Source organism: Pseudomonas sp. BJa5, assembly GCF_030272875.2.
Lineage (GTDB): Bacteria > Pseudomonadota > Gammaproteobacteria > Pseudomonadales > Pseudomonadaceae > Aquipseudomonas.
Genome location: NZ_JALRNG020000019.1, coordinates 1 through 57,671 on the forward strand (window position 1 = coordinate 1; position 57,671 = coordinate 57,671).

A 57,671-nucleotide genomic window follows, 5' to 3' on the forward strand; every position below is an offset into this window, starting at 1 on the left:
GCCCGTGCGCGGCGGCATCGGCCGCCGTGCCACCACGGCCATCCGGGGCAAACCGCACCGCGGGGCACGCCCGCCCCAACCGGTCGGCGCGGGCTTGCCCCGCGATAAGTCCGACGTGGGCTATCAGCCGATCGTCATCAAGCTCGCGTTACCACCCGCCGCCGCAGTGTTGACGCTCAACGCGCGCTCGATCACCAGGCGCTCCAGGGCAATGGAGGTCTCGCCCGAGGACAGGCCGTGGACGCCGACGATGGCGCCGGCACGCTTGGCCACCTGCTCGCACACGGCGCGCAGCTGGTCGGAGTGGCCGTGATGCAGGACTGCATCGAAGACTACCTCGTCCTTGGTCCAGTCGCTCACCAGCTGGATGCGCGCTTGCACGTCCTTCGGCAGGCGGCTGCGCAGGGTGCGGGTCAGTTCGCCTTCCGGCCATACCGCCAGGCTGCCCACGGCCAGTGCCGCAGCCAGTTGGGTCAGCAGGTCGGCTTCGACCTCGGCCAGGCACAGCACGTGCTCGCGTGGCAGGATGGTGTAGCTGTTGCGCTCGCCGGTCGGGCCTGCCAGCTGGCGGCTGATACCGCTCTGCGACTGACGGGCGAACTGGTCGCAGAGGCTGCCCAGTTCGTTCAGCTGGTTGCTCGCCGCCCAGGACTTGAGGGCCTGCAGTGGCTTGGTCAGGCTGTCACGCAGGCGGGTGTCCGGTGCGTTGTCGCCGTCGGTACGCTGGAACGATTGTTCGATGGCATCGGCCGGGCGGGTCGACAGCAGGCGATACAGGTACAGCGGGCCGCCAGCTTTCGGGCCGGTGCCGGACAGGCCTTCACCACCGAACGGCTGGACGCCGACCACGGCACCGACGATGTTGCGGTTGACGTAGACGTTACCGGCGTTGACGTTGTCGATGACCTTGGCGATGGTCTCGTCGATCCGGGTGTGCACACCCAGGGTCAGGCCATAGCCGGAGGCGTTGATCTGCTCGATCAGCTGGTCGAGGTTCTTGCGGTTGTAGCGCACCACGTGCAGTACCGGGCCGAAGATCTCGCGTTGCAGCTCGTCGAAGCTTTCCAGTTCGATCAGGGTCGGCATGACGAAAGTGCCGCGCTTGACTTCCTCGCCGTCGGCGATGGCCACCTGGTACACGGTGCGGCCTTTGTCGCGCATGCCCTGGATGTGCTTGTCGATGCCAGCCTTGGCTTCGGCGTCGATCACCGGGCCGATGTCCACGGCCAGGCGCTCCGGGTTGCCCAGGCGGCTTTCGGCCATGGCGCCCTTGAGCATTTCGATCACGCGGTCGGCGGAGTCTTCCTGCAGGCACAGTACACGCAGGGCCGAGCAACGCTGGCCGGCGCTGTCGAAGGCCGAGGACACCACGTCGATGACCACTTGTTCGGTGAGTGCCGAGGAGTCGACGATCATCGCGTTCTGGCCGCCGGTTTCGGCGATCAGCGGGATCGGACGGCCCTGGGCATCCAGGCGACCGGCGATGTTGCGCTGCAGCAGGCGCGCCACTTCGGTGGAGCCGGTGAACATCACGCCTTTGACCCGGTCGTCGCCGACCAGGCGGGCGCCGACGGTTTCACCGCGGCCTGGCAGCAGTTGCACCACGCCTTCAGGGATGCCGGCTTCGAGCAGCAGGCGTACGGCCTGGGCCGCGACCAGCGGGGTCTGTTCGGCAGGCTTGGCCAGTACCGGGTTGCCGGCGGCCAGGGCAGCGGCCACCTGGCCACTGAAGATCGCCAGCGGGAAGTTCCACGGGCTGATGCACACCACCGGGCCCAGTGGGCGGTGGGCGTCGTTGCTGAAGTCGTTGCGTGCCTGCACTGCGTAGTAGCGCAGGAAGTCGACGGCTTCGCGGACTTCGGCGATGGCGTTGGCGTAGGTCTTGCCGGCTTCGCGGGCCAGCAGGCCCATCAGCGGCTGGATCTCGGCTTCCATCAGGTCGGCGGCACGCTCCAGGATCGCAGCGCGTTCGGCCGGCGGGGTGGCCTGCCAGATCGGCGCGGCCTTGAGGGCGCACTGGATGGCGCTGTCGACGTCGGCAACGGTGGCTTCCTGGACGTGACCGACCACGTCACGGTGATCGGCCGGGTTCAATACCGGCGCGGCCGCTTCGTTGCTGGCGGCGCAACCGAGCATCGGCGCGGCTTTCCAGTCGTTGTGCGCGGTGGCCAGCAGGGCGCAGGACAGCGACGCCAGGCGATGTTCGTTGGCCATGTCGATGCCCGCCGAGTTGGCGCGCTCGCTACCGTAGAGGTCGCGTGGCATTGGAATGCGCGGGTGCGGCAGGCCGCAGCTGCCTTCCTGGGTGGCCATGCGCTCGATGGTCGCGACCGGGTCGGCCACCAGCTCCTGGATCGAGATCGACTGGTCGGCGATGCGGTTGACGAACGAGGTGTTGGCGCCGTTTTCCAGCAGGCGGCGAACCAGGTAGGCCAGCAGGGTTTCATGGGTACCGACCGGGGCGTAGACGCGGCACGGACGGTTCAGCTTGCCATCGGCAACCTTGCCCACCACTTGCTCGTACAGGGGCTCGCCCATGCCGTGCAGGCACTGGAACTCGTACTGGCCCGGGTAGTAGTTCTGACCGGCGATATGGTAGATGGCCGACAGGGTGTGGGCGTTGTGGGTGGCGAACTGCGGGTAGATGACTTCCGGCACCGAGAGCAGCTTGCGGGCGCAGGCGATGTAGGACACGTCGGTGTACACCTTGCGGGTGTAGACCGGGTAGCCTTCCAGGCCTTCGACCTGGGCGCGCTTGATTTCGCTGTCCCAGTAGGCGCCTTTCACCAGGCGGATCATCAGGCGATGGCGGCTGCGGCGAGCCAGGTCGATGACGTAGTCAATGACGTACGGGCAGCGCTTCTGGTAGGCCTGGATGACGAAACCGATGCCGTTCCAGCCGGTCAGCTGTGGCTCGAAGCACAGGCGCTCGAGCAGGTCCAGCGACAGCTCCAGGCGGTCGGCTTCCTCGGCGTCGATGTTCAGGCCGATGTCGTACTGCTTGGCCAGCAGGGTCAGCGACAGCAGGCGCGGGTACAGTTCTGCCATCACCCGCTCGTACTGGGCGCGGCTGTAGCGCGGGTGCAGCGCGGACAGCTTGATCGAGATGCCCGGGCCTTCATAGATGCCACGGCCGTGGGAAGCCTTGCCGATCGAGTGGATCGCCTGCTCGTAGGAGGCCAGGTATTTCTGTGCGTCGTGCTCGGTCAGTGCGGCTTCGCCGAGCATGTCGTAGGAGTAGCGGAAGCCCTTGGCTTCGAACTTGCTCGCGTTGGCCAGGGCTTCGGCAATGGTTTCACCGGTGACGAACTGCTCGCCCATCAGGCGCATGGCCATGTCGACGCCCTTGCGGATCATCGGCTCGCCGCTCTTGCCGATGATGCGGCTAAGCGAGGAGGTCAGGCCGGATTCGTTGTGGGTCGAGACCAGCTTGCCGGTCAGCAGCAGGCCCCAGGTGGCGGCGTTGACGAACAGCGACGGGCTGTTGCCCAGGTGCGGCTGCCAGTTGCCGGTGCTGATCTTGTCGCGGATCAGGGCATCGCGGGTGCCTTTGTCGGGGATGCGCAGCAGCGCCTCGGCCAGGCACATCAGTGCCACGCCTTCCTGGGACGACAGGGAGAATTCCTGCAGCAGGCCCTGAACGATGCCGGCACGGCCGCCAGCGCTCTTCTGGTTGCGCAGTTTTTCCGCGATGCCGGCGGCCAGCTTGTTGGTGGCTTCGGCCATGGCGGCTGGCAGGCGCGCCTGCTCCAGAAGCATTGGCACCACTTCCTGCTCAGGGCGACGGTAGGCGGCAGTGATGGCCGAGCGCAGGACCGACTGCGGCAGGATGCTTTCGGCGAATTCGAGGAAGCACTGGTGGGCATGGTCGCCCGGCACTTCACCGGCTTCGTCGCCATTGCTGAAAGGCTGACCGTTGAGTTCGGTCAGGGTGGCGCCACCCTCGAGCTTTTCCAGGTAATTGAAGATTGCCTGCTTGATCAACCAGTGCGGCGTGCGGTCGATGGACTGCGCAGCTGCCTTGAGTCGCTCACGGGTCGGGTCGTCAAGTTTGACCCCAAGGGTGGTCGTCGCCATTTCTTATCCTCATTATTGCCACAGGCTGTGGCTTAAGCTGGCGCCAAGATTAGCCGTGCGCGAATTCGGGTGCAACCTAGTGCAACCCAAAAAGTGCAGGAAAAAAGTGCTACTCGTCCGGCGGGTAAAACCCCACAGCAAAAATGGCTGTTTCCGGTGCGTTTTGTTCTGAAAACAGGGGGTCCTTGCTCCCAAAAGGAGCAAAAACCTGCTGTTACGCAAAAAATCCGACGAGGTGCAACTTGAATGAAAAAACTGGTTGCACCTTCTTTGCGTTGTTGCATAGCATTCGCGGCCTGGGTGCAACCTCCTCTGAGGCTGTCGCTACATAAAAACAAACGCCAGGGCGCAACAATGAGTGTAAGCAATCCAACCTTGATCACGTTCGTGATCTACATCGCGGCTATGGTGCTGATCGGCTTCATGGCCTATCGCTCCACCAACAACCTCTCCGACTACATCCTCGGTGGCCGCAGCCTCGGCAGCGTCGTGACCGCACTGTCGGCCGGTGCCTCGGACATGAGCGGCTGGCTGCTGATGGGCCTGCCGGGCGCCATCTATATGTCGGGCCTGTCGGAAAGCTGGATCGCCATCGGCCTGATCGTCGGTGCCTACCTGAACTGGCTGTTCGTTGCCGGCCGTCTGCGCGTGCAGACCGAGCACAACGGTGATGCCCTGACCCTGCCGGACTACTTCTCCAGCCGCTTCGAAGACAAGAGCGGCCTGCTGCGAATCATCTCCGCCGTGGTCATCCTGGTGTTCTTCACCATCTATTGCGCCTCCGGCATCGTCGCCGGTGCCCGCCTGTTCGAAAGCACCTTCGGCATGTCCTATGAGACAGCGCTGTGGGCTGGCGCGGCCGCGACCATCGCCTACACCTTCGTCGGTGGTTTCCTGGCCGTCAGCTGGACCGATACCGTCCAGGCGACCCTGATGATCTTCGCCCTGATCCTGACCCCGGTGATCGTGCTGATCGCCACCGGTGGCGTCGATACCACCTTCGCCGCCATCGAGCTGAAGGATGCAGGCAACTTCGACATGCTCAAGGGCACCACCTTCATCGGCATCATCTCGCTGATGGGCTGGGGCCTGGGCTATTTCGGCCAGCCGCACATCCTGGCGCGCTTCATGGCTGCCGACTCGGTCAAGTCGATCGCCAACGCTCGCCGCATCTCCATGACCTGGATGATCCTGTGCCTGGTCGGCACCTGCGCCGTCGGCTTCTTCGGTATCGCCTACTTCTCGGCGCATCCTGACGTTGCCGGTCCCGTCACCGAGAACCACGAGCGTGTGTTCATCGAGCTGGCCAAGATCCTGTTCAACCCATGGATCGCCGGTGTCCTGCTGTCCGCCATCCTGGCGGCGGTCATGAGTACCCTGAGCTGCCAGCTGCTGGTGTGCTCCAGCGCCCTGACCGAGGACTTCTACAAGACCTTCCTGCGCAAGGGTGCCTCGCAGCTGGAGCTGGTCTGGGTCGGTCGCGCCATGGTGCTGCTGGTTGCCGTGGTGGCGATCCTGATCGCGTCCAATCCGGAAAACCGCGTACTGGGTCTGGTCAGCTATGCCTGGGCCGGCTTCGGCGCTGCCTTCGGTCCGGTTGTACTGATCTCGGTACTGTGGAAAGGCATGACCCGTAATGGTGCGCTGGCCGGTATCCTGGTCGGTGCAATCACCGTGGTGGTGTGGAAACACTTCGCCATCTGGGGCCTCTACGAGATCATCCCGGGCTTCATCCTCGGCGCCCTGGCCATCTACTTCGTCAGCAAGGCTGGCAGCCCCTCGGCTGCCATGGTTTCGCGCTTCGAAGCAGCAGACCAGGCGTTCAAGGTCGGTCATTGATCGACTGCTGAGTAACGCCTGACAACGGCCCGACCTCCACAAGAGGTCGGGCCGTTGTCGTTTTAGGGGTGGCCTGTAGGAGCGGGCTTGCCCCGCGATCCCGCTGCCATATCGCATCGCGGGGCAAGCCCGCTGCTACAGGTGGTCCGCGTTTCAAGAGCAGAGGACGGAGCTGGCTCGACAAGGTAAACTGCACGGTCTTGCAGGAGTTGCCATGAACTATCGTCACGCCTTCCACGCCGGCAACCACGCCGACGTCTTCAAACACCTCGTGTTGACCCGCCTCATTGCGCTGATGTCGCGCAAGGAACAGCCGTTCGCCTATATCGATACCCATGCCGGCCTCGGCCTGTACGACCTGCAGGGCGACCAGGCGACCCGTACCGGCGAGTGGCTGGAGGGTGTGGGGCGGCTCTGGGGGCGCGATGACCTGCCAGAGGTTACCGCCGACTACCTGCGCATCCTGCGCAAGATGAACCCCGATGGTGAGCTGCGCTACTACCCGGGTTCGCCGGAACTGGCACGCCGCCTGGCCCGCCAGCAGGATCGCGTGCTGTTGAACGAGAAGCATCCGGAAGACGGTCGCCTGCTCAAGGACAACATGAAAAAAGACCCGCGGGTCGCCGTGCACCTGGGCGAAGGCTGGCACGTGCCGCGGGCGCTGCTGCCGGTGCAGGAGAAACGTGCGGTGATGCTGATCGATCCGCCCTTCGAGCAGGCTGACGAGCTCAAGCGCTGCAGCCTGGCGATGAAAGAGGCTATCGGCCGCATGCGCCAGACGGTCGCGGCGATCTGGTATCCGATCAAGGATCAGCGCCAGCTGGTGCGTTTCTATCAGGACCTGACCAGCACCGGTGCGCCGAAGTTGCTGCGGGTGGAGCTGTATGTGCATCCCCAGGACAGTCCGCAGGGCCTCAATGGCTCGGGCCTGGCCATCGCCAACCCGCCATGGGGGCTGGAAGAGGAACTGCGCGAGCTGTTGCCGTGGCTGTCTCAGGTGCTGGCGCAGACCCAGGGTAGCTGGCGGATGGACTGGCTGATCGCCGAATAACGCGGGTGTAGGAGCGGGCTTGCCCCGCGATTGCGAGCTGTCAGTCACATCGCATCGCGGGGCAAGCCCGCTCCTACACTTTACGTTATAATCCCGCTCTTTCTTTATCGCTCGCCCCAAGGGGCCAGGGCGCATATCTACAGTTTGAAGAGGCTAGACCCTTGGCATTGACGATTCTTGGCCTGTCCGGCGCCCTTAGCCATGATCCTTCCGCGGCCCTGTACATCGACGGCAAACTGATTGCCGCCGCTGAAGAAGAGCGCTTCGTGCGCGATAAACATGCAAAGAACCGCATGCCCTACGAATCGGCGAAGTTCTGCCTGGAACAGGCTGGTATCAAGCCGTCCGACGTAGACGTGGTGGCTATCCCGTTCGCCCCGATCAGCCTGTTCGGCAAGGCGCGCTGGCACTACGCCAAGCGCTACTGGTACGCCCCGGACCGCGCCCTCGACGCGATCCTGATGGGCAACCGTCGCTACAAGCGCTACCGCAAGAAGATTGTCTGGTGCCTGGAGCAACTGGGCTTCGACCCGAAAAAGGTCAAGATTGAGCCGGTCGAGCACCACCTGGCCCACGCGTCCAGTGCCTACCACTGCTCGGGTTTCAAGGAAAAAACCGCGATCCTCGGTATCGACGGCAAGGGCGAGTACGCCACGACCTTCTTCGGCTACGGCGAAAACGGCAAGATCCACAAGATCAAGGAGTTCTTCGACCCGGACTCCCTCGGCGGCCTGTATGGCGCGATCACCGAGTTCCTCGGCTTCGAGATGCTCGACGGCGAGTTCAAGGTCATGGGCATGGCGCCTTACGGCGATGCCAGCAAATATGATTTCTCGCGCCTGGCCAGCTTCGAGAACGGCGAACTGGTGATCAACACCGAGTACGCCAACGTTATCGGCCTGCGCCGCTACAAGGAAAAAGGCAAGGGTTTCTATTTCTCGCCGAAGCTGATCGAGTGGCTGGGTCCCAAGCGTGAAGGCGACATCGCCGACGAGCCGTACATCCACTACGCGGCCAGCATGCAGGCGCTGTTCGAGAAGATCGCCCTGCAGATGATCGACCACTACCTGGGCGACATCCTCAAGGAAACCGGCAAGCTGGCCTTCGCCGGCGGTTGCGCGCTGAACGTCAAGCTCAACCAGAAGATCATTGCCCGCCCCGATCTCAAGGAACTGTTCGTCCAGCCGGCTTCCGGCGATGCCGGCACCGCGGTCGGTGCGGCAGCCTATGTGTCCCATGCCCGTGGCGTGCCGGTCGAGAAGATGGAACACGTCTACCTCGGCCCTGCGTACTCCAACGAGGACGTGATCGCCGCCTGTGCCCGTCACCCGAGCCAGCCGAAATGGCGCAAGCTCGAGAACATGCCGCAGCAGATCGCCAAGATCATGGTCGACGGCAACCCGGTGGCCTGGTTCCAGGGGCGCATGGAGTTCGGTCCGCGCGCGCTGGGCGGTCGTTCGATCATCGGTTGCCCGAGCGTTCCTGGCGTTGCCGACCGCATCAACCACCAGATCAAGTTCCGCGAGCGCTGGAGGCCTTTCTGCCCGTCGATGCTCGACACCGTCGCCCCGCAGATGATCAAGATCGATCATCCGGCGCCGTTCATGACCTTCACCTTCGAAGTGGCCGAGGAGTGGAAGACCCGCGTGCCGGAAGTCGTCCACGAAGACGGTACTTCCCGGGCCCAGGTGCTCAAGCGCGAGTACAACCCGCGCTACTACGACATGATGAAGGCGCTCGAAGAGCTGACCGGCAACGGCGTATCGCTCAACACCTCGCTCAACCGCCGTGGTGAGCCGATGATCTGCTCGCCGACCGACGCCCTGAACATGTTCTTCGGTTCGGACCTGCAGTACCTGATCATGGAAGACATCCTGGTGGTCAAGGATGGCGCGGACACCTATGACGTCCAGGGCTGAAAAACGCGTCCTGCAGTTCTGTCACGGCTATGACGGTCCGTTCCTGGACTGTGCGCGACAGTACGCCAGCCTGTTCAGCGGCAGCGGTTACAAGGTCACCACGGTGTTCCTGACCGGTGCCGCCGACCCGCAGGTGGCGGCCGGCTGCGCCTCCGATGAAGTGCTGTTCCTGGAATTCAGCTCCAAGGCCATCCGTGGCCTCAAGCTGGGGGCGATCCGCGCCTTGCGACGGATCGTCGCCACGCGCGATTTCAGCTTCTGCATCGCCCACCGCTTCAAGCCGATCTACATCGCCTTGCTCGGCAGCCGCCTGCCGGTGATCGGTGTGCACCATGCCTTCGATGACTACAAGCGCGGCAGTCGCCAGTTGTTCGCCAACCTGTTTCGCCAGCGCCTGAGCCTGCTCGGGGTGTCCGACGCAGTGCGCGACGACATGCGCAAGTGCCTGGTCAAATGGCCCGCCGAGCGTATCCAGACCCTCTACAACCGTATCGACATCGAGGCCCTGCAGGCCATCCAGGTGCCTGCCGCCGAGGCGCGCCAGGTCCTGGGCCTGGATCCGCAGGCGTGGATCGTCGGCAACGTCGGTCGTCTGCACCCGGACAAGGACCAGGCCACCCTGCTGCGCGGCTTTGCCCAGGCACTGCCACAGTTGCCGGCCGGTGCGCGTCTGGCGATCCTCGGCAAGGGGCGCCTGGAACAGGCGCTCAAGGCCCAGGCCGCCGAGCTCGGGATTGCCGGGCAGGTGGATTTCCTCGGCCAGGTACCGGATGCCCGTCGCTACTTTCGTGCCTTCGACGCCTTTGCCCTGAGCTCCGATCACGAGCCGTTCGGCATGGTCCTGCTCGAGGCCATGGTTGCCGGCGTGCCGCTGATGGCCACGGCCTGTGGTGGCGCCATCGAGGTGGTCGAGGGTGTCGGCATCCTGTTCCCGCTGGGCGATGCCGAGCGTCTGGGGCAGGGGCTGCAGCACCTGGCCGCACTCGACCAGGGGCAGCGCGAGGTCTGTGCCGAGCGCATGCTCATGCGCCTGCACGAGCGTTTCTCCGATGTCGCCGTGCGCGAGGCCTTCTGGCAGCTGCCGCACGTTCGCGCCCTGACAGCGGAGGCCTGATGCTCAATCATCTTCAAGGCTGGCGCGAGCGCGGCTGGACCGTGATCGATGCCGCCACCTATGCCCAGGCCTGGCAGCGTTTCGGCGGCAGTGTCGCCACTCACCCGCTGGTGGTCGAACAGTTGGCCGACCTTGCACAGATCCCGGTGCGTTACCTGGGCTGGACGCAGGACGGCGAGCTCAAGGCGGCGATACCGACCTGGGGGCGCTACCTGGCGCTGTCCAAGGAGGTGCTCAAGCGCCAGGGCAAGAAGGGACTGTATGACCTGGGCAATGCCGAGTTCATCCTGCCTGCCGCTGTCGATGCCCAGGCCCCGTTGCGCCACGCCGGTCGCTACTTGTCCGAGCTCAACCAGGGGCGCTTCGCCAACCTCAAGCAGCAGGCCGAGTCGCTGGCCATGGCGCGTACGCCCGAGGACCTGTCGAAGAAGTTTCGCTACAACCAGCGTCGCGAGCTGCGCCTGCTCGAAGAGGCAGGGGGGCAGGTGCGTCCGGTCACGGATTTCACCAGCGCTGAACTCGCGGCGATCTACTGTGATCTGTTCAAGCGTCGTTGGGAATTTCCGGCAACCGGAGCCGAGCGTATGGCCGAGGTGCTCGAGCGCCTGCGCAGCCTGCTGATCGGTTCGGTGCTGTTTCTCGAGGATGCGCCGATCGCCATCCAGTTGGTGTATCGGGTCGAGGCGCCGCAGTGGATCAGCGTCGAGTACATCAACGGCGGCGTTGACCCGCAAACCAAGGCATTCAGCCCCGGTAGCGTGTTGAGCTTCCTCAATACCCAGGCGGCCTGGGAGGATGCCCGTGCGCTGAACAAGCCGCTGCGCTTCTCCTTCGGTCGTGCCGATCGCGAATACAAGGATCGGTGGTGCAACCCTGTGCCGGTGTTTCAGGTGTGAGCCGCAAACAGCAGCTGCTCAAGCGGCACCGGCGCAACAAGCGGCTGGGGTTGCTGCTCGGCCTGGTCGTGCTGCTGGGGTTGGGCATTTTCGTCCAGTGGTGGCTGCCGCTGGTGCTGCTGCCGCTGCTGTGGGTGGCCCATGAAGCCTGGTTTGCCGACCATCTGTTCTATTCGCCCGGCGAAGACTACCAGTACCGCTTTCCCGAAGGCTGCCAGGCGCAGCCGGTAAAGCTCATCGAGGGTGTGGTGCAGGCGCAAGCGCCTTTGCAGCTTGCCGGCGACGAAACCCTGATCCTGCAACTGCGCCTGAAAAGCGGCTGGCTGGGACGTTTTCTCGACCCCGCGGTGCTGCTGGGCGACGACTGCCAGACCTTCGAGCGCGGTGTTGCCGGGGTCCGCTACCTGAACCTGACCGGCCAGGCGCAAGCGCTGGCTGCCGGGCGCCTGCGCCTGCGGGGCCGTTTTTGTCGCCCGGCCGCTGACGGCCAGCTCTGGGTAGTGCCCGGCAGCGACCTGCGCCAGCAGCGGGTGATGGTCATCGCTCCCCATGCCGACGATGCCGAGCTGGCGGCGTTCGGGCTCTACAGCCAGGCTACGGAAACCTGGGTGGTCACCCTGACCGCCGGCGAAATCGAGGCCGAGCATTACCAGCAGATGGGGCTGGAAAAAGCCGAAGCGGCTCGCCTCAAGGGTCGCCTGCGCGCCTGGGACAGTATTGCCGTGCCACGCTGGGCCGGTGTTCCAGAGGCCCATTGTGTGCAACTGGGTTATTTCTGCCTGCAGTTGCCGGCCATGCAGGCTGCGCCGGATCAAGCGATCGGCTCCCGGGAAGCCGAAATGGCCGATACCCGCCTGTTCCGCCAGTTCAACCCGTTCGTTCTGCCGGGCGACACCGACGGCGCGCCGACCTGGAACAACCTGCTGGCCGACCTGCGTGAACTGCTGCTCAAGGCGCGTCCCCAGGTGCTGGTGATGCCGCACCCGACACTCGATCCGCACCCGGACCATATCTGTGCCCAGGCTGCTGTGCTTGAAGCCCTGCAGGGCCTGGCGTGGCAGCCGCAAACCCTGCTGGGGTATGCCAATCACCTGCACGACAACGATCGCTGGCCCATGGGTGACAGTGGCACCGGTGTTGCCTTGCCGCCGCAACTGGAGGCCGGGCAGGGCTGGCTCCCCTACAGCCTGACGCTGGATCTACCGACCCAACGCGACAAGGCCATGGCCCTGGGCATGATGCATGACTTGCAACCGCCGGCGCCGTTCAAGCGGCGAATGCGCCGCCTGCTGCAACGCTGGCTGGCCGGACGGCGCGCTTCGCCTTATGGCGAAAACGAGTTTTTCCGCAAGGCTGTGCGTCGACATGAATTGTTCTGGCGCCGGGATCTCTGATCCGCGCCGAGACTGTAAGCGGCCAGGCAAGCGCCGCAAGGAAGACAATGAAAGTCCTATTTCTGGTGCAGAAAGAACAACGGGCCATCCTCGATCGTCTCTATGACGGTGTTGCGGCCCACTGCGAGTGCGATCTGCGCTGGCTGACCAGCGCCGACCAGCGCAACCTGCGCAGCTATTTCCGCCGCGAGGTCGAGGTCGAAAAGTACGACCGGATCGTGTTTTTCCTGCGCTTCAAACAAGAGATCCGCCAGGTCGGCTTCATTCGCACCGTGCCCAACCTGGTCATTCTCGAACACGATGCCTACCAGAACTACATCCCGTGCAAGTACACCGGCAAGTTCAGTGCGCATTACCGTCAGTTGCCCTGGGCGCGGGTGATCAGCTCCGGCTTCATGGTCAGCGAACGGCTGCGCCAGGAAGGTTTCGACGCCGAGTTCGTGCCCAAGGGCTATGACCAGCAGTTGCTGGCCGACCAGGGCCGGGAGCGGGATATCGAACTGGCCTTCGTCGGCAGTACCAACAGCGTCGCCTATAGCGGGCGCAAGGCTTTGCTCGATGAGCTGGCGCAGGTGGAAAACCTGCTGGTGACCCGGACCAAGTCCGGTGAAGAATACTGTGACACGCTCAACCGTATTCGCTTCTTTGTCAGTGCCGACGTCGGCATGGGCGAATACATGATCAAGAATTTCGAGGCGATGGCCTGTGGCTGCGTCTTGCTGGCTTTTGACCAGGGTGAGGCGGAGAATCGCGCCCTGGGTCTGAAAGACATGCACAACGTGGTGCTGTATGACAGCATTGCCCGCTTGCAAGAGAAGTTGAAGGTGCTGCGTGCCGACCCTGCGCTGGTCGAGCGTATTGGCAGCAATGGCCGGGACCTGGCGGTCTCGCAGTTCAGCTTCGCCCAGGTAGGTCGTAGCATCGTTGAAAAAATGCAGCCACCTCTGCGTCCCCGTCCCGCCTTGACCGGCTGGCAGCGTTTGCGTTTGAGACTGGGCATATGAGCCGGCTGTCCCACAAGGGATGTGGTCTCGAACAACCGAATACAGAAGATGGGGAGGGAATCCGGTGCGATTCAGTGATGACAGTGATGTAACCCTGGTGGTTACCAGTTGCGGGCGTTTCGACCTGCTCAAGCTTACGCTCGAGAGCTTCGATCGTTTCAATACTGCACCGATCCGCGAGGTCTTCATTACCGAGGATTCAGGGGATGATGCCGTTCATGCGGTCATTCCCGAGCATTGGAAGGCGCATTGCACGGTGTTCGTCAATCGTCCCAAGCTGGGGCAACTGGCGTCGATCGACCTTGCCTATGGCCAGGTGAAAACACCTTATGTTTTCCACTGCGAGGACGACTGGGAGTTCTATCGGCCAGGGTTCGTCGAAGACTCCCGCAGCATTCTCGAGGTCAGCCCGCACCTGCTCCAGGTCTGGCTGCGCAGTTATGCCCATGACCTGAAGATTCACAGCCCTTACATCCATCTGGGGGAACGTCAGGTCATCGCGGCTGTCCCTTGTTATCCACTGCTTTCGGACAAGCCGGAGTGGCAGAGCTTTTCGTTGAACCCGGGATTGCGTCGCTTGAGCGATTATCAACGCTGTGCCCCATTTGCCGCCTATGCTGGTGAAAAGGCACTGTCAAGACGCTATGCCGAGTTGAACCTCACCGCGGTCACCCTCGAGGGCGATGCGGTACTGCACACTGGCTTCGGCTCACATGTAAGCTTGCCCGAAGAGCGCCAGCGCAAGGCTCGGCGTCGTCAACGCGACAGGGTCAAGCTGGCTGTGATTATGGTGATCGGAGTCGTATTGGGGGCAGGTGTTGGATTCTTCGCGCATTGATTTGACCTGTGTGCTCTTCATTCGGCCCGATACAGGGGGTGCTACCCCGTGAATATCGTCAACATCATGTGGGCGGGTGGCGCGCCGTATGTGTCGGTGCACAAGGTGCACCAGCAAATTCTCTCCCAGGCTGAAGCCGGTGCTTCGGTCAGCAGCTGGTTGCTGCAAGGGCAGGGCTCCTGTTGCAGCGACGGGGCGACCCGCGAGTGGCAACTGTCCCAGCGCCTGCTCAAGGGCCGGCATGTCTGGAAGCTGTTGCATCCGTGGATGCGCGGGCGCTTTCGCCAGGCGCTGAAGCAGGCCGGGACCCAGATGGTGCTGCTCGACGGCCTTGGAGTGTCGAGGTTGGTCCTGCCGGTCCTGCGACAGTTGCCGGATGTGCGGGCTGCGATCGTGTTCCATGGCAAGACCCGCCTGCACCGTGGTGACATCGCCTTGCTGCGCAGTTTTCAGTCCTCTCAGGTGACCCTCGTGGCCGTCTCCCAGACCTTGGCCGCCACCCTGGAGCAAGACCTGGGAATGCCGGTCCAGGTGCTGCGTTCGGCCCTGGAGCCGGAAAGTTTTCGCCGCACATTGCTTGGGCGGGATCAGGCCCGGCAGGCCCTTGGTTTGCCATCGCAGGCTGGTCCGGTGCTGGGCGCGGTGGGGCGTCTGGTCGACAGCAAGGGCTTCGATTACCTGATCGATGCCTTTGCCCTGGCTCGCCAGCAGCGTCCGGATCTGCACCTGGTCATACTGGGCGAAGGTAACCAGCGCTCAGTGCTCGAGACGCGAATCAAGGCACTGGGGCTGGAGCAGGCGGTTTCCATGCAGGGTCATTGCAATGGCATGGCCCAGCTCTACCGGGCGTTCGACTGGGTGGTGATCCCTTCATTGTCAGAAGGGTTGGGCCTGGTGCTGCAGGAGGCGGTCATGGCCGACGTGCCGGTGCTCTGCAGTGACTTGTCGGTGTTCCAGGAGCAGTTGGGTGATGCCGGCCGCTATGCTGCCGTCGGCGATGTTACGGCCTGGGGCCAGGCAATTATCGGTAGCGTGGAAAGCGATGCCGCCCAGGTAGCCAGGGCGCAATACCAGGCGCTGGCGCCAGAACGGGTCTGGCAGCGCTTCAGCCAGACCTCGAGTGACCTGTTGAGCGGCCTTTGAGGGCCTCAGCTCAACAAGGCACGTTCCAGTTCGGCAAGCGGGAACTGGTCTTCGAGCCGTTCCCGGGCAATGTAACGGGCAAAGTGTTGCACGTTGCGACGAACCATGCGTGGTGAAAGCGGCGCGCGCATGAAGCGCATGTCGGCCACGTCAATCAGGCCCATCTCCTGTTCCGGGGTGACGACAATGTTGCCCAGATGCAGCGAGCGGAAGTAGATCCCCGCCCCGTGCAGCCTGCGCACCAGCGCCACCAGCTGTGGCAGTCGCTCCTGCCAGCTGAAGCCTTCCTTGCGTGACAATTGGCTTAATGTTTCGCCGGGCAGTGGCCGATACAGCACTGCCGTCATTCCGGGCGCTTCCAGCTTGTAGTACTTCAAGACTTTAAGCGTAGGAATTCCTTTTTTTTCCAGCTGCGCCACGTTATCGATGAAGCGTTGCGAGTACGGTCGCAGCAGCGCAGATGAAATTAAGCGCTTACGCCTGAAGAGCTTGAGGATGTTGCCATCCTTTAGCAGGTACACTTTAGCGCCATAGCTGTCGGCCTCCAGAATTCTGGCGCCAAGGATGAGCTGGTTGAGATCGACCTGGGGAAGCCTGGAACATTGCATGGATGAGGGCCTTGTCAACGGGCGAGCGAAAGGACCGGCCATAATGCCGAAAAGTTTACAGATGCACCATGCCGGAGTTGTTCAATCGATGGGGATACGCATGATGTACACAAGGAGCTGGGCGCAAATCTGGCTGGCAGTGGGCTTTTTGTGGTTTCTGGTGGCGATCGCCCTGGCGCCGAGCAACAAGGTCTACCAGCAGGGGCTGGTGGCGTTCCTGTGGTTGCCTACGCTGGTGCTGATCTGGTCCGCGCGTAATGTGCTGGCCGATGCCTGGCGCTCCCGGCGTGCCTTGTGCCTTTCCTTGCTGGTCCTGCTCGCCTGGTCGGCCCTGAGTCTTGCCTGGGCTGCGGTCGAGGAACCCGGGCGCGAGCTCAAGCGGCTGTTGTACATCAGTGTGTTCCTGCTGTTTTTCCCCTTGCTCGCCGGTGCGGGCGGAGAACGCCTGATCCAGCTCCTGCAGGCCGGAGGCGTTGGCCTGGGTGTTGCGGCGCTGTATTCGATCATTCACTTCTATGGTGTGCTGGGGGTGCCGCTGGAGATCAGGCTCAGTGGCATTGGCGAGATTTCCCACCCGATCCTGGGCGCTTATGTGATCGGCGCCGCCATGGTCTGGATGCTGCACTGGCCGCCGCAACAGCGTTGGTTGCAGCTGCTGTGGGTGTTGTCGCTGCTGTGCCTGGGCGCCTTCCTGGCGCTTTGCCAAAGCCGGGGGGCCGCCCTGGCCGTGCTGATTTCCATGGTCGCCATGCCCATCTGGTGCCGTGACCGCAGAAGTCGCCTCATCGCCATCGCGGCAATCCTCGTTGCCTTGGCCGGGATGCTGACGATGTATGCATTGGTCATTTCCCGCGGCGCGTCCTACCGCCCCGAGATTTTCGAGTCTGCCGTGCAGATGATTGCCCTGCACCCCTGGACAGGCCTTGGCCTGGGCTCGTTCTACCAGATCCAGGCGGCCGGGCAGGTGTTCGACCACACCCATAACATGTTCACCCACATCGCCATCGAGCTGGGCATCCCCGGCATGTTGCTCTGGCTAGGTGTCTGGCTGTGCGTGCTGCGTGAAATCTGGCGCGCCCGCTCAACGGCCCTGGGCAAAGGCCTGATGGGCTTGTGGCTGTTTTCCACCCTGGCCATGCAATTCGATGCCGCGAGCCTGACCGGCACCCCGCGGGCCGAGTGGTTCATCAGCTGGTTGCCGATCGGCCTGGCCCTGGCGTTGGTCTGTGTGCGTGCCCCTCGACCGGGCTGTGATAAAATTTCCGGTTCAATCTGAACAGCGAGCTCGACGATGGCCGAAACACCGCTAAAGGCGGAGCAGCAGAGCAGCTCCAGCCTGAAAATCTACTTCCGGCTACTGAGCTATGTGAAACCGTACATCGGCATTTTCGTGCTGAGTATCGTCGGTTTCGTGATCTTTGCCTCGACCCAGCCCATGCTGGCCGGGATCCTCAAGTATTTCGTCGATGGCCTGAGCAACCCCCAGGCGGTACTGTTCCCCAACATCCCCTACCTGCGCGACCTGCAACTGCTGCAGGCGGTGCCGTTGCTGATCGTGCTGATCGCGGCGTGGCAGGGCCTGGGGTCGTTCCTGGGTAACTACTTCCTGGCCAAGGTCTCCCTCGGGTTGGTCCATGACCTGCGCGTCGAATTGTTCAACAAGCTGCTGGTTTTGCCCAACCGCTACTTCGACAACCACAACTCCGGCCACCTGATCTCGCGGATCACCTTCAACGTCACCATGGTCACCGGTGCCGCCACCGATGCCATCAAGGTGGTGATCCGCGAGGGTCTGACGGTGGTGTTCCTGTTCGTCTACCTGCTGTGGATGAACTGGAAGCTGACCCTGGTCATGCTGGCGATCCTGCCGATCATCGCCCTGATGGTCGGCAGTGCCAGCAAGAAATTCCGCAAGCAGAGCAAGAAGATCCAGGTGGCGATGGGCGATGTGACCCATGTCGCATCGGAAACCATCCAGGGCTATCGCGTGGTGCGCAGCTTCGGTGGCGAGAACTACGAGCAGGAGCGCTTCGCCAACGCCAGCCAGAGCAACACCGACAAGCAACTGCGCATGACCAAGACCGGTGCGGTGTACACGCCGATGCTGCAATTGGTGATCTACACCGCCATGGCGGCGCTGATGTTCCTGGTGCTGTTCCTGCGTGGCGATGCCACGGCCGGTGACCTGGTGGCCTACATCACCGCTGCGGGCCTGCTGCCCAAGCCGATCCGCCAGCTGTCGGAAGTCAGCTCGACCATCCAGAAGGGCCTGGCCGGTGCCGAGAGCATCTTCGAGCAACTGGACGAAGCACCGGAAGTGGACACCGGCACCGTGGAGCTGGAGCGGGTGGAAGGGCGCCTGGAAGTGCGCAACCTGAGCTTCACCTACCCCGGTACCGAGCGTCAGGTGTTGTCGGATATCTCCTTCACCGCCGAGCCTGGGCAGATGATTGCCCTGGTGGGCCGCTCGGGCAGTGGCAAGTCGACCCTGGCTGCCCTGATTCCGCGTTTCTACCACCATGATCAGGGGCAGATCCTGCTCGATGGCGTGGAAATCGAGAACTATCGCCTGCGTAACCTGCGTCGCCACGTGTCCCAGGTGACCCAGCACGTCACCCTGTTCAACGACACCGTGGCCAACAACATCGCCTATGGCGACCTGGCTGGTGCGCCGCGTGCCGAAATCGAGGCCGCTGCCGCCGATGCCTACGCCAAGGACTTCGTCGAGCAGTTGCCCCACGGCTTCGACACCCAGGTCGGTGAAAATGGCGTGTTGTTGTCCGGCGGCCAGCGCCAGCGCCTGGCGATTGCCCGGGCCCTGCTCAAGAACGCGCCGTTGCTGATCCTCGACGAGGCCACCTCGGCCCTGGACACCGAGTCCGAACGGCATATCCAGGCGGCCCTCGACCATGTCATGAAGGGGCGGACCACGCTGGTGATCGCGCATCGCCTGTCGACCATCGAAAAGGCCGACATGATCCTGGTCATGGACCAGGGCAAGTTGGTCGAGCGCGGCACCCACGCCGAGCTGCTGGCTGCCAATGGCTACTACGCCAGGTTGCACGCCATGGGCCTGGACGAGCCGGCCAAGGCCGATATCACCTGAGCCTGTCACCGGGGCCCGCCCAGGGTCCCGGTTGCATTCTGAAGCGCTTGTCGGCAAGGCGGTAACCAAGCCTTCGCCTGGCCTGTGCTAATATCCTGCCCCTGTTAATTTCGTATAAATGGGTTATCCATGAAGTTGTCCATGCCGCGTTTCGATCAAGCTCCGGTACTGGTGGTGGGCGATGTCATGCTCGACCGCTACTGGCATGGCGGTACCTCACGGATTTCGCCTGAAGCCCCGGTGCCGGTGGTCAAGGTCGACCAGATCGAGGACCGTCCCGGCGGTGCGGCCAACGTTGCCTTGAACATCGCCGCCCTGGGTGCCCCGGCGGCACTGGTCGGGGTCACCGGCCAGGACGAGGCCGCCGACAGCCTGGCCAACAGCCTGCAGGCCGCCGGTGTGCGCTCGATCTTCCAGCGCATCGCCCACCAGCCGACCATCGTCAAGCTGCGGGTCATGAGCCGTCACCAGCAACTGCTGCGTATCGACTTCGAAGAGCCCTTCGCGACCGATCCGCTGTCCCTGGGCGCTGAAGTCGACGCCCTGCTCGAAGGGGTCAAGGTGCTGGTGCTGTCGGACTACGGCAAAGGCGCGCTGAAGAATCACCAGAGCCTGATCCAGGCCGCGCGCGCCAAAGGCATTCCGGTGCTCGCCGACCCCAAGGGCAAGGACTTCTCGATCTACCGTGGTGCCAGCCTGATCACGCCGAACCTCAGCGAGTTCGAAACCATTGTCGGTCGTTGCGCCGATGAAGCCGAGCTGGTGGCCAAGGGTGGCCAGCTGATGTCCGAGCTGGAGCTGGGCGCCTTGCTGGTGACCCGTGGCGAGCACGGCATGACCTTGCTGCGTCCGGACCACCCGGCCCTGCACCTGCCGGCCCGGGCACGTGAAGTGTTCGACGTCACCGGTGCCGGTGACACGGTGATCTCGACCCTGGCCGCAGCCATTGCCGCCGGCGAGGAGTTGCCCCACGCCGTGGGCTTGGCCAACCTCGCGGCCGGCATCGTGGTCGGCAAGCTCGGTACGGCGGCCATCAGCGCGCCGGAGCTGCGTCGCGCCATCCAGCGCGAAGAAGGCTCCGAGCGTGGCGTACTGAGCCTGGAGCAGCTGCTGCTGGCAATCGACGACGCCCGTGCCCATAACGAGAAGATCGTCTTCACCAATGGCTGCTTCGACATCCTCCATGCCGGTCACGTGACCTACCTGGAGCAGGCGCGGGCCCAGGGCGATCGCCTGATCGTCGCGGTCAACGACGACGCCTCGGTCAGTCGCCTGAAAGGTCCGGGTCGGCCGATCAACAGCGTCGACCGGCGCATGGCGGTGCTCGCCGGCCTGGGTGCGGTGGACTGGGTCATCAGCTTCCCTGAGGGTACGCCGGAGAACCTGCTCAGCCAGGTCAAGCCCGACGTGCTGGTCAAGGGCGGCGACTATGGCATCGACCAGGTGGTCGGCGCGGACATCGTCAGGGCCTACGGCGGTACCGTGAAGGTGCTGGGGCTGGTGGAGAACAGCTCGACCACGGCGATTGTCGAAAAAATCCGCAAGAACTGACCAACGCCTGTGGGAGCGGGCTTGCCCCGCGATGCGTTAATACGATCGATCGCGGGGCAAGCCCGCTCCCACAGGTGGTATCTACTTGCGCATCCCACCCCGCGCCAGCTGCAACAACTCCCGCGCCTTGCCCGTCAGCCGCTGCAATCCTGAGTCCGGCTTCGGCGCGGCCAGCCCCTGCTGGCGAACCCAGTCCTTCCAGCGAATCCGCTCGTCCCTGACCAGCCAGCCCTCTTGCCGGGCAAAACTTTCGGCCAGGTACAGGCCGCGGGTGCTGGCGGGCTGCAGCTGGTCTTTCTTCAAGGTGTAGAGTTCGGCCCGTGGCTGGCCGTCCTCCAGGGGCATCAGGTAGAGGTCCGGGCGGCTGCGGTTGAGGCGGGCCACCAGTTGATTGCCTTCCAGGCGCTCATCGACATGGAACAGGCTCAGCGACCGGGCTTCGCGCGGCACCTGCAGGCGCAGGTCGTAGATCAGTTGCAGTGAGGCTGTGGGCAAATGCACATAGGCCCGTGGCCGCTCCAGCAGGTGCAGGTTGGCGCAGCGCACCGGTCTCGCCGCACCGGACTGCGGGGTCAGGACGAAGGGCATGGCTTCGCGGTAGTGCAGGGCATCGGCGTAGGGTGCCGGTAGCCAGGTGTCATTGAAGCGCCCGCCAAGCCAGCCCTCCGGCGTTTCCAGCAGGCACTCCTCGGCGACTTCCTGGATGGCGGTGTGCAGCGGCAGGTTGAGCTCCTGGGCGGGGACATAGCCGGAAATCAGCTTGAGCACCACGTCGCCGCGGTCCTGGCGGCGCTGGCGCACCAGCACCCAGTAGTCGCGGTTCTGCCAGTGCAGGGTCAGGCGCACCGAGACGCCCAGGTTCGCCAGTTCCACGGCGAAGCGCTGGCTGTCGGCCAGGTGGATCTGCTTGCGCCGCTGCTGGGTCTGGGCGAAGTTCTGCGGCATGCCGATGCTCTGGTAGCACAGCCCCTCAGGGCTGGCTTCGACGTGCAGGGGCAGGGTCTTGAAGGTGCTCGGGTTCTTGCGGATCAGCGTTCGCGGCATGTCGGCTCCTACTTGCGTGGGGGGCGGCCGCGACGGCGGCATGGGCGTCAGCTACCCAGTACGGCGGCAACCGTGGCCACGTTGTGGGCCAGGTGTACAGGGTTGATGGTACCGACAATAGCACTGCTGACCCCGGGGTGAGCGAACAGCAGTTCGAAGCTGGCGCGCACCGGGTCAACGCCCGGGCTCAGGCAGGCATGTCCGCTGGCCAGGGCTTTTTTCACCAGGATCGCCTTGCCATGCTCGGCGGCATAGTCGAGCACCGGGCGTTCAGCCTGTTCGTTCAGATTGTAGGTGACCATGGCGCAATCGCCGCGCTCAAGTGCCTTCAGGCCGCCGGCCACGGTTTTCCCGGACAGGCCGAAACCGCCGATCTTGCCTTCCTGCTTCAGCGCTTCGAGGGTCTGGTAGACCTCTTCGTGCTGGAGGATGTGCAGGTCGTTGCCGTCGGAATGCACCAGCACCAGGTCGATATGGTCGGTTTCCAGGCGCTTGAGGCTGCGTTCGACGGAAAAGCGCGTATGTGCGGCACTGAAGTCGAAGTGCGACTGGCCGTTGTCGAATTCTTCACCGACCTTGCTGACGATCACCCAGTCTTCGCGCTGACCACGCAGCAGCGGGCCCAGACGCTCTTCGCTGCGCCCATAGGCTGGCGCCGTGTCGATCAGGTTGATGCCCAGCTCGCGGGCCTGGGCCAGCAGCAGGCGGGCCTTGTCGTCATCGGGAATGGTGAAGCCGCTGGGGTACTTGACCCCCTGGTCGCGGCCCAGCTTTACCGTGCCCAGACCCAGCGGCGAAACGCGCAGGCCGGTGCTGCCCAGGGGGCGGTGCAGGTGGTGAAGGCTCGGCAGGCTCATGGCAGCAATTGCTCCCAGACCGGCACGGCCAGCGGCGGCTTGGGCAGGTCGGGGAGGGCGGCTTGTCCGCCTGGCTGGATGCCGTCGCGTTCTAGCGTGGCCAGCACGCGGTCGGCGAAATCCGGCGCCAGGGCCAGCTTGGTCGGCCAGCCCACCAGCAGGCGCTGCTGTTCGGCGAGGAAGGCGTTGTCCGGGCGCACCAGGCCCGATTGCGCAGGTTCTGCGCGGTCGATGCGCACCGTGGCCCAGCGCACCTGGCTCAGGTCGATCCAGGGCAGCAGGCTGGCGACTTCTTTCTTCGCCGCGGCAATCTGTGCCTCGGGTTCGCGGGCTACGCCGTCGGCTTCGGCCAGGTCGCCGCCCAGGTACCAGACCCACTGGCCGTCGCTGGCCGGGTGGCTGGTGACGGTGATCCGTGGCTTGGGACCGCCGCCCAGGCAGTGGGCATAAAGGGGCTTGAGGCTGGCGCCCTTGGCCATGACCATGTGCAGCGGTCGACGCTGCATGGCCGGTTGGCTCAGGCCCAGGGTTTCGAGCAGGCCGGCATTGCCGGCGCCGGCGCTGAGGACGATGCGCCGGGCGCGGATCTCGCGGCCATCGACGCGCAGGCCGGCCAGTTCACCGGCTTCCTCCAGGGGTTCGATCCGCTCGCCGGCCAGCAGGCTGTCGCCCGCCAGTTCGGCAAGGCGGCCCAGCAGGCTCGGTACGTCGACGACCAGTTCGGCCAGGCGATAGACCTTGCCTTTGAAGGCGCGGTCCTGCAGGGCGGGCGGCAGTTGATCGCCCTTGACCTGGTCGACCCGGCCGCGCACCGCCTTGCTGGCGAAAAAGCTGGTCAGGTTGCCGGTCAGGGTGCCGGGCGACCACAGGTAGTGGGCTTCGGACAGCAGGCGCACGCCGGACAGGTCCAGCTCGCCGTTGCCGGCCAGGGCCTCGCGCCAGCGCCGCGGCATGTCGGCAATGGCTTCCGAGGCGCCGGTCAGGGCGCCGTGCAAGGCGTACTTGGTGCCGCCATGGATGATGCCCTGGGATTTGAGGGTCTGCTCGCCACCGAGACTGGCGCGTTCCACCACGACCGTCGAATAACCCAGGCGGCGCAGGCGGGCGTTGAGCCAGAGGCCTGCGACCCCTGCGCCGACGATCAGCACGTCGGTGGAAATAACGGATGGCATGCATGCACCTCACAAGCTTGGACAGACGCCCAGTATACAGCCTGTGAGCAGAATCAATGCCCGGCGGTTTTCGAGAAGAGCTGAATCACCACCACGCCACCGACGATCATGGCCATGCCGGCCATGGCCGGGATATCCAGTTTCTGCCCGTAGATCACCAGGGCCGCGACGCTGATCAGGACGATGCCCAGGCCCGACCAGATGGCATAGGCAATGCCTACCGGAATGCTGCGCACCACCAGGGTCAGCATCCAGAACGCCACGGCGTAGCCACAGACCATCAGCAGCAAGGGCAGGGGCGTGCTCAGGCCTTTCACGGCTTTCATCGAGGCGGTGGCAATGACTTCGGCGCAGATGGCAATGGCCAGGTAGGTGTAGGCGTTCATGGTGGTGGTCCTCTGTTCTGGCTGGGCATTCTAGAGCATGCCTGGATGGGGTAAAGTCATTACCTATCTTTAAAGGAGATAGGTTGAATGGCCGAACAGTGGAACCTGGAGCAACTACGCCTGTTTGTACGAGTGGCCGAGCAGCGTTCGTTTTCAGCGGTTGCCCGTGCCCAGCGCAAGGCCCAGTCGGCCGTGAGCAGTGCCATTGCCCTGCTTGAGGCCGACCTGGGTGTCACCCTGTTCGAACGCAGCAGCGGTCGCCAGCCGCGCCTGACCGAGGCCGGGGCGGCGTTGCTCGAGGACGCGCGCGAACTGTTGCGCCAGTGCGAGCGCCTGGACGGTCGGGCGCTGGCGCTGATGCGCGGCCAGGAGGCGCAGCTGCGGGTGGCGCAGGACGAGGCCATGCCCTATCAACCGGTGATCGACAGCCTCGATGAACTGGCCCGGCAGTTCCCCTTGCTCGAGGTGCAACTGGCCAGCGGTGCCCAGGGCGATGTGGCGCGCAAACTGGTGGAGCGTCGCGCCGACCTTGGCTTGCTGTTCCACCACGAGCGCATGCCGCCGACCCTGGAGCGCCGCGCCCTGGGGCGAGTGGAGATGGTTACCGTCTGCGCCGTCAACCACCCACTGGCGCAGCTGACCCGGGTCAACCGCCAGCAACTGGCCAGGCATCGACAGTTGCTGATCGCCCCCCAGGAAAGCGGCTACCCCGGCGGCGAGCCGATCAGTCCGCAGATCTGGCGGGCCGACAGTTTCTACGCCATGGCCGAACTGCTGATGCGCGGCCTGGGCTGGGCCTGGCTGCCCCGGCACGTGGTGCAGTACCCGACCTATCACGCACAGATGGTCGAGCTGAGCAGCGAGTGGAGCCCACCCGCCCTGGTGGTGGAGCTGGTGTGGCGGCGTGACGAACCGCTGGGGCCCGCGGCCCAGTGGTTGGCCGAACGCTTCGCAGTGCACTTGCGTGCCATTGGCTAGTACACTTCGGCGCCATGAACAGAACCCTCTATACCTTGCTGTTTCACCTGGGCCTGCCGCTGGTTGCGCTGCGCCTGTTCCTGCGCGCGCGCAAGGCCCCGGCCTACGGCCAGCGCATCGGCGAGCGCTTTGCCATGAACCTGCCGGCCATGGGCAAGGGCGGCATCTGGGTGCATGCCGTGTCGGTAGGCGAGAGCATTGCCGCCGCGCCGATGATTCGTGCCTTGCTCAAGGCTTATCCACAGCTGCCGATCACCATCACCTGCATGACCCCGACCGGCTCCGAGCGGGTGCGGGCGATGTTCGCCGATGAGCCGCGCATCCAGCACTGCTACCTGCCCTATGACCTGCCCTGGGCGGCCGGGCGTTTCCTCGATCATGTCCAGCCTCGCCTTGCGGTGATCATGGAGACCGAGCTGTGGCCCAACCACATCCACCAGTGCGCCCGGCGCGGCATTCCAGTGGCCCTGGCCAATGCCCGGTTGTCCGAGCGCTCGGCCCGCGGCTACGCCCGCTTCGCCGGCCTGACCCGACCGATGCTGGCCGAGATGAGCCTGATTGCAGTGCAGACCGAAACCGAAGCCGAACGCTTCCGTCAACTGGGTGCGCGCCCGGAATGCGTGCAGGTGACCGGCTCGATCAAGTTCGACCTGCGCATCGACGAGCAGCTCCTGCCCAAGGCCCGGGCCTTGCGCGAGCAGTGGCAGGCCGGCCAGCGTCCGCTGTGGATCGCGGCCAGCACCCACGAAGGCGAGGATGAAGTGATTCTGGCGGCGCACCGCCGATTGCTCGAACACCATGCCGATGCCCTGCTGATCCTGGTGCCGCGTCATCCTGAGCGGTTCAACAGCGTGTTCGAGCTGTGCTGCCAGCAGTTCCCGACCGTTCGCCGTTCCAGCGGTGAGCCGGTGGCTGGCGATACCGCGGTGCTGCTTGGCGACACCATGGGCGAGTTGCTGTTCCTCTATGCCCTGGCCGACATGGCCTTTGTCGGCGGCAGCCTGGTGCCCAACGGCGGGCACAACCTGCTGGAGCCGGCGGCGTTGTCGTTGCCGGTGCTCAGCGGTCCGCACCTGTTCAACTTCCTGGAAATCGCGGCGATGTTGCGTGAGGCGGGTGCCTTGCAGGAAGTGGATGATGCCCAGGGCCTGGCGGCTGCGGTGCGGCGGCTGATCGAGTTGCCGCAGGATGCGCGGCGCATGGGTGAGGCCGGGCGGGCGGTCATGAAAGCCAACCAGGGGGCGCTGCAGCGCTTGCTCGATGGGCTGGGGCGTTTGATTTGAACTGATCGCGGGGCAAGCCCGCTCCTACCGGATCCGGTGGGAGCGGGCTTGCCCCGCGATGCGTTTCAGGGACGGGCGTCGAAGTTGGCCTTGGCCGCCGCTGCCAGGTCAGGCGGCAGGAAGTCCTTGTCCGGGTTGTAGTCCGGTTTCAGGTAACGGCTGAGGTCGGTCAGGTCCTGCGGGCTCAGGGTGCCGGCGGCCTGCTTCAGGCGCAGGTTGTCGAGGATGTAGTCGTAGCGGGTGTTGTTGTAGTCGCGCACCGAGGTGTACAGCTGGCGCTGGGCATCGAGCACGTCGACGATGTTGCGGGTACCGACCTGATAGCCGATCTCGGTGGCTTCCAGCGCGCTCTGGTTGGAAATGATCGACTGTTTGCGCGCCTGTACCTGCTCCACATCGGTGTTCACTGCGCGGTGCAGGTTGCGGGTGTTTTCCACCACCTGGCGGCGCAGGCTTTCACGCTGCTGCTCGGTCTGGTTCAGGCGCTGGTACGCCTCGCGCACTTGCGAGCTGATCAGGCCGCCACTGTAGATCGGGATGTTCAACTGCAGGCCGACGCTGGTCTGCTCGACGTCGCCACTGATGGTCCCGCCGAGGTTGGGGTTACTGAAGCCCAGGTTGTCGTTGTCGCCTTTCTGGTACTGGGCCACGGCATCCAGGGTCGGCGCATGGCCGGCCTTGCGCTGGCGCAGGGTTTCCTCGGCGGCGTCGACGGCATGGTTGCTCGCCAGCAGGTTGAGGTTCTGCTTGCCGGCGGTTTCGACCCACAGCTTGGCATCGTTGGGCACCGGCACCTGGATCGGCAAGGTGTGGACGATACCCTGGATCGATTTGTAGTAGCGGTTGGTGAAGGTGATCAAGGCCTCGTAGGAATCGTCGACCTGGCGCTGGGCGACGATCCGGTTGGCCCGCGCGGTGTCGTAGCTGGCCTGGGACTGCAGCACGTCGGTCTTGTCCGACAGGCCCACGTCGAAGCGCTCTTCGGACTGGTCGAGCTGGCGCTTGAAGGCCGCTTCCTCGGCCTTGGTCGAGGCCAGGGTGTCTTCAGCGCGCAGGACCGCGAAGTAGTTTTCCGCCGACTGCAGGATCAGGTTCTGCTCGGTGGCCGACAGTTCCAGGGCGGCCTGTTCGTTGAAGGCTTCGGCGGCCTGCAACTGGAACCAGCGATCGGCACGGAACACCGGCTGCGCCAGGGTGGCCTGCCAGGAGTTGCCGCTGCGGTTGGAGGTGATCGAAGGGCTGTCGAGCTTGGTGCGGGTATTCTGCATGGTGCCGCCGCCGGACAGGTTCGGCAGCAGGCCGGCACGGGCCTGGGGTACCACTTCCTTCTGGGCGCCATAGTTGGCTTGGGCTGCAGCCAGGTCGGCGTTGTTGTTCACGGCTTCCTGGTAGACGCTGACCAGATCGTTCTTCGCCGAGATGGGCACGTCCGCTGCCCAGGCCATTCCGTTGGTAGCACAAGACACGGCAATGGCCAGTGAAAGTTTGCGCAGCATAGGGCGATCCTTGAACAAATTGAGTGTCTCTGAGCGGGTGAGTGTAGATGGGTGGACACTTGGCAACAATCTGCCATTTACGCCATTTATCGTGCCCGTGTTCGTACTGTTGGCTTTGCAGGTGAGTCCAGTCTAGACTGGGCACGTTCTTGTCGGGGTGCCTTGCGTTGAGGCTGAGATCGGATAATCCGGATCCCGTTGAACCTGATCAGGTTAGCGCCTGCGTAGGGAACAAGATTTCTCGCTTTCCCGGCGAGTCTCTTGTGCCAGGTCCGGGAATGTCGAGCCAGCCATTGCAGCTGCAGGCATCACCGCGTATCCGGCACAGCACCAGCCATGGTGCGTCCGTGCCTTTCAGGTTCTCCCCGACATTCCACTGCTAGTGAAGCCGTCTGGAGAGCCTGTGATGAGTAAACAAGAAAAATATACCAATCTGAGTGAGTCGGCCCAGGTCGATCAACAGTCCGTACAGCCGTTCACCCGCTCGCGCAAAATCTATGTCGAAGGCTCGCGCCCCGATATCCGCGTGCCGATGCGTGAAATCAGCCTGGACGACACCCCTACCGATTTCGGCGGCGAGCCCAATGCACCGGTGCTGGTCTACGATACCTCCGGCCCCTACACCGACCCCACTGTCGTCATCGACGTGCGCAAGGGCCTGGGCGACGTACGCTCGGCCTGGATCGACGCCCGTGGCGACACCGAGCGCCTGGCCGGGCTGTCGTCGGACTTCGGCCAGCAGCGCCTGGCCGATGCCGAGCTGACCAAGCTGCGCTTCGCCCACGTGCGCAACCCGCGCCGGGCCAAGGCCGGCGCCAACGTCAGCCAGATGCACTATGCGCGCCAGGGCATCATCACCGCCGAGATGGAATACGTCGCCATCCGCGAGAACATGAAGCTGCAGGAAGCCCGCGCCGCCGGCCTGCTCGATCAGCAGCACGCCGGGCACAGCTTCGGTGCCAGCATTCCGAAGGAAATCACCGCCGAATTCGTGCGCGAGGAAATCGCCCGCGGTCGCGCGATCATCCCGGCCAACATCAACCACGTGGAGCTGGAGCCGATGATCATCGGCCGCAACTTCCTGGTGAAGATCAACGGCAACATCGGCAACAGCGCCCTGGGCTCATCCATCGAAGAAGAAGTGGCCAAGCTGACCTGGGGTATCCGCTGGGGCTCGGACACGGTGATGGACCTGTCCACCGGTAAGCACATCCACGAAACCCGCGAGTGGATCATCCGTAACTCGCCAGTGCCGATCGGTACCGTGCCGATCTACCAGGCGCTGGAAAAGGTCAATGGCGTGGCCGAAGACCTGACCTGGGAGCTGTTCCGCGACACCCTGATCGAACAGGCCGAGCAGGGCGTGGACTACTTCACCATCCACGCAGGCGTCTTGCTGCGCTACGTGCCGCTGACCGCCAAGCGCGTCACCGGTATCGTCAGCCGTGGCGGCTCGATCATGGCCAAGTGGTGCCTGGCGCACCACAAAGAGAACTTCCTCTACACCCACTTCGACGAAATCTGCGAAATCATGAAGGCCTACGACGTCAGCTTCTCGCTGGGCGATGGCCTGCGTCCGGGGTCGATTGCCGATGCCAACGACGAAGCGCAGTTCGGCGAGCTGGAAACCCTCGGTGAACTGACCAAGATCGCCTGGAAGCACGATGTCCAGTGCATGATCGAAGGCCCGGGCCACGTGCCGATGCAGCTGATCAAGGAGAACATGGACAAGCAGCTCGAGTGCTGCGACGAAGCGCCGTTCTACACCCTCGGCCCGCTGACCACCGACATCGCCCCGGGCTACGACCACATCACCTCCGGCATCGGTGCGGCGATGATTGGCTGGTTCGGTTGCGCCATGCTCTGCTATGTGACCCCCAAGGAGCACCTGGGCCTGCCGAACAAGGATGACGTCAAGACCGGCATCATCACCTACAAGATCGCCGCCCATGCCGCCGACCTTGCCAAGGGCCATCCGGGCGCGCAGATTCGTGACAACGCCTTGTCCAAGGCGCGCTTCGAGTTCCGCTGGGAAGACCAGTTCAACCTTGGCCTGGATCCGGACACCGCGCGTTCGTTCCATGACGAGACCCTGCCCAAGGATTCGGCCAAGGTCGCCCACTTCTGCTCCATGTGCGGGCCGAAGTTCTGCTCGATGAAAATCACCCAGGAAGTGCGTGAATACGCCGCCAACCAGCGCATCGACGCGGTGGACGTGGCGGTCGAGGACGGCATGCGCGAGCAGGCCGAGCGGTTCCGCCAGGAAGGCAGCCAGCTGTACAAAAAGGTGTAAACCGTATCGCGGGGCAAGCCCGCTCCCACAAGGAAACCATTTTCCCTGTGGGAGCGGGCTTGCCCCGCGACAGGTCGTCCAAGAACAACAATTTTCTCCCTGTCGAGACCACCCCTTGTGAGCACACCCAGCCAGTTCTCCCCCGATCACCCCGTCACCGCCCAACAGCGCGTCCTCAGTGGCCGCGACCTCTGTTCCCTGTGGTTCTCCCTCGGCATCGGCCTGATGGTCCTGCAGACCGGCGCCTTGCTCGGCCCCGGCCTGGGCTTGGCCAACGCCGTGCTGGCGATCATTGTCGGCACCAGCGTGGGCGTCCTGCTGCTGGCGGCAGTCGGTGTCATCGGCAGCGACACCGGGCTGTCGTCCATGGCCGCCCTGCGCCGCAGCCTCGGTCGTGACGGGGCGCGCTTGCCGGCGCTGCTCAACTTGCTGCAACTGATCGGCTGGGGTTCGTTCGAGATCATCGTCATGCGCGATGCCGCGAGCCTTTTGGGTGCGCGCGCCTTCGGCGAGGACAGTGCGCTGACCAACCCGTTGCTGTGGACCCTGTGCTTCGGCGCCCTGGCCACCTTGCTGGCGGTCAGCGGGCCGTTGACCTTCGTGCGCAAGATCCTGCGCAAGTGGGGCATCTGGCTGTTGCTCGGCGCCTGCCTGTGGCTGACCTGGAACCTGTTCGCCAAGGCGGACCTCGGCGCCCTGTGGGCCCGCGCCGGGGATGGCTCGATGTCGTTGGCCGTGGGGATCGACATCGCCATTGCCATGCCGTTGTCGTGGCTGCCGCTGATCGCCGACTACTCACGCTTCAGCCGCCATGCCAGCCGGGTGTTCGTCGGCACCGCGCTGGGCTACTTCGTCGGCAACGTGTGGATGATGAGCCTGGGCGTGGCCTATACCCTGGCCTTTGCCCCGGCGGGCGAGGTCAACACCCTGCTGCTGGCGCTGGCCGGTGCCGGCCTGGGTATCCCGCTGCTGCTGATCCTGCTCGACGAATCGGAAAAGGCCTTTGCCGACATTCACTCGGCGGCGGTCTCCACCGGCCTGCTGGTGCGCCTGAAGGTCGAGCACCTGGCCCTGGCCATCGGTGTGCTGTGCACCCTGATCGCCTGCTTTGCGCCGCTGGCGCAGTACCAGAATTTCCTGCTGCTGATCGGTTCGGTGTTCGCGCCGCTGTTCGGTGTGGTGCTGGTCGATCACTTCATCGTGCGTCGCCGTCGCAGCGATGCCAGCCCCATCCACAGCCTGCACGGGCGGGCGCTGCTGGCCTGGGCCTGCGGGGTGGCCACCTACCATCTGCTGGCCCATTACGCGGCGGATGTCGGTTCGACCCTGCCGGCCTTGCTGCTGGCAGGGTGCGTGTACTGGGCGGCAGCGCCGTCCGTCAGCCGCGACCGGGAAACAACTCCGGCTTGACCACGCCATTCAGGCGCGGGTAGGGGATCTTCAGTTCGATGTGGCCCATGGAGTACGGGGCGATGGCATACACTTCGTACTTGAGCACCACCGCGCCGTAGGTCAGGGCGATGTGCGAGGTCTGGCGGAACGGCCAGGTCTTGACGAACTCGGCGTCCTTGTCCATGCCGGTGCTGATCAGCCAGGCCTTGTGGGCTTCCTCGGCGGTCTTCCAGAAGGTCGCCTCCTGGCCCGGCACCAGCATGTCCTGCAGGGTGAGCACCTTGTCCTGCTGGCGCGAGTAGTTGATGAAGCCGCGCCCGGGCATGCCGTGGGCGCCGCCGGTGTCCAGGTAGCTGGACAGCTCGATGATCACCAGTCCGTCATGCTGCTCGCGTACCTTGGCTTGCAGGTAGCTGCTGTGGCGGCTTTCGGCCGAGGCCATGAATTGATCTTCATAGGCCTTGAGCGAGCTGGGCAGGGCGTTGCGCTCGTTGTCCTGGGTCATCTGCAGCAGGCGTTTCTCGACGATCGCATCCAGTTTGGGGTTGGCCGGGAAGTGAATGGTGTCGATGTTCACCAGCGGGCAATCGGCCGTGGTGCAACCGGGCTTGATGTGTTCCCAGCGGTCGCGCTTGACCTCCAGGGGCGTGCGCATGTTGGGCTGGAACAGGCTTTGGCAGGCGCCCAGGGCCAGGGCCAGCACAGCCACGGAAGTCAGTTTCACAAGCGTCATGATGATCCTTGTCAGGCGGAGTTGATCGGGCTTGGACCGTCGGCAGGGCCTTCAGTTCGCCACTAAGCTCAATATCAGCAGGCGGTCTATCCTCGCAGCCTGGCCGGTATCTTGAAAGGGGTGAAACGCGCCGATGCGCAGGTTAGGATGGCGCGATGCAGTAGATGAGGTCGTGAGGATTGCCATGTCAGATGAGTTGAACGCTGTGCCCAAGGGTGTCGAGATCGTCGAGCGATTGAACTGTTTCCAGGGCTTTTACAAGCTCGACCGGGTGCGCCTGCGCCACGAGTTGTTCGCCGGCGGCATGGGCCGGGAGATCAGCCGTGAGCTGTTCGTGCGCCATGATGCGGTCTGTGTGCTGCCCTACGACCCCCAGCGTGACGAAGTGGTGCTGATCGAGCAGTTTCGCGTCGGTGCCCTGGACAAGGTGGCCAACCCCTGGATGATCGAGCTGGTCGCCGGTCTGATCGACAAGGACGAAGCGCCGGAAGAAGTTGCGCACCGCGAGGCGCAGGAGGAAGCTGGTCTGAAGATCCAGACGCTGTGGCCGATGACGCGGTACTTCCCGTCTCCTGGCGGCAGTGATGAATACGTACACTTGTATCTGGGCCGTTGCGACAGCGCTGGGGCGGGCGGTCTGCATGGCCTGGAGGAAGAGGGTGAAGATATCCGCGTCAAGGTCTGGGCGTTCGAGGACGCGCTACAGGCCGTACGCGACGGGCTGATCGCCAATGCGGCAACCATCATTGCCTTGCAGTGGCTGGCCTTGAACCGGGATGAAGTCAGGGGGCTATGGTCGTGAATCTCTTGCGCGAGCGCTACCGGGTCGATCTGGTCGGGTTGCAGGCTGCCTGCGAGGCCAACTATGCGCGTCTGATGCGCTTGTTGCCGGATATGCGCACGGCCAAGAGCTCGCGCCGGATCGGCATGACCCAGGGTGACCAGATGCTCGGCGTGCTGGTGCTCGACGTGGTACTCGCCTGTCCCTATACCACCACCCTGCGCGTGCGCCAGGAGCACAGCCTGCCCTGGCTGCCGGTGCCGCAACTGGAAGTGCAGGTGTACCACGACGCGCGGATGGCCGAAGTGGTCAGCGCCGAGCACGCCCGGCGCTTTCGCAGTGTCTACCCCTATCCGAATGCGGCCATGCACCAGCCGGACGAAAAGGCCCAGCTCAACCTGTTCCTGGGCGAATGGCTGAGTCATTGCCTGGCCTGTGGCCATGAGTTGGCAGTGGTTCGCTGAAATGTGACGCCGGTCGTTTTCGCATATTTGCTCAAGCGACGCTTGCCGCCATAATCGCGCTGAATCCTCTCCAGGAGTCGGCCCTTGCCGCAACCATCGATCCTTTCCGGCGACGCACCGGTCTACCTGGTGCAACTGACCGACAGCCACCTGTTTGCCGAGCCGCACCGTACGCTGCTGGGCATGAACACTCGCGACAGCCTGCAGCGGGTCATCGAGCGGGTGCGTGAAGAGCAGCCGCGCATCGACCTGCTGCTGGCCACCGGCGACCTGTCCCAGGACGGCACCGAGCAATCCTATGCGAGTTTTCGTGACCTGACCGCGAGCCTCGGTGCGCCGGCCCGCTGGCTCGCCGGCAATCACGACGAGCCGCTGCCGATGGAGCGGGCGGCGCAAGGCACCGACCTGCTGGCGCCGCAGGTGGATATCGGCAACTGGCGCATCCTGATGCTCAATTCGGCGGTGCCGGGGGCGGTTCCCGGGGTCCTCGACGCGGGGCAGCTCGAGCTGCTCGAACAGTCATTGAGCCAGGCGCCCGAGCGTCATCACCTGATCTGCTTCCACCATCAGCCGGTCGCCATCGACTGTGCCTGGATGGCGCCGATCGGGCTGCGCAATGCCGACGCGCTGTTCGACCGGCTCAAGGGTTATCCACAGGTGCGCGCCTTGCTCTGGGGCCATATCCACCAGGAGTGGGACCAGCTGCGCGACGGTGTGCGGCTGCTGGCTTCGCCTTCCACCTGTATCCAGTTCGAGCCCGGCAGCGCAGACTTCAAGGTCGGCGACCAGGCGCCCGGCTACCGCTGGCTGCGTCTGCAGCCTGATGGCGGCATCGAGACCGGGGTTTCGCGAGTGAGCGACTTCAACTTCGACGTCGACTATGAAGACGGGTATTAAGTGTTGCCAAATTGCTGAAACCGTTCAATGAGCCGCCGAACAGGCTAAAATGCGCGCTTTCCTGCCTGGTGTTCCGGGCGAGTCAGGGGTAGCGAGGGCGGCATGTCGGGTTCGATTCTCTATATTCACGGGTTCAACAGCGCACCTTCCTCGAAAAAGGCCTGCCAGCTGGTCGAGGTGATGCAACAGATCGGCCTGGGCGAGCGCCTGCGGGTGCCGGCCCTGCATCACCACCCACGCCAGGCCATGGCCCAGCTCGAAAGCGCCATCGCCGAGCTCGGATCGCCATTACTGGTCGGCAGCTCGCTCGGCGGCTACTATGCCACCCATCTGGCCGAACGCCACGGGCTCAAGGCGCTGCTGATCAACCCGGCGGTCAACCCGCACCTGCGGTTCGACGGCTATCTCGGCACCCAGCAGAACCATTACACCGGTGAATCCTGGGAACTGACCCTGGATCACGTGCAGGCCCTGGCCGAGCTCGAGGTTGCACCGCCCACGGATGCCGGGCGCTACCAGGTCTGGCTGCAGACCGCCGACGAGACCCTGGACTACCGCCAGGCCGAGCGCTTCTACCGGGCCTGCGCCCTGCGCATCCAGGCCGGTGGCGACCACAGTTTCCAGGGCTTTGCCGAGCGCCTGCCGGCGTTGCTGAGCTTTGCCGGCATTGCCCCCCAGCAGTATCAAATGCTCGATTTTTCTGTATTTTGATGACTTATTTTTACCCACGACTGACGACGAGAACCCATGGCCATTCCCAGCGCTAGTGCCTATAACGCAGACGCCATCGAAGTCCTCTCGGGCCTTGACCCGGTACGCAAGCGCCCGGGCATGTACACCGACACCAGCCGGCCGAACCACCTGGCCCAGGAAGTGATCGACAACAGTGTCGACGAAGCCCTGGCCGGGCACGCCAAATCGGTGCAGGTGATCCTGCACGCCGACCATTCGCTGGAAGTGTCCGACGACGGACGCGGCATGCCGGTGGATATCCACCCTGAAGAGGGCGTGTCCGGGGTCGAGCTGATCCTGACCAAGCTGCATGCCGGCGGCAAGTTCTCCAACAAGAACTACCAGTTCTCCGGTGGCCTGCACGGGGTCGGTATCTCCGTGGTCAACGCCTTGTCCAGCCAGGTGCGGGTCAAGGTCAAGCGCGACGGCAACGAGTACCAGATGACCTTCGCCGATGGCTACAAGGCCAGCGAGCTGGAAGTGATCGGCAGCGTCGGCAAGCGCAACACCGGTACCAGCGTGTATTTCTCGCCGGACCCGAAGTATTTCGATTCGCCGAAATTCTCCATCAGCCGCCTCAAGCATGTGCTCAAGGCCAAGGCGGTACTGTGCCCGGGCCTGTTGGTCAGCTTCGAGGACAAGGCCAGCGGCGAGAAGGTCGAATGGCACTACGAAGACGGCCTGCGTTCCTACCTGGTCGATTCGGTCAGCGAGTTCCAGCGCCTGCCGGACGAGCCGTTCTGCGGCAGCCTGGCCGGTAACAAGGAGGCCGTCGACTGGGCCCTGCTGTGGTTGCCCGAAGGCGGCGACAGCGTCCAGGAAAGCTACGTCAACCTGATCCCCACGGCCCAGGGCGGCACCCACGTCAACGGCCTGCGCCAGGGCCTGCTCGATGCCATGCGCGAGTTCTGCGAGTTCCGCAACCTGCTGCCGCGCGGGGTCAAGCTGGCCCCGGAAGACGTCTGGGAGCGCATCACCTTCGTCCTCTCGATGAAGATGCAGGAGCCGCAGTTCTCCGGGCAGACCAAGGAGCGCCTGTCGTCCCGCGAGGCGGCGGCCTTTGTCTCCGGCGTGGTCAAGGATGCGTTCAGCCTGTGGCTCAACGCCCACCCGGAAATGGGCATGCAACTGGCGGAGCTGGCCATCAGCAACGCCGGGCGGCGCCTGAAGGCCAGCAAGAAGGTCGAGCGCAAGCGCGTGACCCAGGGGCCGGCGCTGCCGGGCAAGCTGGCCGACTGCGCCGGGCAGGACCCGATGCGCGCCGAGTTGTTCCTGGTCGAGGGTGACTCGGCCGGTGGTTCGGCCAAGCAGGCGCGGGACAAGGAATACCAGGCGATCCTGCCCCTGCGCGGCAAGATCCTCAACACCTGGGAAGTCGATGGCGGTGAGGTCCTGGCCAGCCAGGAAGTGCACAACATCGCCGTGGCCATCGGTGTCGACCCGGGCGCGGCGGACATGAGCCAGCTGCGCTACGGCAAGATCTGCATCCTCGCCGACGCCGACTCCGACGGGCTGCACATCGCCACCTTGCTCTGCGCCCTGTTCGTCCAGCATTTCCGCCCGCTGGTCGAGGCCGGTCACGTCTACGTGGCCATGCCGCCGTTGTACCGTATCGACCTGGGCAAGGAAATCTACTACGCCCTGGACGAAGCCGAGCGCGATGGCATCCTCGATCGCCTGGTGGCCGAGAAGAAGCGCGGCAAGCCGCAGGTCACCCGCTTCAAGGGCCTGGGTGAGATGAACCCGCCACAGCTGCGTGAAACCACCATGGACCCGAACACCCGTCGCCTGGTGCAACTGACCCTGGACGACCTGGACGGCACCCGCGAGATCATGGACATGCTGCTGGCCAAGAAGCGCGCTGGCGATCGCAAGAACTGGCTCGAGTCCAAAGGCAACCTGGCCGAGGTCCTGGCTTGATTCGTCTGCTGCTGGCCGCAGTCGTTGGTCTGTTTGCCCTGTCCGCCCAGGCCGCACCCTGGCCGGAGCTGAAGATGCTGAGCGAGCACCCGGTCGAGGGCATGCGCGGTGGCAACCTGTCGGGCCTGGCATTGTGCAAGGACGAGCTGTGGGCATTGTCCGATCGTGACGATGACCTGCTGTACCGGCTCGACACCGCGGCACCGCTCTGGCAGGCCGTTGCGGTGCCAATGGCCGTGCCACCGGTGCCGGAGAGCGGCTTGCCCTGGGGCATCCGCTCGCGTACCTGGGCAGCGGGGATGGTGCGCGGTGGCGACCTGGATTTCGAGGGCCTGAGCTGCGACGCTGCCGGCAACCGCTACCTGGTCAGCGAGGCCCATGCCGCCGTGCTGCAGGTGCCGGTCAAGGGCGAGCCCGACTGGCTGAAGATCGACCCGAGCATGGTTCGCCAGGCGCGGGCCAGTGGCATGCTGCTGCATTTCAACGCCCTGTTCGAAGGCCTGGCGGTCAACCCTGCCGGCGATCGCATCTGGCTGGCCGCCGAGCGTGAGCGCCGTGGCCTGCTGCTGATCAACCGCCAGCAGACCGTATGGAACTGCGCCGGCGGCTGTGTGTTGCTCAGCGAGGCCGGGGTCGAGATGCAACCGCCGCAGATGCCTGGTGCCCGGGCGCTGCCGCGGGATTTTTCCGATCTGGTGCTGTTCAACAACAAACTGTTCACCCTGGAACGCAATGCCCACCGGATCTGCCGACGCGATGCGGCCAGCGGCCAGGTCGAGCGTTGCTGGTCGTACGCAGCAGACGCCCTGGCCGAGCCACGCCGGTACACTCAACCGTTCGGCCTGGCCGAGGCCCTGGCGATTGATGCCAAGGGCGCCTGGATTGGCGTCGACAACAACGGTGCCACCCGCCAGGATGGCGAATCCCGTCCGATGGTCTGGCGCTTTGCCGCCCCTGAAGGCGGCTGGAGTGCCAAGCCGTGAGCCAGCCAGCGGGCAAGCGTGCCGGCCGGGTCATGCTGGTCCTGGCCTGGGCGGCCGGCTTGTTTCTGGCCACGCGCTTCTTTGGCGATTGGGAGCAGCGTCAGGCCAATCCCAATGCCCAGGTCCGCTCGGAACATGGCGATGGCTTTATCGAGGTGCAGCTGGCGGGCAACGGCCAGGGGCATTTCGTCGCCGATGGCCGGATCAATGGCCAGGCGGTACATTTTCTGCTCGATACCGGTGCCACCGACGTGGCCATTCCCGAGGTGCTGGCCGGCAAGCTCGACCTTGCCCGCGGCGCCCCGGTGATGCTCAGTACCGCCAATGGCCGCACCCAGGGTTACCGCACGCGCCTGGACGCGCTGCAACTGGGCGACATCGAGCTGCGCGATGTGCGCGCCCTGGTGGTACCAGGGCTGGATGGCGAACAGGTGCTACTGGGCATGAGCGCCCTCAAACAACTCGAATTTACCCAGCGTGGCGGCACCTTGCTGCTGCGCCAGAACCTGAAATGATGAGGCCCGCATGAGCGACTCCCTTGATCTCAGCCTCGATGGCGTAGAGCGCCGGTCACTGGCTGACTTCACCGAACAGGCCTACCTCAACTACTCCATGTACGTGATCATGGACCGTGCCCTGCCGCATATCGGCGACGGTCTCAAGCCGGTGCAGCGACGCATCGTCTATGCCATGAGCGAACTGGGGCTGGACGCCGACGCCAAGCACAAGAAGTCGGCGCGTACCGTCGGTGACGTGCTCGGCAAGTTCCACCCCCATGGCGACTCGGCCTGTTATGAAGCCATGGTGCTGATGGCCCAGCCGTTCAGCTACCGCTACACCCTGGTCGATGGCCAGGGCAACTGGGGTGCGCCGGACGATCCGAAGTCGTTCGCCGCTATGCGTTACACCGAAGCACGCCTGTCGCGTTACTCCGAAGTGCTGCTCAGCGAGCTGGGCCAGGGCACCGCCGACTGGGTGCCGAACTTCGACGGCACCCTGGACGAGCCTGCGGTGCTGCCGGCGCGCCTGCCGAACATCTTGCTCAACGGCACTACCGGTATTGCCGTGGGCATGGCCACCGACGTGCCGCCGCACAACCTGCGCGAAGTCGCCAGCGCCTGCGTGCGCCTGCTGGACGAGCCCAAGGCCACGGTCGAGCAGCTGTGCGAGCATATCCAGGGGCCGGACTACCCGACCGAAGCGGAGATCATCACGCCGCGCGCCGAACTGCTGAAAATCTACGAAAGCGGCCGTGGCTCGGTGCGCATGCGTGCGGTGTACCGCATTGAAGATGGCGACATCGTCGTCACTGCCTTGCCCCACCAGGTTTCCGGGGCCAAGGTGCTGGAGCAGATCGCCGCGCAGATGCAGGCCAAGAAGCTGCCGATGGTGGCCGACCTGCGTGACGAGTCCGACCACGAGAACCCGTGCCGGATCGTGATCATCGCCCGTTCCAACCGGGTCGACCTCGACGAGCTGATGCAGCACCTGTTCGCCACCACCGACCTTGAGTCGAGCTACCGGGTCAACGTCAACATCATCGGCCTGGACGGCCGCCCGCAGCTGAAGAACCTGCGGGCGCTGCTGGTCGAGTGGCTGGAATTCCGCGTGCAGACGGTACGTCGCCGCCTGCGTTTCCGCCTGGACAAGGTCGAGCGCCGCCTGCACCTGCTCGAAGGCTTGCTGGTGGCCTTCCTCAACCTGGATGAAGTGATCCACATCATCCGCACCGAGGATCAGCCCAAGGCTGCCCTGATTGCCCGTTTCGACCTGACCGAAACCCAGGCCGAATACATCCTCGAGACCCGCCTGCGCCAACTGGCACGGCTGGAAGAGATGAAGATCCGCAACGAACAGGACGAACTGGCCAAGGAACAAGCCAAGCTGATCGCCCTGCTCGGCAGCGAGAGCAAGCTGCGCAAGCTGGTACGTGCCGAACTGATCAAGGATGCCGAAACCTACGGCGACGACCGCCGTTCGCCGATCATCGAGCGCGCCGAAGCCAAGGCCCTGTCGGAAAACGAGCTGATGCCGACCGAGCCGGTAACCGTCGTGCTATCGGAAAAGGGCTGGGTACGTTGTGCCAAGGGCCATGACATCGATGCCACCGGCCTCTCGTACAAGGCCGGTGATGGCTTCAAGACCGCTGCAGCCGGGCGTTCCAACCAGTTTGCCGTGTTCATCGACTCCACCGGTCGCAGTTACTCGGTGGCCGCCCATACCTTGCCGTCGGCCCGTGGCCAGGGCGAGCCGCTGACCGGGCGCCTGACGCCGCCGCCGGGCGCAGCCTTCGAGTGCGTGCTGCTGCCTGAAGACGACGCACTGTATGTGATCGCTTCCGACGCCGGCTACGGCTTCGTGGTCAAGGGTGAAGACCTGCAGGCCAAGAACAAGGCCGGCAAGGCGTTGCTCAGCCTGCCCAATGGCGCCAAGGTGCTCGCCCCGCGACCGGTGGCCGACCGTGAACAGAACTGGCTGGCGGCAGTGACGACCGAGGGCCGGCTGTTGATCTTCAAGATCAGCGACCTGCCTCAACTGGGTAAAGGCAAGGGCAACAAGATCATCGGTATCCCCGGTGATCGGGTGGCCAACCGTGAAGAATATGTCACCGATCTTGCGGTCATTGCCGACGGCGCGACCCTTGTATTGCAGGCTGGCAAGCGTACGCTGTCTCTGAAGGCCGATGACCTCGAGCATTACAAGGGTGAGCGTGGTCGTCGCGGCAACAAGCTGCCACGTGGCTTCCAGCGGGTAGACGCCTTGATGGTGGAAAGCCTCGGTTAAGTCGTGCAGAGCCTCGAATGGGTAAATTAGCGCCCGTTCGAGGCTGAAACACTGGAGTCGTGCCGCTATTTCGCGGATGATAGGCCCCTTGCGGTACCAGCGTGGCTGTGTACCCGAATGAATCTACATGAGTATCACTGCGGTTTGCCTTGTGGCGACTGCCTGGATGGGATGATGAAATTTCTGCGCCTTCCATTTGTTCTGCTGATGACTGGCGTACTCGGACTGGCTGGCTGCAGCATGCAGCAGCCGGTTTCCCTGTATCAGCTCGACAGCGGCGAGCCTGGCCAACCCAAGCAAAGCGCGGGCATGGCCGTGGTGCTCGGTCCGGTGTCGGTGGCCGACTACCTGCAGCGTGAAACCCTGCTGCAGCGCCAACCTGATGGCAGCCTGAGCGCGGCGACCGATGGTCGTTGGGCCGGCAGCCTGTCGGGCGATATCGATCAATTGCTGGTGCGTCAGTTGGCCTGGCGCCTGGACAGCCAGCGTGTGGTCCTGGCACCGGCCACGACCGGTTTCGCCCCGGATGTGCAGATCCTGCTGTCGATTACCCGACTGGATTCCGGTACCCACCAGCCAGCGGTCCTGGATGCCCAGTGGCGTCTGCTGGATCGCCGCGGTCAGGTGCGCGACAACCGTATCGTTCATCTGGAGCAACAGCATCAGGGTAGCGAAGCGGCCCAGGTCCAGGCCCAGGGGCAGTTGCTGCAGAAACTCGCCGAACAGCTGAGCGTGGCCGTCAAGCCGTTGGCCAACCAGCCGCCGGTTGTCGAGGAAGCGCCGAAGAAAGCTGCGCCGGTGCAGGTGCGCAAAGAGCCGGAGAAACCCAAGATCCCCCTGGCCACGCCGATCCGCACCGATATGGAAGTGTTCCGCTTCTAAGCAGACACCCACAAAAAAGCCCGCAGCGATGCGGGCTTTTTTATGGCTTTTATGCGGGCCTCATCGCAGGCTTCGCCAGCTCCCACAGCTCCCACAGCTCCCACAGCTCCCACAGCTCCCACAATCCTTGAGTGCAGTGCTCTCTGTGGGAGCTGGCGAAGCCTGCGATCGACCGTGCAACAGTCGCTGCAATGTCCTGGGCATAAAAAAGCCCGCATCAGTGCGGGCTTTTTCTCATGCAGCGATCAGCTCTTGACCCGACGCTCATGCATCCGTGCCAGCTGGCGCTCCAGCATCGAGGGGTAGGGCTCCATCAGTCGCTCGACGCAGCAGGCACCCTCGGGGCTGGCGATCGGGCGGATGCGGGCGCGCTGGCGGATCAGCGCATCGTCGCTGATCTTGCGCTCCACCAGCAGCAGGTTACGGCTGTGCTGCGACAGGGCCAGGGCATCCTGGGCCTTTTCGGTCAGCAGCAGGTCTATCTGGCTCAGGCCATGCAGGTCTTCACCCAAGGCCAGACCCAGCTGCAGTTGCAGGGTGATGCCGCTGTCGGCCACCTCGATCTGCAGCGCATGCCCCAGGGCGCGCAGCAGTTCGCCACAGCAGATGGCGTTGGTGAGGTAGTCCTCGCCGCTGTCTTCGCTGTTGAACAGCAGCAGGGTGCTGCCGTCATTGAGGGTGTGCACTTCGCTCTCATACAGCGAGGCGGCCTGTTCGAGGCAGTCGCGGTAGCGGTCCAGCAGCTCGGTCAGGCGAGTGCGAGGCAGGCGTCGCAGTTGCTCCTGGGAACCGAGCTGCACAGCCAGCACGGCGCAGGCCTGCGGCTCGCGATTGACCGGGCCAGGGGCAGGACGGGGGCTGCTGTCGCCTTCGTCGTCGATCAGGTCGGCAAAGGCATCGTCATGGTCGTCAGCGTCAGCGTCAGCAACGGGCTTGACCGGTTTGGCAATTGCCGGGGCTTCGTCGAAGCTCGGGTCGCGCAGGTTGCGGACCTGGAACTGCGGCTCGTCCTCGTCGACATGCTCTTCGGCTTCTTCCTCGGGTTCGACGGCCCGTGGGGGCGGAGCGAAGCGCGTGTGCAGCTGGCGGGCGAGGTCGCCGATCTCATCCTGACGTTCGGTGGCCGGAGTGAATTCGTTGATGTCGCGCAGCCAGACGCGCAATTGCAGCAAGGGCGTGGAGATGAAGCGTCCCAGGCGCAGGCTCATGGCCAGGGCCAGGGCCAGCAGGATGCCGGCGAGGATGCCCATGCTCTGCAGGCTGATGGTCAGCGGCTGCTGGAACTGGCTCATGTCCAGGCTGATGCGCAACTGGCCGGCGGTCACGTCCTGGAAGGTGATCTTGGTCTGGTACAGGCCTTCGGCTTCGCCCAGCAGGCCGTTTTTCGGGCGCTGGCCGGCTTCGGCGAGGATCCGGTTGTCGACGCTGTAGATCGCCGCGTGGGCCACCAGCGGGTTCTTCACCAGGTTGCCCAGCAGCACGTTGAGGCTGAGGATGTCGTTGGACACCAGCAGCTCGGTGGCCGAGGTCGCGGTCTGAGTGGTCAGGCTCTGCCCCAAGGCATCGGCCTGCTCATGCATGGCTTCCTTGAACTGCAAGCCCATCACCCCGGCGTAGATCACCAGGGCCAGTGCCACGAGGAACACGTTATGGCAGGCGATACGCAACGCAAGCGGCACACGACGGTGGCGCAGGGCACGGAAAATCAGCAGGAAGAAGTTGTCGGTTTTAACGGGCGTGGGCCGGTTCACAGAGCGCGGCTCTTTATGTCGGTGAAGTTGCTGCGCAGTATAGCGAGCGCTCATGGACCGGCAAAGTATCGACTGCACCCGATAGTCCGCGAAAATCGGTAGAATGCGCTTTTTTTCTACGAGTCGGAGCCCGTCTTGCGCGAAATCGTTCTGATTAACATCACCGGTGAAGACCGCCCGGGTCTCACTGCGGCCATCACCGGCGTTCTGGCCCAGGGTGGTGTGAACATCCTCGACATCGGTCAGGCGGTGATCCATGACACCCTGTCCTTCGGCATCCTGGTGGAAATCCCGGACACCGAGAAGGCCTCGTCGGTGCTCAAGAATATTCTGTTTGCGGGCTACGAACTCGATCAGCAGGTGCGCTTCACCCCGGTTTCCGAAGCCGATTACCAGAGCTGGGTCGAAGGTCAGGGCAAGGCCCGCCATATCGTTACCCTGCTGACTCGCAAGGTTACCGCCGAGCAGTTGCAGCGGGTCAGTTCGATCACCGCCAAGTACGGCTTGAACATCGACCACATCGATCGCCTGTCCGGGCGAGTGGCGCTCGATACCCCGGTCGAGCAAGGCAAGGGCTGCATCGAGTTTTCCGTGCGCGGCGAACCGGCCGACCCGCAGGCCCTGCGCGCCGAGTTCCTCAGCGTGGCCCAGGAGCTGAACGTCGATATCGCCTTCCAGCAGGACTCGCTGTTCCGCCGCAACCGCCGCCTGGCGGTGTTCGACATGGACTCGACCCTGATCGAGGCCGAGGTGATCGACGAACTGGCCAAGGCTGCCGGTGTCGGCGAACAAGTGTCGGAAATCACCGAGCGGGCCATGCGTGGCGAGCTGGATTTCCGTGCCAGCTTCAAGGAGCGCCTGGCCTTGCTCAAGGGCCTGGATGTCGGCGTGCTCGACCAGATCGGTGCTTCGCTGCGCCTGACCGAAGGCGCCGAAGTGCTGTTTGCCGAGCTCAAGCGCCTGGGTTACAAGACCGCGATCCTGTCCGGTGGCTTCACCTACTTCGCCAAGCAGTTGCAGGCCAAGCTGGGCATCGACTATGTCTTTGCCAACGAGCTGGAAGTGGTCGATGGCAAGGTGACCGGCGTTGCCGTTGAGCCGATTGTCGACGCCCAGCGCAAGGCCGACCTGCTCGCTGAGCTGGCGCGCAAGGAAGGCTTGCAGATGGAGCAGACCATTGCCGTGGGCGATGGCGCCAACGACCTGCCGATGCTGGCGATCGCCGGCCTGGGCGTGGCATTCCGCGCCAAGCCGCTGGTCAAGCAGTCGGCCAAGCAGGCGATTTCGACCCTGGGTCTGGATGGCGTGCTGTACTTGCTGGGCTTCCGTGATCGCGAAGGCCGTGCCTGACCCTGACTTGTGGGAGCGGCGGTGCGACGACTCGACTTGCCCCGCGATTGCGTGCAGTCAGTCAGATCGCATCGCGGGGCAAGCCCGCTCCTACAGGTGTAAAAAAGCCCGCATCGCTGCGGGCTTTTTCATGTTCAGGCCTGGGCGGGCAGTGCCAGGCATTCACCCATGCTGACCGCAGAGCCTGCGCCAAGCGACTCGGCCCATTTGACCTGCTCGGGTCCGAACAACACCACAGCAGTGGAACCCAGCTTGAAGCGACCCAGTTCCGCACCTTTTTCCAGGTGGATCGGCGCGCGGCTGGCTTCGTCGTAGCGGAAAGTCTTCAGCTCGCGCTTGGGTGGCGTCACCAGACCGGCCCAGACGGTTTCGATCGAGGCCACGATCATGGCGCCGACCAGCACGACCGCCATCGGACCGCGCTCGGTGTCGAACAGGCAGACTACGCGCTCGTTACGGGCGAACAGCTCCGGAACGTTTTCGGCGGTGGTCTGGTTGACCGAGAACAGCCGGCCCGGTACGTAGATCATCTCGCGCAGGGTGCCGGCCAGCGGCATGTGCACGCGGTGGTAGTCCTTGGGCGACAGGTAGATGGTGGCGAACTCGCCGCCCATGAACGGCGCGGCATTGGCCGGATCGCCGCCCAGCAGCTCCTGGGCGCTGAAGCTGTGGCCCTTGGCCTGGAAGATGCGACCGTGCTCGATCGGGCCGAGTTGGCTGACAGCGCCGTCGGCCGGACAGAGGATCGCGCCCGGGGTTTCGTCCAGCGGGCGGGCGCCCGGCTTCAAGGCGCGGGTAAAGAAGGCGTTGAAATGCTCGTAGGCGGTGACGTCTTCAACCAGGGCCTGGGACATGTCGACCTGGTAGCGCTTGGCGAACCAACTGGTAAAGGCATTCTTGAACCAGCGCACACGGCACTCGGCGATGCAGCCGGCCAGGCGCGACAGCAGGTGATGCGGCAGCAGGTACTGGCTGATGATGAACAAGCGGGATTTCATTGGGTTTCCTTGATTCTTCAATTTTCTACAGGCGTATCCGGGTGGTTGCCCCATTCGCCCCAGGAGCCGGCATAGGCCTTGACGCGTGGATAACCCAGCGCTTTGGCCACGAGGTAGGTGAAGCCGGAGCGGCGGTGGGTCTGGCAGTGGGTGATCACCTCCTTGTCCGGGGTGATGCCCAGGTTCTGCAGGACTTCGGCGATGTCCTTGCGGATGCGCAGGTGGTCGTTGAGGTCCATGCCGGCGGTCCACTCGAAGTTGATCGCACCGGGGATGTGGCCGCCCTTGGCTGCCAACACCTTCTCGCCACTGAATTCCTGCGGGCCACGGGCGTCCCAGATGACCAGGTCGTCGGCACCCAGGCGGCTTTGCAGGTACTCGCGGGTGGCGGTGGGGGCGCCGTCGATGCGCAGGCGCACCGGGGCGCTGCCGCTTGCGGGCACTTCGGTGGACAGCTTGTCTGCCGGCCAGGCCTGGATCCCGCCATTGAGGTAGTGATGACGCTTGTGGCCGATCACGTCGAGCAGCCAGATGAAGCGCCCGGCCCAGCCGCCGCCTTCATCGTCATACACCACATACACGGCATCGTCGCGGTGACCAAGTTCACTGAACAGCTTTTCCAGGTCGCCTTGGGCCGGCAGCAGGCCGGGCGCGGGGGGCTGGCCGAGCTGGGTACGCTTGCCTTCGACGAAGCGTGCGCCGGGGATATGTCCGCTGACATAACGGTTGGCGGTGCTCAGATCGACCAGGATCAGCTGCGGCGAATCCAGGCGTGGCAGCAGGTCCTCGGCTTCGATCACCAGGGGCAGGCCAGAAAAGTCAGTCATCCAGAATCTCCAGATCAGGACAGAGGGGGCGATTGTAGCGCATGGCTCAGGCGCTGCGGTGGCTGAAGGCGGTCAGTGCGCGTTCGATGCATTGCGCGGTTCTGGCAAAGGCCTGCAGGCTGATGTCGGCCAAAGGCTTGCCGCCCTGGTCGGCGACCAGCAGCATCACCACCCGCTCGTTGCACGCAAGCGAGCGCAGCAACAGCTGGTCACTGCGAAACAGGGCGCGCAGGCCGGGCGGCAGCAGGGGCGAGAACTGGGCATGGTTGTCAGGTGTCAGGCGCAACTGTGCCGGTTTGCTCAACAAGCGTTGCAGCAACTTGCTCTGTTCCACAGGCAGCACCAGGCTGGCGGCCTCTGCCGGCAGCCCGGCGATCTGGTGCGCGCGCAGCAGGCCCTGGCTCTTGTCGGTCATCAGCAGCATCACCCGTTGCATGCCGCAGGCCACCAGGGCATCGCGGGCCCGGCCGCTCAGGTGCAGGGCATTGGTGAACGGGCTGGGTTCGGCCAGCAGCTCGCCACACAGCGTGCGCCAGTTGCCCAGGGCCTGTGCGGTGGGCGGTGGCGGGGCAACCAGGCCTGGATGCAGGCGCACCTGATGCCATGGCCAGATCAGCGCCTGCGCCGGGTGGAAGAGTTCGTCGTCGGCATGATGGCGGGCGCTGATCGCGGCCTGCTGGTGCACCAGTTGCTGCACTTCGTCCAGCGGGGTTTGCAGGTACAGGCTGGTCAGCAGCTGCCAGCGCTGCACATGGGCATTGCTCCAGCCCACCTGCGCCGCCAGCGCCATGCCGTTGGCCAGCAACACGGTATTGGCCGGTTGATTGAACCAGCGGCGCACGGCCGGCCGGTCGTCCAGGCGCTGCTGCTGGCGCAGGGTGTTTTCTTCGCGAGCGATGAGCAGGGTCTCGGCCAGCAGGCGACGGTCTTCCTGCAGCAGGTGATAACCGCGGGTGACCCAGTCGGGCAGGCGCCAGTGCTCGGCCAGGGCCTTGCACAGGCTGAGCACCCGGACACCGAACAGCTCAAGCTCGACCCGGGCGGCCGATTCACCTTTGTGCACCACCCGCAGTTCCCAGTCATCGAGCAGCTTGGGATGGGTCAGGGCCAGCGGCCACAGCGGCGAGAGAAACAGCAGGCTGCCCCAGTGGATCTCTTGCCAGAGTCGCGCCAGGCGGCTGGCGAACAGGCCGTTGGCCTGCTGGCTGGCGTGCTGGCTGACCTGTTGCAACTGGCGCAAGCTCGGCGCGATTTCGCCCTCGGGCAGCGCCGGCAGGCGCTCCAGCAGTTGGGCGGTACGGGTCAGGCCGAGGCGATTGATGGCGATTTCCAGGCTCTCGGCGGGCTCGCCCATGCTGGTCTGGGTATGGTGGTTGGCTTCGCGCATGACGCTGAGCACCAGGGCCGGGCTGCCCTGCATCAGTTCGGCAATGTCGCGCAGCGAACGGCGACTGTCGGCAATCGCCGCCTTGACCCACTCGTAACTGGCGAGGGGAATCGGGAGACGAACGCTATCGAGCAACTTGACCCAGGCATCGAGTGTTTTTGGTGTTTGACGTGGCACGATGGTTTCAATAGGCATGCTGGAAGGAGGCCGAACTGGTTTTTCGCCTTGAGTGACTATAGTCTGGCGCAGTTCTGCCGATAAGTAGAAGAAGAGTTTTATCAACTTCCGCCCACGACCCTGACCACGACTGTAAGTGCTTTCTATCTATGGCTAAAATTATCGGCATCATCGTCGTATTCGCGAGTGTGCTCGGCGGATATGTGCTTTCCCACGGCAAGATTGCCGCACTGATCCAGCCTTTCGAAGTGCTGATCATCGGTGGCGCAGCCTTTGGTGCGTTCCTGCAGGCGAACCCTGGTTACATGACCATGCATGTAATCAAGAAATCGCTGAAGATGTTCGGCACGCGCTTTACCCATACCTTCTATATCGAGGTACTGGGGCTGGTCTACGAGATCCTCAACAAGAGCCGGCGTGAAGGCATGATGGCGATCGAAGCCGATATCGAAGACGCCGCTGCCAGTCCGATTTTTGCCAAATACCCCGCGGTGCTGGGCGATGAACGCATGACCGCGTATATCTGCGACTACTTGCGCATCATGTCCACCGGCAACATGGCGCCTCATGAGCTCGAAGGCCTGTTCGACATGGAGCTTTTGAGCATGAAAGAAGAGCTCGAGCACCCTTCCCATGCCGTGACCGGCATCGCCGACGGCATGCCAGGCTTCGGTATCGTCGCTGCGGTACTGGGTATCGTGGTGACCATGGCCTCGCTGGGTGACGGCGACCAGAAGTCCATCGGCCTGCACGTTGGCGCGGCGCTGGTGGGTACCTTCTTCGGTATTCTCGCCGCCTACGGCTTCTTCGGCCCGCTGGCCACGGCCCTGCGCCAGGACGCCCGGGAAGAGCTCAACGTCTATGAAGCCATCAAGGCTTCCCTGGTCGCCTCGGCGTCCGGCATGCCGCCGTCGCTGGCAGTGGAATTCGGTCGCAAGGTGCTGTTCCCGGCCCACCGTCCGAGCTTCGCCGAGCTGGAACAAGCAGTCCGCGGTCGCTGAGTCATGGAGAACAATCAGCCCATTATCGTCAAACGCGTCAAGCGCTTTGGCGACGGCCATCACGGTGGCGCCTGGAAGATCGCCTTCGCCGACTTCGCCACGGCGATGATGGCGTTCTTCCTGGTGCTCTGGCTGCTGTCCACGGCCACGCCGGAACAGAAGATCGCCATTGCCGGTTACTTCAAGGACCCGATCGGCTTCTCCGAAAGCGGCACGCCCTATGTCATCGACCTGGGTGGCTCGCCCCAGCTGGCGCCGGAAAAGACCATTCACCCGGAATCGAAGTCCGAGCCGACCCCCGACACCAGCCTGCAACTGGACAAGGACAAGGTCGAGACCATGGCCGAGCAGGTCGAGCGTGAGCGCCTGGAGCTGCTGCTGCAGGAACTGCAGAACAAGGTCGAGGAAAATCCCCAGCTGCAGAAGTTCAAGGACCAGATCCTCTTCGAGATCACCCAAGACGGCCTGCGCATCCAGATCATGGACGCCGAGAACCGGCCGATGTTCGACCTGGGCAGCGCCCGTTTGCAGCCGTACTTCGAAGACATCCTGCTGGCCATGGCCGACACCATCAAGGCGGTGCCGAACAAGATCAGCATCAGCGGCCATACCGATGCCAAGCCGTACGCCGGCACCGGTGAGTTCGGCAACTGGGAGCTTTCGGCCAACCGCGCCAATGCCGCACGGCGTGCGCTGGTCGCCGGGGGCTACCCGGACGCCCAGGTCGCCCGGGTGGTCGGTTATGCCTCGTCGTCGTTGTTCGACCGGGCCAACCCGCTCAATCCGGTCAACCGCCGCATCGATATCATCGTCCTGACCAAGAAGGCCCAGCGCAGCATCGAGGGCGAGCAGACCCCGCCCGCCGCGCCGGCAGGCAGTCCGCCGGGTGCCAGTGCGCCGGCGTCGGGCGCTGCACAGGCCCCGGCAACCGCGGCGGCGAGCGAGCCAGAGCCGATGCAGCCACGGGAGCTGCGGCAGAAGCTGAACATCTTCGAAGATGGCGTGCTGAAGATGGATGAAAACAAGGAGTAGTCCAGCGCCAGGACGACAACGCCCGTGAACAGCAATGTTCACGGGCGTTGTGCATTTCGGGTGGTCAGAAACCGCGGCGGATCTTGGCTTTCAGGTCGGCGTGGAAGAAGTCGGCATTGGCCCGGTTGGTGGCATTGGCCTCGCTGCTGTCCTCGGTGATCGCGCGCTTGAAGGTCTGTTCATCGTGGTAGGCGCGCACGTACAGGTCGATGTGCTCGCGTGAGCTCATGATCGGCCACTTCTCCAGGTAGCCGGGCAGCGGGCTTTCACCGCACTGGAACAGTGAGGCGCGGCGATGGGTGAGGGTCGCGGCCCCCAGTTGAAAAGGCACCCACCAGGCATCGGCGTTCTCCTGGGAAAGCACGGCGATCAGATGGGTGCAGTTGCTGAGGTTACGGCTGACCTGGCCGCTGATATCGTCGGTGGTCTGGTGGGTACCACTGTCGAACAGGTCCAAATGGGTCGGGATGCCTTCGAGCTTCAGGCGCTCGTTGATGATGAAGGCATCGAGGCGTTCCTGGTGGCGATAGCTGATGAACACAGGCATCAGGCGCGACCTCCTGCGGCACAGGCAAGGCGGGAGATGGGCAAGGATGTGATTGTCATTGTTGATTCCTTTCATGCGCAGGGCATGGTGATGGTTCGCGTCGTGCTGGCGAACCTGAAAGGCGACAATCAGTGAAAGCATTGATGACAGCAAGGGACCACCCGTAATCAAGAGTGATCCTACTGCGGCTGGTAACTTTTCTTGCAGATAAGCCCTACAGGCAGAGGGGATGAGGCTCTTGGCGAGCCTCTCGGCGTCATCTCAATAGGTGTCTTGAGGCAGGCTGGCGATGATCGAACGGTAGCTGTTCATCCGTTGCTGCTGGACACGGCCGTCTTCCAGGGCCTTGAGCAGGGCGCAGCCCGGCTCGCGGTCGTGCTTGCAGTCGCGGAAGCGGCAGGTGCCGAGCAGCTCGCTGAACTCGATGAAGCCGGCCTCGACATCGGCGCGGCTGACGTGGACCAGGCCGAACTCGCGAATCCCCGGCGAGTCGATCAGTTCACCGCCACCCGGGAAGTGATAAAGGCGCGCAGTCGTAGTGGTGTGCGTACCCTGGCCGGACCATTCGGAAAGATCGCCCACCCGCGTCTGCACATCGGGCAGCAGGCTGTTGACCAGCGACGACTTGCCGACCCCGGACTGACCGACGAACACGCTGATGTGACCATCCAGTTGCGCCTGCAGTTGCTGCATGCCGTCGCCGTGGTGGGCGGAGACCTCCAGCACGGGATAACCCAGTTGCCGGTACACCGCCAGCAGCGCGTTGAGCGCCGGGGCGTTCTGTTCGTTGATCAGGTCGGCCTTGTTGAGCAGCAGCAAGGGGCGGATGCCGGCGTGCTCGGCCGCCACCAGGTAGCGGTCGATCAGGTTGGCGTGGGGCTCTGGCGCCGGGGCAAAGACGATCACGATCAGGTCGACGTTGGCCGCCACCGGCTTGAGCTGGCCACGGCTGTCGGGGCGGCACAGTTCGGTGCTGCGCGGCATCTGCGCGACGATCACGCCGATACCCTGGTTGCCGGCGCGCCAGACCACCCGGTCGCCGGTGACCAGGGCCGGCAGGTTGGCGCGCAGGTGGCAGCGGAATACCTGGCCGGCCTCTTCGCCGTCCTGGGCCTCGACCTCGACCTGCACGCCAAAGTGGGCGATGACCAGGCCCAGCTGTTCCGGCCCGAGGTCACCGCCTTCGAGCTCCTTCAGGGCCTGTTGTTCGCGTTTGGCGGCGCGGGCAGCGCGTTCACCCTGGATTTTTTCGATCCGCCAGTTCTGGCGGCGATTGAGCTGGCGTTTGGCCATGAAGGTTCCGTGTTCGACAAGCATTATTAAACGGCGAAGAGTTTAGCACGCTCCACTAGGCTAAACTGCGCTCCTACCGAGGAGCAGAATCATGCAGAACCCACAGAACCTGATCTGGATCGACCTGGAAATGACCGGTCTGGATCCGGACCACGACGTCATCATCGAGATGGCCACCATCGTCACCGACAGTGACCTGAACACCCTGGCCGAAGGCCCGGTGATCGCCATTCACCACAGCGACGAAGTGCTGGCGCGCATGGACGAGTGGAACACCCGCACCCACGGCGCGTCGGGCCTGACCCAGCGCGTGCGCGACAGCAAGGTGAGCATGGCCGAAGCCGAGGCGCAGACCATCGCCTTCCTCGAGCAATGGGTGCCCAAGGGCAAGTCGCCGATCTGCGGCAACAGCATCTGCCAGGACCGCCGTTTCCTGTATCGCCACATGCGTGGCCTGGAAACCTACTTCCACTACCGCAACCTCGATGTCTCGACCCTCAAGGAGCTGGCTGCGCGCTGGGCGCCGGAGGTTCGCGACAGCTTCAAGAAGGGCAACACCCACCTGGCGCTGGATGACATCCGCGAGTCGATCAACGAGCTTCGCCACTACCGCGAGCACTTCATCAAGCCTTTCGCCAAGCCTTGATACAGACGCCGCGGGGTTGTCTGCACAATCCACGCGGCGCCCTCTTTTGGTGCTTGAGGCAACTGGTTAGACTGCGCGCCCTTTTGCACGGATCTGCGCCATGTTGTTGATGCTCTACCTCATTGCCATCACCGCCGAAGCCATGACCGGCGCGCTGTCTGCCGGGCGCCGCGGCATGGACTGGTTTGGCGTGGTGCTGATCGCCTGCATCACCGCCCTGGGCGGCGGGTCGGTGCGCGACGTGTTGCTGGGGCATTACCCGCTGACCTGGGTCAAGCACCCGGAATACCTGGTACTGACCAGCTTTGCTGCGCTGATGACCATCTTCATCGCGCCATTGATGCGCCATTTGCGCTCATTGTTCCTGGTGCTCGATGCGCTGGGGCTGGTGGCCTTTACCCTGATCGGTTGCATGACCGCATTGGAGATGGGGCAGGGGATGCTGGTGGCATCCATCAGCGGGGTGATCACCGGGGTGTTTGGCGGAATCCTGCGGGATATCTTCTGTAACGATATTCCGCTGATCTTCCGCCGGGAGCTGTATGCCAGCGTGTCCTTCGCGGCGGCCTGGTTCTACCTGGGCTGCGTCTACTTCAAGGTGCCTGGCGAGCAGGCGATCCTGCTGACCCTGTTCGGTGGCTTCCTGCTGCGCCTGCTGGCCATTCGTTTTCACTGGGAAATGCCGAAGTTTCATTACAACGACGAGCATTGATCGGCGTTCTGGCCACATCGCCGGCATTGCCGGCTCCCACAGGAATTTCCGTCTGTCTGCGATGACCTTGTGGGAGCAACTGTCTTTGTGGGAGCTGGCGCAGCCTGCGAACGACTGCGCAGCAGTCGCAATCGGTTCAGCTCGGTGGGTCTGAAGGAATTGCGTCGACAGGTTTTGCGGCCGTTTCACGGCCGATCGCAGCCTGGCGGCAGCTCCCACAGATACCCGGCAATCGCCTACCGACCGTAGGAGCTGGCGCAGCCTGCGATCGGCTGCGCAGCAGTCGCAATCGGTTCAGCTCGGTGGGTCTGAAGGAATTGCGTCGACAGGTTTTGCGGCCGTTTCACGGCCGATCGCAGCCTGGCGGCAGCTCCCACAGATACCCGGCAATCGCCTACCGACCGTAGGAGCTGGCGTAGCCTGCGATCGGCTGCGCAGCAGTCGCAATCGGTTCAGCTCGGTGGGTCTGAAGGAATTGCGTCGACAGGTTTTGCGGCCGTTTCACGGCCGATCGCAGCCTGGCGGCAGCTCCCACAGATACCCGGCAATCGCCTACCGACCGTAGGAGCTGGCGTAGCCTGCGAAAGCCGCGCCGCGGTTTCAGCCAGGTTGCCGCTCGGCATGTTGGCGCAGCGCCCATGCCACATGCTCGCGCACCAGCTCCGACGGGTAGTCCTGCCGCGCCTTGAGCGCCTCCAGTACCGGGATGGTCGACGGCGCGTTGCCCAGTCCCACCGCCAGATTGCGTAGCCAGCGTTCGTAGCCGGCCCGACGTAGTGGCGAGCCTTCGGTGTTGCCGAGGAAGGTGGCCTCATCCCACATGAACAGCTGCGCAAGGTCGGCGCTGTCCAGGTTGTGCCGGGGCTGGAAGTCGCTCTCGCCGGTGGGCCGGGCGAAACGGTTCCACGGGCAGACGATCTGGCAGTCGTCGCAGCCGAACACCCGGTTGCCGATCAGGGCGCGCAATTCTTCCGGAATGGCGTTTTTCAGCTCGATGGTCAGGTAGGAGATGCAGCGCCGCGCATCCAGCACGTACGGACCGACGAAGGCGCCGGTGGGGCAGATGTCCAGGCAGGCGCTGCAACGGCCGCAATGCTCGCTGGCCTGTGGCGGATCGACCGGTAGCGGCAGGTCGACGAACAGTTCGGCGAGAAAGAAGTAACTGCCGGCCTTGCGATTGAGCAGCAGGGTGTTCTTGCCGATCCAGCCCAGGCCGGCCTGTTCGGCGATGGCTTTTTCCAGCACCGGAGCACTGTCGACGAAGGCGCGAAAGCCGAACGGGCCGATTTCCTTCTGGATGCGCTCGGCCAGGTGCTGCACGCGCTTGCGGATCAGCTTGTGGTAGTCGCGGCCCAGGGCATAGCGGGAAATGTAGGCCTTCTGCGGATGGGCCAGTTGCTGGGCCATGCGGGTGTCGCCGGGCAGGTAGTCCATGCGCAGGGAGATCACGCGCAGGGTGCCCGGCACCAGTTCGTCCGGGTGCGAGCGCTTGCTGCCATGGGCGCCCATGTAGTCCATTTCACCGTGGTAGCCAGCTGCCAGCCAGCGCTCCAGGTGCTGCTCGTGCTCGGCCAGGTCCACCCCGGCGATACCGACATGGGCAAAGCCGAGTTCTTTGCCCCATTGCTTTATGGCGTGGGCAAGTGCAGGAAGATCGGGAGCAACAGGCATGGGAAATAAGGCAACACGGACTCAGGTGCGTATAATTCTGCCAGACATCGGAGCCTTTGACCCATGCCTCAGACCAAACACCCGACCAACCAGGCAAGAATCCTCACCCGCAGTACCCTGGTGCCCCTCGCGCCGCGCCAGCTTTCGGCGCAGAAAGGTGACTTCGGCCATGTGCTGGTGATCGGCGGCGACTGTGGCACGGGCGGCGCGGTCCTGCTCAGTGCCGAAGCGGCGTTGCGCTGTGGTGCCGGCCTGGTGTCACTGGCCACCCGTAGCGAGCATGTGCCGGCTGCCCTGGCGCGCTTGCCGGAGGTGATGAGCCTGGGCGTGCACTCGGCCAATCAGATGGTAACGCCGCTGGAGCGCGCATCAGTGCTGGTGGTCGGCCCCGGGCTTGGGCAGGCAGCGTGGGGGCGTAGCCTGCTGTCGGCGGCGGCCGGTGTGCAGATGCCCCAGGTGTGGGATGCCGACGCCCTCAACCTGCTGGCGCGCGCACCCTTGCCGCTGCACGCGGCCAGCATGATCACCCCGCACCCGGGCGAGGCCGCGCGGCTGCTGGGCATTTCCACCGAGGCGGTGCAGGCGGATCGAGCGGGCGCGGCGCGCAAACTGGCGCGCAAGTACGCGGTGGTCTGTGTGCTCAAGGGCGCGGGCACCCTGGTGGCCGATCCGGCCGGGCAACTGGCGCTGTGCGAGCGCGGGCATCCGGCCATGGCCGGGGCCGGCCTTGGCGATGTGCTCAGCGGTGTGCTGGCCGCCTTGCTGGCCCAGGGGATGTCGAGCTGGGATGCGGCCTGTCTCGGTGTCTGGCTGCACGCCTGCGCCGGTGAGCGCCTGGGCGAGCAGGGTCGTGGATTGGCTGCCAGTGATCTGGTTCCGGTCATTCGTCATTTATTGGAGGAGCATTCAGCGTGTCAGGTGTAACCCTGTTTCTGGCCGACGAAGCGGCCACCGTCGACTTCGGCAAGCGTATCGCCGAAGTGACCAAAGGCCACGGCGTGATTTTTCTTGAAGGCGACCTGGGGGCGGGCAAGACCACCCTGTCGCGCGGCATCATCCGCGGCCTTGGGCACACCGGCGCGGTCAAGAGCCCGACCTTCACCGTGGTCGAGCCCTACACGATCGGCGATACCCACGCCTACCACTTCGACCTCTACCGCCTGGTCGACCCGGAGGAGCTGGAGTTTCTCGGTATCCGCGACTATTTCGAGGGCGATGCGCTGTGCCTGTTCGAATGGCCCGAAAAAGGGGCGGGTATTTTGCCAAAGCCCGACCTGACCATTACCATAAGCCCCCAGGCGGGCGGTCGTTCGCTCAAGCTGTCGCCGCAGGGGGCGCGTGGCGAAGCCTGGTGTGCCGTTCTGGCCTTGGAATTCAAATAGAAAATGGGGATAGGTATGCGCATTCGCGCAGTGGTTGCGGTCGTAGGATTGCTGCTTACGGCGGTAACTGTTGATGCTCTGGCCGCCGTCACGCAAGTCAAAAGCATGCGTTTGTGGCGAGCGCCGGATAACACACGGCTGGTGTTCGACCTCTCGGGGCCGGTTCAGCACAGCGTGTTTACCCTGAGTGCCCCGGATCGCCTGGTCATCGACATCAACGGTGCGACCCTGGCCGCCCCGTTGACGGTATCGACCTCCAACACCCCGATTACCAGCGTGCGCTCGGCCCAGCGCACGCCTACCGACCTGCGCGTGGTGGTCGACCTGAACAAGTCGGTCACCCCCAAGAGCTTTATCCTGACGCCGAACGCCCAGTACGGCAACCGCCTGGTGGTCGACCTGTATGACCAGGCCGCGGATGCCGCGCCGCCGCCACCGACCCCGGCCTCTCCGGTTGCCACCGCCCCGGCCGTGCCGGTCACACCTGCGCAGCCGGCGATCAAGCTCACTCCGGTTCCTAGCGGCAAGCGTGACATCGTCATTGCCATCGACGCCGGCCATGGCGGCGAAGACCCGGGTGCTTCCGGCTCCAGGGGGCAGCATGAGAAAGACATCGTGCTGCAGATCGCCAAGGAGCTGCAGCGCCAGATCAACAGCGAGAAAGGGTTCCGCGCCGAACTGACGCGTACCGGCGACTACTTCATTCCGCTGCGCAAACGTACCGAGATCGCCCGCAAGAAGGGCGCCGACCTGTTCATCTCGATCCACGCCGACGCCGCGCCGTCCAAGGCCGCCTTCGGCGCCTCGGTGTTCGCCCTGTCCGACCGTGGTGCAACCTCCGAGACCGCGCGCTGGCTGGCCGACAGCGAAAACCGTTCGGACCTGATCGGCGGTGCCGGCAACGTCAGCCTCGACGACAAGGACCGCATGCTCGCGGGTGTACTGCTCGACCTGTCGATGACCGCATCGCTCAGTTCCAGCCTGAACGTCGGGCAGAAGGTCCTGGGTAACATGGGCCGGGTCACGCCGCTGCACAAGCGCCGGGTCGAACAGGCAGGCTTCATGGTGCTGAAGTCTCCGGATATCCCGTCGATCCTGGTGGAAACCGGCTTCATCTCCAACGCCAACGAGGCGGCCAAGCTGGCCACCCCGAGCCACCAGCAGTCCCTGGCGCGCTCGATTCACAGTGGCGTGCGCCAGTTCTTCCAGCAGAACCCGCCGCCGGGCACCTACATCGCCTTCCTGCGTGACAGCGGCAAGATCGCCCAGGGGCCCCGCGA

Annotated in this window: 48 protein-coding genes and 1 riboswitch (1 of these 49 running past the window's edge); of the genes, 33 read left to right on the forward strand and 15 right to left on the reverse strand. The window is 64.2% G+C overall.

The window, feature by feature from the left end; all coding sequences use genetic code 11:
* Positions 1–123 precede the first annotated feature (123 nt).
* Complete coding sequence (putA, locus tag M2D63_RS12875) at positions 124–4,077, reverse strand: trifunctional transcriptional regulator/proline dehydrogenase/L-glutamate gamma-semialdehyde dehydrogenase (protein ID WP_285863305.1); 3,954 nt, start codon at positions 4,075–4,077, stop codon at positions 124–126.
* Between the two features lie 354 nt (positions 4,078–4,431).
* Between putA and putP the strand changes: the two genes are divergently transcribed.
* The 9 genes from putP to M2D63_RS12920 all read left to right on the forward strand — a co-directional run bounded on the left by putP (position 4,432) and on the right by M2D63_RS12920 (position 15,275).
* Positions 4,432–5,916, forward strand: coding sequence for a sodium/proline symporter PutP (gene putP / locus M2D63_RS12880; protein WP_285863306.1), 1,485 nt, complete (start codon positions 4,432–4,434; stop codon positions 5,914–5,916).
* Positions 5,917–6,130: 214 nt separating this feature from the next.
* Entirely contained in the window at positions 6,131–6,967 is an 837-nt protein-coding gene (locus M2D63_RS12885) for a 23S rRNA (adenine(2030)-N(6))-methyltransferase RlmJ (protein ID WP_285863307.1), read from the forward strand.
* A 161-nt stretch (positions 6,968–7,128) separates the two neighbouring features.
* Positions 7,129–8,886, forward strand: coding sequence for a carbamoyltransferase (locus tag M2D63_RS12890; protein ID WP_285863308.1), 1,758 nt, complete (start codon positions 7,129–7,131; stop codon positions 8,884–8,886).
* Positions 8,870–10,000: a glycosyltransferase gene (locus M2D63_RS12895; RefSeq protein WP_285863309.1), complete on the forward strand. Its 1,131-nt coding sequence runs from the start codon at positions 8,870–8,872 to the stop codon at positions 9,998–10,000. The genes M2D63_RS12890 and M2D63_RS12895 overlap by 17 nt, the downstream gene beginning before the upstream one ends.
* A complete protein-coding gene (locus M2D63_RS12900; RefSeq protein WP_285863310.1) occupies positions 10,000–10,896 on the forward strand; it encodes an antimicrobial resistance protein Mig-14 in 897 nt (298 codons plus the stop codon). The genes M2D63_RS12895 and M2D63_RS12900 overlap by 1 nt, the downstream gene beginning before the upstream one ends.
* Entirely contained in the window at positions 10,893–12,290 is a 1,398-nt protein-coding gene (locus M2D63_RS12905) for a PIG-L deacetylase family protein (protein WP_285863311.1), read from the forward strand. Before M2D63_RS12900 ends, M2D63_RS12905 begins: the two co-directional genes overlap by 4 nt.
* 47 nt (positions 12,291–12,337) lie before the next feature.
* Entirely contained in the window at positions 12,338–13,294 is a 957-nt protein-coding gene (locus M2D63_RS12910) for a glycosyltransferase (protein ID WP_285863312.1), read from the forward strand.
* Between the two features lie 64 nt (positions 13,295–13,358).
* Positions 13,359–14,132, forward strand: coding sequence for a glycosyltransferase family 2 protein (locus M2D63_RS12915; protein ID WP_285863313.1), 774 nt, complete (start codon positions 13,359–13,361; stop codon positions 14,130–14,132).
* 48 nt (positions 14,133–14,180) lie between these two features.
* The gene (locus M2D63_RS12920) at positions 14,181–15,275 is read left to right on the forward strand and encodes a glycosyltransferase family 4 protein (protein WP_285863314.1); all 1,095 of its coding nucleotides are present in this window, start codon (positions 14,181–14,183) and stop codon (positions 15,273–15,275) included.
* A gap of 5 nt (positions 15,276–15,280) precedes the next feature.
* Here M2D63_RS12920 and M2D63_RS12925 read toward each other — a convergent pair whose 3' ends face one another.
* Positions 15,281–15,883 carry a toluene tolerance protein gene (locus M2D63_RS12925; protein ID WP_285863315.1) on the reverse strand — a complete coding sequence of 201 codons (603 nt, stop codon included), beginning with the start codon at positions 15,881–15,883 and terminating at the stop codon, positions 15,281–15,283.
* A 100-nt stretch (positions 15,884–15,983) separates the two neighbouring features.
* Between M2D63_RS12925 and M2D63_RS12930 the strand changes: the two genes are divergently transcribed.
* The 3 genes from M2D63_RS12930 to hldE all read left to right on the forward strand — a co-directional run bounded on the left by M2D63_RS12930 (position 15,984) and on the right by hldE (position 20,540).
* A complete protein-coding gene (locus tag M2D63_RS12930) occupies positions 15,984–17,159 on the forward strand; it encodes an O-antigen ligase (protein ID WP_285863316.1) in 1,176 nt (391 codons plus the stop codon).
* 15 nt (positions 17,160–17,174) lie between these two features.
* Positions 17,175–18,989, forward strand: a complete 1,815-nt coding sequence (msbA, locus tag M2D63_RS12935) for a lipid A export permease/ATP-binding protein MsbA (RefSeq protein WP_285863317.1) — start codon at positions 17,175–17,177, stop codon at positions 18,987–18,989.
* Between the two features lie 129 nt (positions 18,990–19,118).
* Complete coding sequence (gene hldE, locus M2D63_RS12940; protein ID WP_285863318.1) at positions 19,119–20,540, forward strand: bifunctional D-glycero-beta-D-manno-heptose-7-phosphate kinase/D-glycero-beta-D-manno-heptose 1-phosphate adenylyltransferase HldE; 1,422 nt, start codon at positions 19,119–19,121, stop codon at positions 20,538–20,540.
* 81 nt (positions 20,541–20,621) lie between these two features.
* Here the strand turns inward: hldE and M2D63_RS12945 are convergent, their stop codons facing one another.
* From M2D63_RS12945 to M2D63_RS12960, 4 genes are read right to left on the reverse strand one after another with little or no spacing between them, the layout of a single operon-like run.
* The gene (locus M2D63_RS12945) at positions 20,622–21,584 is read right to left on the reverse strand and encodes a metal ABC transporter ATPase (protein ID WP_285863319.1); all 963 of its coding nucleotides are present in this window, start codon (positions 21,582–21,584) and stop codon (positions 20,622–20,624) included.
* Positions 21,585–21,631: 47 nt separating this feature from the next.
* Complete coding sequence (locus M2D63_RS12950) at positions 21,632–22,441, reverse strand: aldo/keto reductase (RefSeq protein WP_285863320.1); 810 nt, start codon at positions 22,439–22,441, stop codon at positions 21,632–21,634.
* Positions 22,438–23,613: an FAD-binding oxidoreductase gene (locus M2D63_RS12955; protein WP_285863321.1), complete on the reverse strand. Its 1,176-nt coding sequence runs from the start codon at positions 23,611–23,613 to the stop codon at positions 22,438–22,440. The genes M2D63_RS12950 and M2D63_RS12955 overlap by 4 nt, the downstream gene beginning before the upstream one ends.
* A gap of 53 nt (positions 23,614–23,666) precedes the next feature.
* The gene (locus tag M2D63_RS12960) at positions 23,667–23,999 is read right to left on the reverse strand and encodes a multidrug efflux SMR transporter (RefSeq protein WP_285863322.1); all 333 of its coding nucleotides are present in this window, start codon (positions 23,997–23,999) and stop codon (positions 23,667–23,669) included.
* 87 nt (positions 24,000–24,086) lie between these two features.
* On the opposite strand from M2D63_RS12960, the gene M2D63_RS12965 reads away from it, so the two are divergent.
* Complete coding sequence (locus tag M2D63_RS12965; RefSeq protein WP_285863323.1) at positions 24,087–24,977, forward strand: LysR family transcriptional regulator; 891 nt, start codon at positions 24,087–24,089, stop codon at positions 24,975–24,977.
* Positions 24,978–24,991: 14 nt separating this feature from the next.
* Complete coding sequence (gene waaA, locus M2D63_RS12970; RefSeq protein ID WP_285863324.1) at positions 24,992–26,260, forward strand: lipid IV(A) 3-deoxy-D-manno-octulosonic acid transferase; 1,269 nt, start codon at positions 24,992–24,994, stop codon at positions 26,258–26,260.
* Between the two features lie 65 nt (positions 26,261–26,325).
* Here waaA and M2D63_RS12975 read toward each other — a convergent pair whose 3' ends face one another.
* A complete protein-coding gene (locus tag M2D63_RS12975; protein ID WP_285863325.1) occupies positions 26,326–27,756 on the reverse strand; it encodes a TolC family outer membrane protein in 1,431 nt (476 codons plus the stop codon).
* Between the two features lie 143 nt (positions 27,757–27,899).
* Positions 27,900–28,004: riboswitch (TPP riboswitch) on the forward strand.
* 158 nt (positions 28,005–28,162) lie between these two features.
* Here M2D63_RS12975 and thiC point away from each other — a divergent pair.
* Both thiC and cytX read left to right on the forward strand, forming a co-directional pair.
* Positions 28,163–30,049 (forward strand): phosphomethylpyrimidine synthase ThiC, encoded by a 1,887-nt coding sequence (gene thiC, locus M2D63_RS12980; RefSeq protein ID WP_285863326.1) that lies wholly within the window; start codon positions 28,163–28,165, stop codon positions 30,047–30,049.
* A gap of 117 nt (positions 30,050–30,166) precedes the next feature.
* Positions 30,167–31,459: a putative hydroxymethylpyrimidine transporter CytX gene (gene cytX, locus M2D63_RS12985; RefSeq protein WP_285863327.1), complete on the forward strand. Its 1,293-nt coding sequence runs from the start codon at positions 30,167–30,169 to the stop codon at positions 31,457–31,459.
* Here cytX and M2D63_RS12990 read toward each other — a convergent pair.
* Positions 31,428–32,174, reverse strand: a complete 747-nt coding sequence (locus M2D63_RS12990) for an RsiV family protein (RefSeq protein WP_285863328.1) — start codon at positions 32,172–32,174, stop codon at positions 31,428–31,430. The genes cytX and M2D63_RS12990 overlap by 32 nt on opposite strands.
* 184 nt (positions 32,175–32,358) lie before the next feature.
* On the opposite strand from M2D63_RS12990, the gene M2D63_RS12995 reads away from it, so the two are divergent.
* The 9 genes from M2D63_RS12995 (at position 32,359) to M2D63_RS13035 (ending at position 41,617) form a co-directional block, all read left to right on the forward strand.
* Positions 32,359–32,976, forward strand: coding sequence for an NUDIX domain-containing protein (locus M2D63_RS12995; protein WP_285863329.1), 618 nt, complete (start codon positions 32,359–32,361; stop codon positions 32,974–32,976).
* Complete coding sequence (locus tag M2D63_RS13000; protein WP_285863330.1) at positions 32,967–33,419, forward strand: DUF1249 domain-containing protein; 453 nt, start codon at positions 32,967–32,969, stop codon at positions 33,417–33,419. The genes M2D63_RS12995 and M2D63_RS13000 overlap by 10 nt, the downstream gene beginning before the upstream one ends.
* 84 nt (positions 33,420–33,503) lie before the next feature.
* Positions 33,504–34,316 carry a 3',5'-cyclic-AMP phosphodiesterase gene (gene cpdA / locus M2D63_RS13005; protein ID WP_285863331.1) on the forward strand — a complete coding sequence of 271 codons (813 nt, stop codon included), beginning with the start codon at positions 33,504–33,506 and terminating at the stop codon, positions 34,314–34,316.
* Between the two features lie 102 nt (positions 34,317–34,418).
* A complete protein-coding gene (locus tag M2D63_RS13010; RefSeq protein ID WP_285863332.1) occupies positions 34,419–35,027 on the forward strand; it encodes a YqiA/YcfP family alpha/beta fold hydrolase in 609 nt (202 codons plus the stop codon).
* Positions 35,028–35,063: 36 nt separating this feature from the next.
* Positions 35,064–36,968 (forward strand): DNA topoisomerase IV subunit B, encoded by a 1,905-nt coding sequence (parE, locus tag M2D63_RS13015; protein ID WP_285863333.1) that lies wholly within the window; start codon positions 35,064–35,066, stop codon positions 36,966–36,968.
* Positions 36,965–37,951: an esterase-like activity of phytase family protein gene (locus tag M2D63_RS13020; protein ID WP_285863334.1), complete on the forward strand. Its 987-nt coding sequence runs from the start codon at positions 36,965–36,967 to the stop codon at positions 37,949–37,951. The genes parE and M2D63_RS13020 overlap by 4 nt, the downstream gene beginning before the upstream one ends.
* Positions 37,948–38,466 carry a TIGR02281 family clan AA aspartic protease gene (locus M2D63_RS13025; RefSeq protein WP_285863335.1) on the forward strand — a complete coding sequence of 173 codons (519 nt, stop codon included), beginning with the start codon at positions 37,948–37,950 and terminating at the stop codon, positions 38,464–38,466. Before M2D63_RS13020 ends, M2D63_RS13025 begins: the two co-directional genes overlap by 4 nt.
* A 10-nt stretch (positions 38,467–38,476) precedes the next feature.
* Positions 38,477–40,735, forward strand: a complete 2,259-nt coding sequence (parC, locus tag M2D63_RS13030; protein WP_285863336.1) for a DNA topoisomerase IV subunit A — start codon at positions 38,477–38,479, stop codon at positions 40,733–40,735.
* A gap of 174 nt (positions 40,736–40,909) precedes the next feature.
* Positions 40,910–41,617 (forward strand): membrane integrity-associated transporter subunit PqiC, encoded by a 708-nt coding sequence (locus tag M2D63_RS13035; RefSeq protein WP_285863337.1) that lies wholly within the window; start codon positions 40,910–40,912, stop codon positions 41,615–41,617.
* A gap of 245 nt (positions 41,618–41,862) precedes the next feature.
* Here M2D63_RS13035 and M2D63_RS13040 read toward each other — a convergent pair whose 3' ends face one another.
* Positions 41,863–43,368 carry a histidine kinase gene (locus M2D63_RS13040; RefSeq protein ID WP_285863338.1) on the reverse strand — a complete coding sequence of 502 codons (1,506 nt, stop codon included), beginning with the start codon at positions 43,366–43,368 and terminating at the stop codon, positions 41,863–41,865.
* A gap of 135 nt (positions 43,369–43,503) precedes the next feature.
* On the opposite strand from M2D63_RS13040, the gene serB reads away from it, so the two are divergent.
* Positions 43,504–44,718, forward strand: coding sequence for a phosphoserine phosphatase SerB (gene serB, locus M2D63_RS13045; protein WP_285863339.1), 1,215 nt, complete (start codon positions 43,504–43,506; stop codon positions 44,716–44,718).
* A gap of 134 nt (positions 44,719–44,852) precedes the next feature.
* Here the strand turns inward: serB and asd are convergent, their stop codons facing one another.
* The 3 genes from asd to M2D63_RS13060 are packed head-to-tail and all read right to left on the reverse strand — an operon-like array spanning position 44,853 to position 48,125.
* On the reverse strand, positions 44,853–45,716 hold the full coding sequence (gene asd, locus M2D63_RS13050) for an archaetidylserine decarboxylase (protein ID WP_285863340.1): 864 nt from the start codon (positions 45,714–45,716) through the stop codon (positions 44,853–44,855).
* Between the two features lie 17 nt (positions 45,717–45,733).
* The gene (locus tag M2D63_RS13055) at positions 45,734–46,543 is read right to left on the reverse strand and encodes a rhodanese-like domain-containing protein (RefSeq protein ID WP_285863341.1); all 810 of its coding nucleotides are present in this window, start codon (positions 46,541–46,543) and stop codon (positions 45,734–45,736) included.
* A gap of 46 nt (positions 46,544–46,589) precedes the next feature.
* On the reverse strand, positions 46,590–48,125 hold the full coding sequence (locus M2D63_RS13060; protein WP_285863342.1) for an HDOD domain-containing protein: 1,536 nt from the start codon (positions 48,123–48,125) through the stop codon (positions 46,590–46,592).
* A gap of 131 nt (positions 48,126–48,256) precedes the next feature.
* Here M2D63_RS13060 and motA point away from each other — a divergent pair, with 131 nt between their 5' ends.
* On the forward strand, positions 48,257–49,108 hold the full coding sequence (gene motA, locus M2D63_RS13065; RefSeq protein ID WP_285863343.1) for a flagellar motor stator protein MotA: 852 nt from the start codon (positions 48,257–48,259) through the stop codon (positions 49,106–49,108).
* Between the two features lie 3 nt (positions 49,109–49,111).
* Positions 49,112–50,140 carry a flagellar motor protein MotB gene (motB, locus tag M2D63_RS13070; protein ID WP_285863344.1) on the forward strand — a complete coding sequence of 343 codons (1,029 nt, stop codon included), beginning with the start codon at positions 49,112–49,114 and terminating at the stop codon, positions 50,138–50,140.
* Between the two features lie 64 nt (positions 50,141–50,204).
* Here the strand turns inward: motB and M2D63_RS13075 are convergent, their stop codons facing one another.
* Both M2D63_RS13075 and rsgA read right to left on the reverse strand, forming a co-directional pair.
* Complete coding sequence (locus tag M2D63_RS13075) at positions 50,205–50,687, reverse strand: toll/interleukin-1 receptor domain-containing protein (protein WP_285863345.1); 483 nt, start codon at positions 50,685–50,687, stop codon at positions 50,205–50,207.
* Between the two features lie 261 nt (positions 50,688–50,948).
* Positions 50,949–51,980, reverse strand: a complete 1,032-nt coding sequence (gene rsgA, locus M2D63_RS13080) for a small ribosomal subunit biogenesis GTPase RsgA (protein WP_285863346.1) — start codon at positions 51,978–51,980, stop codon at positions 50,949–50,951.
* Positions 51,981–52,071: 91 nt separating this feature from the next.
* On the opposite strand from rsgA, the gene orn reads away from it, so the two are divergent.
* Together orn and M2D63_RS13090 are read left to right on the forward strand one after the other, a co-directional pair.
* Positions 52,072–52,626, forward strand: coding sequence for an oligoribonuclease (orn, locus tag M2D63_RS13085; protein WP_285863347.1), 555 nt, complete (start codon positions 52,072–52,074; stop codon positions 52,624–52,626).
* A gap of 100 nt (positions 52,627–52,726) precedes the next feature.
* Positions 52,727–53,338, forward strand: a complete 612-nt coding sequence (locus M2D63_RS13090) for a trimeric intracellular cation channel family protein (protein WP_028945669.1) — start codon at positions 52,727–52,729, stop codon at positions 53,336–53,338.
* A 600-nt stretch (positions 53,339–53,938) separates the two neighbouring features.
* Here the strand turns inward: M2D63_RS13090 and queG are convergent.
* Positions 53,939–55,009: a tRNA epoxyqueuosine(34) reductase QueG gene (gene queG / locus M2D63_RS13095; RefSeq protein WP_285863348.1), complete on the reverse strand. Its 1,071-nt coding sequence runs from the start codon at positions 55,007–55,009 to the stop codon at positions 53,939–53,941.
* A gap of 63 nt (positions 55,010–55,072) precedes the next feature.
* On the opposite strand from queG, the gene M2D63_RS13100 reads away from it, so the two are divergent.
* The 3 genes in view from M2D63_RS13100 to M2D63_RS13110 are tightly spaced (at most 3 nt apart) and all read left to right on the forward strand, a layout consistent with a single transcriptional unit that may run on beyond the window.
* The gene (locus M2D63_RS13100; RefSeq protein WP_285863349.1) at positions 55,073–55,933 is read left to right on the forward strand and encodes an NAD(P)H-hydrate dehydratase; all 861 of its coding nucleotides are present in this window, start codon (positions 55,073–55,075) and stop codon (positions 55,931–55,933) included.
* Positions 55,921–56,391 (forward strand): tRNA (adenosine(37)-N6)-threonylcarbamoyltransferase complex ATPase subunit type 1 TsaE, encoded by a 471-nt coding sequence (tsaE, locus tag M2D63_RS13105; RefSeq protein ID WP_285863350.1) that lies wholly within the window; start codon positions 55,921–55,923, stop codon positions 56,389–56,391. Before M2D63_RS13100 ends, tsaE begins: the two co-directional genes overlap by 13 nt.
* A gap of 3 nt (positions 56,392–56,394) precedes the next feature.
* Positions 56,395–57,671, forward strand: the 5' portion of a protein-coding gene (locus M2D63_RS13110; RefSeq protein ID WP_285863351.1) for an N-acetylmuramoyl-L-alanine amidase. The gene runs 157 nt beyond the window's last position; 1,277 of the gene's 1,434 nt are visible here — the first part of the coding sequence; it begins with the start codon at positions 56,395–56,397; the stop codon falls past the right edge of the window.

Bases quoted from the DNA above. Each gene is read 5' to 3' on its own strand.
- putA (WP_285863305.1), bottom strand. From the start codon at position 4,077: ATGGCGACGACCACCCTTGGGGTCAAACTTGACGACCCGACCCGTGAG.
- putP (WP_285863306.1), top strand. From the start codon at position 4,432: ATGAGTGTAAGCAATCCAACCTTGATCACGTTCGTGATCTACATCGCG.
- M2D63_RS12885 (WP_285863307.1), top strand. From the start codon at position 6,131: ATGAACTATCGTCACGCCTTCCACGCCGGCAACCACGCCGACGTCTTC.
- M2D63_RS12895 (WP_285863309.1), top strand. From the start codon at position 8,870: ATGACGTCCAGGGCTGAAAAACGCGTCCTGCAGTTCTGTCACGGCTAT.
- M2D63_RS12900 (WP_285863310.1), top strand. From the start codon at position 10,000: ATGCTCAATCATCTTCAAGGCTGGCGCGAGCGCGGCTGGACCGTGATC.
- M2D63_RS12910 (WP_285863312.1), top strand. From the start codon at position 12,338: ATGAAAGTCCTATTTCTGGTGCAGAAAGAACAACGGGCCATCCTCGAT.
- M2D63_RS12925 (WP_285863315.1), bottom strand. From the start codon at position 15,883: ATGCAATGTTCCAGGCTTCCCCAGGTCGATCTCAACCAGCTCATCCTT.
- M2D63_RS12930 (WP_285863316.1), top strand. From the start codon at position 15,984: ATGATGTACACAAGGAGCTGGGCGCAAATCTGGCTGGCAGTGGGCTTT.
- msbA (WP_285863317.1), top strand. From the start codon at position 17,175: ATGGCCGAAACACCGCTAAAGGCGGAGCAGCAGAGCAGCTCCAGCCTG.
- hldE (WP_285863318.1), top strand. From the start codon at position 19,119: ATGAAGTTGTCCATGCCGCGTTTCGATCAAGCTCCGGTACTGGTGGTG.
- M2D63_RS12945 (WP_285863319.1), bottom strand. From the start codon at position 21,584: ATGCCGCGAACGCTGATCCGCAAGAACCCGAGCACCTTCAAGACCCTG.
- M2D63_RS12950 (WP_285863320.1), bottom strand. From the start codon at position 22,441: ATGAGCCTGCCGAGCCTTCACCACCTGCACCGCCCCCTGGGCAGCACC.
- M2D63_RS12955 (WP_285863321.1), bottom strand. From the start codon at position 23,613: ATGCCATCCGTTATTTCCACCGACGTGCTGATCGTCGGCGCAGGGGTC.
- M2D63_RS12960 (WP_285863322.1), bottom strand. From the start codon at position 23,999: ATGAACGCCTACACCTACCTGGCCATTGCCATCTGCGCCGAAGTCATT.
- M2D63_RS12965 (WP_285863323.1), top strand. From the start codon at position 24,087: ATGGCCGAACAGTGGAACCTGGAGCAACTACGCCTGTTTGTACGAGTG.
- waaA (WP_285863324.1), top strand. From the start codon at position 24,992: ATGAACAGAACCCTCTATACCTTGCTGTTTCACCTGGGCCTGCCGCTG.
- M2D63_RS12975 (WP_285863325.1), bottom strand. From the start codon at position 27,756: ATGCTGCGCAAACTTTCACTGGCCATTGCCGTGTCTTGTGCTACCAAC.
- thiC (WP_285863326.1), top strand. From the start codon at position 28,163: ATGAGTAAACAAGAAAAATATACCAATCTGAGTGAGTCGGCCCAGGTC.
- M2D63_RS12990 (WP_285863328.1), bottom strand. From the start codon at position 32,174: ATGACGCTTGTGAAACTGACTTCCGTGGCTGTGCTGGCCCTGGCCCTG.
- M2D63_RS12995 (WP_285863329.1), top strand. From the start codon at position 32,359: ATGTCAGATGAGTTGAACGCTGTGCCCAAGGGTGTCGAGATCGTCGAG.
- M2D63_RS13000 (WP_285863330.1), top strand. From the start codon at position 32,967: ATGGTCGTGAATCTCTTGCGCGAGCGCTACCGGGTCGATCTGGTCGGG.
- M2D63_RS13010 (WP_285863332.1), top strand. From the start codon at position 34,419: ATGTCGGGTTCGATTCTCTATATTCACGGGTTCAACAGCGCACCTTCC.
- parE (WP_285863333.1), top strand. From the start codon at position 35,064: ATGGCCATTCCCAGCGCTAGTGCCTATAACGCAGACGCCATCGAAGTC.
- parC (WP_285863336.1), top strand. From the start codon at position 38,477: ATGAGCGACTCCCTTGATCTCAGCCTCGATGGCGTAGAGCGCCGGTCA.
- M2D63_RS13035 (WP_285863337.1), top strand. From the start codon at position 40,910: ATGAAATTTCTGCGCCTTCCATTTGTTCTGCTGATGACTGGCGTACTC.
- asd (WP_285863340.1), bottom strand. From the start codon at position 45,716: ATGAAATCCCGCTTGTTCATCATCAGCCAGTACCTGCTGCCGCATCAC.
- M2D63_RS13055 (WP_285863341.1), bottom strand. From the start codon at position 46,543: ATGACTGACTTTTCTGGCCTGCCCCTGGTGATCGAAGCCGAGGACCTG.
- M2D63_RS13060 (WP_285863342.1), bottom strand. From the start codon at position 48,125: ATGCCTATTGAAACCATCGTGCCACGTCAAACACCAAAAACACTCGAT.
- motA (WP_285863343.1), top strand. From the start codon at position 48,257: ATGGCTAAAATTATCGGCATCATCGTCGTATTCGCGAGTGTGCTCGGC.
- motB (WP_285863344.1), top strand. From the start codon at position 49,112: ATGGAGAACAATCAGCCCATTATCGTCAAACGCGTCAAGCGCTTTGGC.
- M2D63_RS13075 (WP_285863345.1), bottom strand. From the start codon at position 50,687: ATGCCTGTGTTCATCAGCTATCGCCACCAGGAACGCCTCGATGCCTTC.
- rsgA (WP_285863346.1), bottom strand. From the start codon at position 51,980: ATGGCCAAACGCCAGCTCAATCGCCGCCAGAACTGGCGGATCGAAAAA.
- orn (WP_285863347.1), top strand. From the start codon at position 52,072: ATGCAGAACCCACAGAACCTGATCTGGATCGACCTGGAAATGACCGGT.
- M2D63_RS13090 (WP_028945669.1), top strand. From the start codon at position 52,727: ATGTTGTTGATGCTCTACCTCATTGCCATCACCGCCGAAGCCATGACC.
- queG (WP_285863348.1), bottom strand. From the start codon at position 55,009: ATGCCTGTTGCTCCCGATCTTCCTGCACTTGCCCACGCCATAAAGCAA.
- M2D63_RS13100 (WP_285863349.1), top strand. From the start codon at position 55,073: ATGCCTCAGACCAAACACCCGACCAACCAGGCAAGAATCCTCACCCGC.